Origin of the sequence: Frigoribacterium sp. PvP054 (assembly GCF_040547465.1) — a bacterium.
Classification (GTDB): domain Bacteria; phylum Actinomycetota; class Actinomycetes; order Actinomycetales; family Microbacteriaceae; genus Frigoribacterium.
The window spans coordinates 57,179-111,544 of the sequence record NZ_JBEPPU010000003.1 but is presented as its reverse complement, the minus strand read 5'-3'; the positions used below and the strand labels follow the sequence as shown (position 1 = coordinate 111,544).

57 protein-coding genes and 1 tRNA gene (1 of these 58 running past the window's edge) are annotated in these 54,366 nt (G+C 73.4%); 28 read left to right on the top strand and 30 right to left on the bottom strand.

Annotated elements, in window-relative coordinates; translation table 11 throughout:
- Window positions 1-157 precede the first annotated feature (157 nt).
- From ABID81_RS06105 to ABID81_RS06080, 6 genes are all read right to left on the bottom strand, one after another.
- Complete coding sequence (locus tag ABID81_RS06105; protein WP_354593927.1) at window positions 158-1,333, bottom strand: Gfo/Idh/MocA family protein; 1,176 nt, start codon at window positions 1,331-1,333, stop codon at window positions 158-160.
- Window positions 1,330-2,463, bottom strand: coding sequence for a Gfo/Idh/MocA family protein (locus ABID81_RS06100; RefSeq protein ID WP_502915188.1), 1,134 nt, complete (start codon window positions 2,461-2,463; stop codon window positions 1,330-1,332). Before ABID81_RS06100 ends, ABID81_RS06105 begins: the two co-directional genes overlap by 4 nt.
- A 101-nt stretch (window positions 2,464-2,564) precedes the next feature.
- Window positions 2,565-3,344, bottom strand: a complete 780-nt coding sequence (locus tag ABID81_RS06095; protein WP_354593926.1) for a ThuA domain-containing protein — start codon at window positions 3,342-3,344, stop codon at window positions 2,565-2,567.
- 17 nt (window positions 3,345-3,361) lie between these two features.
- Window positions 3,362-4,243: a carbohydrate ABC transporter permease gene (locus ABID81_RS06090; RefSeq protein WP_354593925.1), complete on the bottom strand. Its 882-nt coding sequence runs from the start codon at window positions 4,241-4,243 to the stop codon at window positions 3,362-3,364.
- Complete coding sequence (locus tag ABID81_RS06085) at window positions 4,236-5,219, bottom strand: carbohydrate ABC transporter permease (RefSeq protein WP_354593924.1); 984 nt, start codon at window positions 5,217-5,219, stop codon at window positions 4,236-4,238. The genes ABID81_RS06090 and ABID81_RS06085 overlap by 8 nt, the downstream gene beginning before the upstream one ends.
- Before the next feature lies 1 nt (window position 5,220).
- Window positions 5,221-6,453 carry a sugar ABC transporter substrate-binding protein gene (locus ABID81_RS06080; RefSeq protein ID WP_354593923.1) on the bottom strand — a complete coding sequence of 411 codons (1,233 nt, stop codon included), beginning with the start codon at window positions 6,451-6,453 and terminating at the stop codon, window positions 5,221-5,223.
- 307 nt (window positions 6,454-6,760) lie between these two features.
- Between ABID81_RS06080 and ABID81_RS06075 the strand changes: the two genes are divergently transcribed.
- Together ABID81_RS06075 and ABID81_RS06070 are read left to right on the top strand one after the other, a co-directional pair.
- Window positions 6,761-7,963 carry a LacI family DNA-binding transcriptional regulator gene (locus tag ABID81_RS06075; protein WP_354594094.1) on the top strand — a complete coding sequence of 401 codons (1,203 nt, stop codon included), beginning with the start codon at window positions 6,761-6,763 and terminating at the stop codon, window positions 7,961-7,963.
- 251 nt (window positions 7,964-8,214) lie between these two features.
- A complete protein-coding gene (locus ABID81_RS06070) occupies window positions 8,215-8,850 on the top strand; it encodes a hypothetical protein (protein WP_354593922.1) in 636 nt (211 codons plus the stop codon).
- Between the two features lie 245 nt (window positions 8,851-9,095).
- Here the strand turns inward: ABID81_RS06070 and ABID81_RS06065 are convergent, their stop codons facing one another.
- Window positions 9,096-9,851, bottom strand: coding sequence for a dienelactone hydrolase family protein (locus ABID81_RS06065; RefSeq protein ID WP_354593921.1), 756 nt, complete (start codon window positions 9,849-9,851; stop codon window positions 9,096-9,098).
- Between the two features lie 284 nt (window positions 9,852-10,135).
- Entirely contained in the window at window positions 10,136-11,440 is a 1,305-nt protein-coding gene (locus ABID81_RS06060; protein ID WP_354593920.1) for a PP2C family protein-serine/threonine phosphatase, read from the bottom strand.
- Between the two features lie 211 nt (window positions 11,441-11,651).
- Here ABID81_RS06060 and ABID81_RS06055 point away from each other — a divergent pair, with 211 nt between their 5' ends.
- Complete coding sequence (locus tag ABID81_RS06055) at window positions 11,652-12,281, top strand: bifunctional 4-hydroxy-2-oxoglutarate aldolase/2-dehydro-3-deoxy-phosphogluconate aldolase (protein WP_354593919.1); 630 nt, start codon at window positions 11,652-11,654, stop codon at window positions 12,279-12,281.
- Entirely contained in the window at window positions 12,278-13,333 is a 1,056-nt protein-coding gene (locus ABID81_RS06050) for a sugar kinase (protein WP_354593918.1), read from the top strand. The genes ABID81_RS06055 and ABID81_RS06050 overlap by 4 nt, the downstream gene beginning before the upstream one ends.
- Window positions 13,334-13,458: 125 nt before the next feature.
- Here ABID81_RS06050 and ABID81_RS06045 read toward each other — a convergent pair whose 3' ends face one another.
- The 6 genes from ABID81_RS06045 to ABID81_RS06020 all read right to left on the bottom strand — a co-directional run bounded on the left by ABID81_RS06045 (window position 13,459) and on the right by ABID81_RS06020 (window position 19,261).
- Window positions 13,459-14,655 carry a nuclease-related domain-containing protein gene (locus ABID81_RS06045; protein ID WP_354593917.1) on the bottom strand — a complete coding sequence of 399 codons (1,197 nt, stop codon included), beginning with the start codon at window positions 14,653-14,655 and terminating at the stop codon, window positions 13,459-13,461.
- 416 nt (window positions 14,656-15,071) lie between these two features.
- A complete protein-coding gene (locus tag ABID81_RS06040; protein ID WP_354593916.1) occupies window positions 15,072-15,710 on the bottom strand; it encodes a GNAT family N-acetyltransferase in 639 nt (212 codons plus the stop codon).
- 504 nt (window positions 15,711-16,214) lie between these two features.
- Window positions 16,215-17,654: a PTS ascorbate transporter subunit IIC gene (gene ulaA, locus ABID81_RS06035; protein ID WP_354593915.1), complete on the bottom strand. Its 1,440-nt coding sequence runs from the start codon at window positions 17,652-17,654 to the stop codon at window positions 16,215-16,217.
- An 8-nt stretch (window positions 17,655-17,662) separates the two neighbouring features.
- Window positions 17,663-17,965, bottom strand: a complete 303-nt coding sequence (locus tag ABID81_RS06030; protein WP_354593914.1) for a PTS sugar transporter subunit IIB — start codon at window positions 17,963-17,965, stop codon at window positions 17,663-17,665.
- The gene (locus tag ABID81_RS06025; RefSeq protein ID WP_354593913.1) at window positions 17,962-18,417 is read right to left on the bottom strand and encodes a PTS sugar transporter subunit IIA; all 456 of its coding nucleotides are present in this window, start codon (window positions 18,415-18,417) and stop codon (window positions 17,962-17,964) included. Before ABID81_RS06025 ends, ABID81_RS06030 begins: the two co-directional genes overlap by 4 nt.
- Window positions 18,418-18,529: 112 nt before the next feature.
- On the bottom strand, window positions 18,530-19,261 hold the full coding sequence (locus ABID81_RS06020) for a GntR family transcriptional regulator (protein ID WP_354593912.1): 732 nt from the start codon (window positions 19,259-19,261) through the stop codon (window positions 18,530-18,532).
- Between the two features lie 283 nt (window positions 19,262-19,544).
- Here ABID81_RS06020 and ABID81_RS06015 point away from each other — a divergent pair, with 283 nt between their 5' ends.
- Window positions 19,545-21,629: a transketolase family protein gene (locus ABID81_RS06015; protein WP_354593911.1), complete on the top strand. Its 2,085-nt coding sequence runs from the start codon at window positions 19,545-19,547 to the stop codon at window positions 21,627-21,629.
- Window positions 21,630-21,772: 143 nt separating this feature from the next.
- On the opposite strand, the gene ABID81_RS06010 is transcribed toward ABID81_RS06015, so the two are convergent.
- On the bottom strand, window positions 21,773-22,933 hold the full coding sequence (locus ABID81_RS06010) for a BMP family lipoprotein (protein WP_354593910.1): 1,161 nt from the start codon (window positions 22,931-22,933) through the stop codon (window positions 21,773-21,775).
- Window positions 22,934-23,805: 872 nt separating this feature from the next.
- On the opposite strand from ABID81_RS06010, the gene ABID81_RS06005 reads away from it, so the two are divergent.
- Entirely contained in the window at window positions 23,806-24,297 is a 492-nt protein-coding gene (locus ABID81_RS06005) for a hypothetical protein (RefSeq protein WP_354593909.1), read from the top strand.
- Window positions 24,298-24,331: 34 nt separating this feature from the next.
- Here the strand turns inward: ABID81_RS06005 and ABID81_RS06000 are convergent, their stop codons facing one another.
- The gene (locus ABID81_RS06000) at window positions 24,332-24,748 is read right to left on the bottom strand and encodes a hypothetical protein (protein WP_354593908.1); all 417 of its coding nucleotides are present in this window, start codon (window positions 24,746-24,748) and stop codon (window positions 24,332-24,334) included.
- A 156-nt stretch (window positions 24,749-24,904) separates the two neighbouring features.
- Between ABID81_RS06000 and ABID81_RS05995 the strand changes: the two genes are divergently transcribed.
- Both ABID81_RS05995 and ABID81_RS05990 read left to right on the top strand, forming a co-directional pair.
- Window positions 24,905-25,621 carry a DnaJ family domain-containing protein gene (locus ABID81_RS05995; protein WP_354593907.1) on the top strand — a complete coding sequence of 239 codons (717 nt, stop codon included), beginning with the start codon at window positions 24,905-24,907 and terminating at the stop codon, window positions 25,619-25,621.
- 105 nt (window positions 25,622-25,726) lie between these two features.
- Window positions 25,727-26,875 carry a C40 family peptidase gene (locus tag ABID81_RS05990; protein ID WP_354593906.1) on the top strand — a complete coding sequence of 383 codons (1,149 nt, stop codon included), beginning with the start codon at window positions 25,727-25,729 and terminating at the stop codon, window positions 26,873-26,875.
- A 325-nt stretch (window positions 26,876-27,200) separates the two neighbouring features.
- On the opposite strand, the gene ABID81_RS05985 is transcribed toward ABID81_RS05990, so the two are convergent.
- On the bottom strand, window positions 27,201-28,808 hold the full coding sequence (locus ABID81_RS05985; RefSeq protein ID WP_502915185.1) for a SulP family inorganic anion transporter: 1,608 nt from the start codon (window positions 28,806-28,808) through the stop codon (window positions 27,201-27,203).
- A 96-nt stretch (window positions 28,809-28,904) separates the two neighbouring features.
- On the opposite strand from ABID81_RS05985, the gene ABID81_RS05980 reads away from it, so the two are divergent.
- Entirely contained in the window at window positions 28,905-29,372 is a 468-nt protein-coding gene (locus ABID81_RS05980; RefSeq protein ID WP_354593905.1) for a MerR family transcriptional regulator, read from the top strand.
- 144 nt (window positions 29,373-29,516) lie between these two features.
- Here the strand turns inward: ABID81_RS05980 and ABID81_RS05975 are convergent, their stop codons facing one another.
- Window positions 29,517-30,605 (bottom strand): glycoside hydrolase family 6 protein, encoded by a 1,089-nt coding sequence (locus tag ABID81_RS05975; RefSeq protein WP_354593904.1) that lies wholly within the window; start codon window positions 30,603-30,605, stop codon window positions 29,517-29,519.
- Between the two features lie 302 nt (window positions 30,606-30,907).
- On the opposite strand from ABID81_RS05975, the gene ABID81_RS05970 reads away from it, so the two are divergent.
- On the top strand, window positions 30,908-32,260 hold the full coding sequence (locus ABID81_RS05970; RefSeq protein WP_354593903.1) for a peptidoglycan DD-metalloendopeptidase family protein: 1,353 nt from the start codon (window positions 30,908-30,910) through the stop codon (window positions 32,258-32,260).
- Between the two features lie 69 nt (window positions 32,261-32,329).
- Here the strand turns inward: ABID81_RS05970 and ABID81_RS05965 are convergent, their stop codons facing one another.
- Window positions 32,330-33,274 carry a LysR family transcriptional regulator gene (locus tag ABID81_RS05965; RefSeq protein WP_354593902.1) on the bottom strand — a complete coding sequence of 315 codons (945 nt, stop codon included), beginning with the start codon at window positions 33,272-33,274 and terminating at the stop codon, window positions 32,330-32,332.
- Window positions 33,275-33,345: 71 nt separating this feature from the next.
- On the opposite strand from ABID81_RS05965, the gene ABID81_RS05960 reads away from it, so the two are divergent.
- Window positions 33,346-34,317, top strand: a complete 972-nt coding sequence (locus ABID81_RS05960; protein ID WP_354593901.1) for an EamA family transporter — start codon at window positions 33,346-33,348, stop codon at window positions 34,315-34,317.
- Here ABID81_RS05960 and ABID81_RS05955 read toward each other — a convergent pair.
- The gene (locus ABID81_RS05955) at window positions 34,307-34,783 is read right to left on the bottom strand and encodes a GNAT family N-acetyltransferase (RefSeq protein WP_354593900.1); all 477 of its coding nucleotides are present in this window, start codon (window positions 34,781-34,783) and stop codon (window positions 34,307-34,309) included. The two genes, ABID81_RS05960 and ABID81_RS05955, sit on opposite strands and share 11 nt — an antisense overlap.
- 201 nt (window positions 34,784-34,984) lie before the next feature.
- Here ABID81_RS05955 and ABID81_RS05950 point away from each other — a divergent pair, with 201 nt between their 5' ends.
- Window positions 34,985-35,662, top strand: a complete 678-nt coding sequence (locus tag ABID81_RS05950; protein ID WP_354593899.1) for a ScbR family autoregulator-binding transcription factor — start codon at window positions 34,985-34,987, stop codon at window positions 35,660-35,662.
- Between the two features lie 115 nt (window positions 35,663-35,777).
- Here ABID81_RS05950 and ABID81_RS05945 read toward each other — a convergent pair whose 3' ends face one another.
- The 4 genes from ABID81_RS05945 to ABID81_RS05930 form a co-directional block, all read right to left on the bottom strand.
- Entirely contained in the window at window positions 35,778-36,737 is a 960-nt protein-coding gene (locus ABID81_RS05945; protein ID WP_354593898.1) for a hypothetical protein, read from the bottom strand.
- Window positions 36,734-37,471 (bottom strand): response regulator, encoded by a 738-nt coding sequence (locus ABID81_RS05940; RefSeq protein WP_354593897.1) that lies wholly within the window; start codon window positions 37,469-37,471, stop codon window positions 36,734-36,736. Before ABID81_RS05940 ends, ABID81_RS05945 begins: the two co-directional genes overlap by 4 nt.
- Window positions 37,468-38,727: a sensor histidine kinase gene (locus ABID81_RS05935; RefSeq protein ID WP_354593896.1), complete on the bottom strand. Its 1,260-nt coding sequence runs from the start codon at window positions 38,725-38,727 to the stop codon at window positions 37,468-37,470. Before ABID81_RS05935 ends, ABID81_RS05940 begins: the two co-directional genes overlap by 4 nt.
- A 187-nt stretch (window positions 38,728-38,914) precedes the next feature.
- Window positions 38,915-39,535, bottom strand: coding sequence for a superoxide dismutase (locus tag ABID81_RS05930; protein ID WP_055976080.1), 621 nt, complete (start codon window positions 39,533-39,535; stop codon window positions 38,915-38,917).
- Between the two features lie 164 nt (window positions 39,536-39,699).
- On the opposite strand from ABID81_RS05930, the gene ABID81_RS05925 reads away from it, so the two are divergent.
- Entirely contained in the window at window positions 39,700-40,278 is a 579-nt protein-coding gene (locus tag ABID81_RS05925; RefSeq protein WP_354593895.1) for a molybdopterin-dependent oxidoreductase, read from the top strand.
- Window positions 40,275-41,294 carry an FAD-binding oxidoreductase gene (locus ABID81_RS05920; RefSeq protein WP_354593894.1) on the top strand — a complete coding sequence of 340 codons (1,020 nt, stop codon included), beginning with the start codon at window positions 40,275-40,277 and terminating at the stop codon, window positions 41,292-41,294. The genes ABID81_RS05925 and ABID81_RS05920 overlap by 4 nt, the downstream gene beginning before the upstream one ends.
- Before the next feature lie 275 nt (window positions 41,295-41,569).
- On the opposite strand, the gene ABID81_RS05915 is transcribed toward ABID81_RS05920, so the two are convergent.
- Together ABID81_RS05915 and ABID81_RS05910 are read right to left on the bottom strand one after the other, a co-directional pair.
- The gene (locus ABID81_RS05915; protein ID WP_354593893.1) at window positions 41,570-42,247 is read right to left on the bottom strand and encodes an SDR family NAD(P)-dependent oxidoreductase; all 678 of its coding nucleotides are present in this window, start codon (window positions 42,245-42,247) and stop codon (window positions 41,570-41,572) included.
- Window positions 42,248-42,255: 8 nt separating this feature from the next.
- A complete protein-coding gene (locus tag ABID81_RS05910; protein ID WP_354593892.1) occupies window positions 42,256-42,387 on the bottom strand; it encodes a hypothetical protein in 132 nt (43 codons plus the stop codon).
- A gap of 39 nt (window positions 42,388-42,426) precedes the next feature.
- Between ABID81_RS05910 and ABID81_RS05905 the strand changes: the two genes are divergently transcribed.
- Both ABID81_RS05905 and ABID81_RS05900 read left to right on the top strand, forming a co-directional pair.
- Window positions 42,427-42,888 (top strand): DUF3817 domain-containing protein, encoded by a 462-nt coding sequence (locus ABID81_RS05905; protein ID WP_354593891.1) that lies wholly within the window; start codon window positions 42,427-42,429, stop codon window positions 42,886-42,888.
- A gap of 111 nt (window positions 42,889-42,999) precedes the next feature.
- Window positions 43,000-43,845 carry a TspO/MBR family protein gene (locus tag ABID81_RS05900; RefSeq protein ID WP_354593890.1) on the top strand — a complete coding sequence of 282 codons (846 nt, stop codon included), beginning with the start codon at window positions 43,000-43,002 and terminating at the stop codon, window positions 43,843-43,845.
- Between the two features lie 376 nt (window positions 43,846-44,221).
- Here the strand turns inward: ABID81_RS05900 and ABID81_RS05895 are convergent, their stop codons facing one another.
- Window positions 44,222-45,259 (bottom strand): aldo/keto reductase, encoded by a 1,038-nt coding sequence (locus tag ABID81_RS05895; RefSeq protein ID WP_354593889.1) that lies wholly within the window; start codon window positions 45,257-45,259, stop codon window positions 44,222-44,224.
- Between the two features lie 317 nt (window positions 45,260-45,576).
- Here ABID81_RS05895 and ABID81_RS05890 point away from each other — a divergent pair, with 317 nt between their 5' ends.
- Window positions 45,577-46,554, top strand: coding sequence for a helix-turn-helix transcriptional regulator (locus tag ABID81_RS05890; protein ID WP_354593888.1), 978 nt, complete (start codon window positions 45,577-45,579; stop codon window positions 46,552-46,554).
- Between the two features lie 294 nt (window positions 46,555-46,848).
- On the opposite strand, the gene dcd is transcribed toward ABID81_RS05890, so the two are convergent.
- The gene (gene dcd / locus ABID81_RS05885; protein WP_354593887.1) at window positions 46,849-47,436 is read right to left on the bottom strand and encodes a dCTP deaminase; all 588 of its coding nucleotides are present in this window, start codon (window positions 47,434-47,436) and stop codon (window positions 46,849-46,851) included.
- Between the two features lie 50 nt (window positions 47,437-47,486).
- Here dcd and ABID81_RS05880 point away from each other — a divergent pair, with 50 nt between their 5' ends.
- The 5 genes from ABID81_RS05880 to ABID81_RS05860 all read left to right on the top strand — a co-directional run bounded on the left by ABID81_RS05880 (window position 47,487) and on the right by ABID81_RS05860 (window position 50,742).
- Window positions 47,487-48,467: an NAD(P)H-quinone oxidoreductase gene (locus tag ABID81_RS05880; protein WP_354593886.1), complete on the top strand. Its 981-nt coding sequence runs from the start codon at window positions 47,487-47,489 to the stop codon at window positions 48,465-48,467.
- Between the two features lie 206 nt (window positions 48,468-48,673).
- Window positions 48,674-49,228: an RNA polymerase sigma factor gene (locus ABID81_RS05875; RefSeq protein WP_354593885.1), complete on the top strand. Its 555-nt coding sequence runs from the start codon at window positions 48,674-48,676 to the stop codon at window positions 49,226-49,228.
- Window positions 49,225-49,995: an Asp23/Gls24 family envelope stress response protein gene (locus tag ABID81_RS05870; RefSeq protein ID WP_354593884.1), complete on the top strand. Its 771-nt coding sequence runs from the start codon at window positions 49,225-49,227 to the stop codon at window positions 49,993-49,995. The genes ABID81_RS05875 and ABID81_RS05870 overlap by 4 nt, the downstream gene beginning before the upstream one ends.
- Window positions 49,992-50,495, top strand: coding sequence for a hypothetical protein (locus tag ABID81_RS05865; RefSeq protein ID WP_354593883.1), 504 nt, complete (start codon window positions 49,992-49,994; stop codon window positions 50,493-50,495). The genes ABID81_RS05870 and ABID81_RS05865 overlap by 4 nt, the downstream gene beginning before the upstream one ends.
- A gap of 176 nt (window positions 50,496-50,671) precedes the next feature.
- Window positions 50,672-50,742 (top strand) — tRNA-Gly (locus ABID81_RS05860).
- Here ABID81_RS05860 and ABID81_RS05855 read toward each other — a convergent pair.
- A complete protein-coding gene (locus ABID81_RS05855) occupies window positions 50,734-51,465 on the bottom strand; it encodes a phosphatase PAP2 family protein (protein ID WP_354593882.1) in 732 nt (243 codons plus the stop codon). The genes ABID81_RS05860 and ABID81_RS05855 overlap by 9 nt on opposite strands.
- 249 nt (window positions 51,466-51,714) lie before the next feature.
- On the opposite strand from ABID81_RS05855, the gene ABID81_RS05850 reads away from it, so the two are divergent.
- The 6 genes from ABID81_RS05850 (at window position 51,715) to ABID81_RS05825 (ending at window position 53,943) form a co-directional block, all read left to right on the top strand.
- Window positions 51,715-51,870 carry a glycohydrolase toxin TNT-related protein gene (locus tag ABID81_RS05850; protein WP_354593881.1) on the top strand — a complete coding sequence of 52 codons (156 nt, stop codon included), beginning with the start codon at window positions 51,715-51,717 and terminating at the stop codon, window positions 51,868-51,870.
- On the top strand, window positions 51,863-52,165 hold the full coding sequence (locus ABID81_RS05845; protein ID WP_354593880.1) for a hypothetical protein: 303 nt from the start codon (window positions 51,863-51,865) through the stop codon (window positions 52,163-52,165). The genes ABID81_RS05850 and ABID81_RS05845 overlap by 8 nt, the downstream gene beginning before the upstream one ends.
- Window positions 52,166-52,311: 146 nt before the next feature.
- The gene (locus tag ABID81_RS05840) at window positions 52,312-52,668 is read left to right on the top strand and encodes a hypothetical protein (protein ID WP_354593879.1); all 357 of its coding nucleotides are present in this window, start codon (window positions 52,312-52,314) and stop codon (window positions 52,666-52,668) included.
- Between the two features lie 83 nt (window positions 52,669-52,751).
- Window positions 52,752-52,949: a hypothetical protein gene (locus ABID81_RS05835; RefSeq protein ID WP_354593878.1), complete on the top strand. Its 198-nt coding sequence runs from the start codon at window positions 52,752-52,754 to the stop codon at window positions 52,947-52,949.
- Window positions 52,946-53,251 (top strand): hypothetical protein, encoded by a 306-nt coding sequence (locus ABID81_RS05830; protein ID WP_354593877.1) that lies wholly within the window; start codon window positions 52,946-52,948, stop codon window positions 53,249-53,251. The genes ABID81_RS05835 and ABID81_RS05830 overlap by 4 nt, the downstream gene beginning before the upstream one ends.
- A gap of 236 nt (window positions 53,252-53,487) precedes the next feature.
- Entirely contained in the window at window positions 53,488-53,943 is a 456-nt protein-coding gene (locus tag ABID81_RS05825; protein ID WP_056260395.1) for an SRPBCC family protein, read from the top strand.
- Between the two features lie 71 nt (window positions 53,944-54,014).
- Here the strand turns inward: ABID81_RS05825 and glsA are convergent, their stop codons facing one another.
- A protein-coding gene (gene glsA, locus ABID81_RS05820) for a glutaminase A (protein ID WP_354593876.1) crosses the window boundary here: on the bottom strand, window positions 54,015-54,366 show its 3' portion. 587 nt of this gene lie beyond the right edge of the window; 352 of the gene's 939 nt are visible here — the last part of the coding sequence; its start codon lies off the right edge, out of view; the stop codon is at window positions 54,015-54,017.

Genomic DNA, 54,366 nt, shown 5'->3' with positions numbered 1-54,366 from the left:
CGGGGCTACGGGGACGCCTGCTCGCGTCACCCCGCCACGATGTAAACACGCCGCCACGTAATGACGTGGCGGCGTGTTTACATCGTGGCGGCGTGCGGGCTGCGGCCCCGCACCCGCCGCCGCACCCGCACCCGCCGCCGCCGCACCCGCACCCGGCTCAGCCGACCGGCGTCCAGACCGACCCGGCCCCGGACGACCGCTCGACCGCGTCCAGCACCCGCTGCACCTGCAGTCCCTCGGCGAACGACGGCGTCGGCTGCCGCCCCTCGGCCAGGGCCGCCACGAGGTCGCTCAGCTGGTGGGTGAACGCGTGCTCCCAGCCGAGGCCGTGACCCGCCGGCCACCACGCCCCGACGTAGGGGTGCTCGGGCTCGGTCACCAGCACGCGGCGGAAGCCCGAGTCGGGGCCGTCGACCTCGAGCAGCTCGAGTTCGTTCGGACGCTCGAGGTCGAACCCCACGGCTCCGCGCGAGCCCGAGACCTCGAGCCGGAAGGCGTTCTTCCGGCCGGTCGCGAACCGGGACGCCTCGACCGACGCGACCGCGCCTCCGTCCATCCGGGCCGTGAACCAGGCGGCGTCGTCGACGGTCACCGCGCCGCGCTCCGAGCCCGCGACGCCGCCGAGGCCCGAGGTCGCCACCGACTCGTCGACCAGCGGTCGCTCGGTCACGAACGTGTGCAGCGTGCCCGAGACCTCGGTCACGCCGAGGCCGGTCACGTACTGCGCCGCGTCGACCGCGTGCGCCCCGATGTCGCCGAGCGCACCCGACCCCGCGACCGACTTGTCGAGCCGCCAGGTCATCGGGTCGTCGGCGTCGACCAACCAGTCCTGCAGGTACTGCGCCCTCACCTGGCGCACCTCGCCGATGCGCCCCGACCGCACGACGTCGCGCGCGAGCGTCACCGCCGGCACCCGACGGTACGAGAAGCCGACCATCGCGAAGACGCCGCGCTCGGCGGCGCTCGCCGCAGCCTCGGCCATGCGCTCGGCCTCGGCCACCGTGTTGGCGAGCGGCTTCTCGCAGAGCACGTGCTTGCCGGCCTCGAGCGCCGCCACCGCGATCTCGACGTGCGTCGAACCGGGCGAGCAGATGTCGACCACGTCGACGTCTGGGTCGTCGAGCACGTCGCGCCAGTCGGCGGCGGTCGACCGCCAGCCCCACCGGGAGGCGGCGGCCCGGGTGGCGGCCACGTCGCGGCCGACCAGGGTCGCCATCACCGGGGCGAGCGGCAGGTCGACGAAGGCCGGGGCGACCCGCAGGGCCTGCGAGTGCGCCGCACCCATGAAACCGTGTCCGACGAGGGCGAACCGCAGCTCGCCCCCTCCGGTCACCGCGCCTCCTGCAGGTCGACGCCCGGCACCGCCGAGGAGGCGCGGGCCGGCTCGCCGACGTCGCCGCCGTCCGCCGCCGGGTAGCCCTGCAGGGCACCCCGCACGGACCGCCACGACTCGAGGCGTGCGCGCACCTCGGGGTCGCGCTCGGCCGCGACGGCCTCGCGGTGCGCCGCCTCGAGCACCTCGTCGACGAGCACGCGCTGGCCGCTGCGCGTCGAGGCGATCGCCGCCTCGACCATCACCAGGCTCATCACGTTGCCGTGCACCTCGCCGTCGGGCCGCTCGCCCGACCGCAGCGCCCGCGTGAACGCCGCCAGCGACCCGGCGATCTCGACGCCGACCGTGGGCCGCGGCTCGGCGACCCCGGGCGTGCCGTCGAGGTCGCTCGTGGGCTCGTCGTCGCCCGACCACAGGGCCGTGCCGCCCGAACCCGAGACGCGCCAGGCGCCGTTCCACGAGGTCTCGGCCCCGGGGCTGCACCACGACCCGTCGTAGCGGTAGCGGACGCCGCCCTCGAACTCGACCACGACGCTCGCGGCCGCGTCGCCGCGGTACCACGACCACGACGGGTTCCACGAGTCGCACCAGACCGAGACGGGATCGCGGCCGATCAGGTACCGCGCCGAGTCGAAGGCGTGGATCGCCATGTCGAGCAGCAGCACGTCGTCCATCTGCTCGCGGAACCCGCCGAAGTGCGGCGCCCGCGCGAACGAGGTCGACACCATGCCGACGTCGCCGAGCAGCCCGGCGTGGGCCCGCAGCGCGACGAGCTGGTCGTTGTACCGACGCGACTGCGACACCATGAACAGCTCGCCCGTCACCTCGGCCGCCGCCGTCAGCGACAGGGCCTCGGCGACCGTCTGGGCGGCCGGCTTCTCACCGAGCACGGGCAGGCCGAGGCGCAGCGCCTGCATCGTGACGGGGTGGTGCGCGACCGGCACGGTCACGTCGAGCACGGCGTCCGGGGAGGTGCGCTCGGCCAGCCGGGCCAGGTCGCGGTCGACGGGCAGGTCGGGCAGGCCCGCCGCGACGGCTCCGGCCCGGGCGGCGTCGAGGTCGAGGTCGACGATGCCGACCAGTTCGACGTCGGCCGACCCGGCCACGGTGCGCAACCAGGCGCGGCCCATCTCGCCGGCGCCGACCTGGATCACGCGCACCGCGCCTCCTGCGTTCTCGAGCCGGCGGAAGCCGCCGGGCGTCGCGGCACCCGCGGGGCCGACGTCGGCGCTCACGCCTCGACCGGTTCGTCGATCGGGCCCGAGTAGTCCTTGCCGTCGAAGTACTCGCCGAGGTCGTAGCGCAGCAGGGTGGGCGTCGCGCGCTCGCGCTCGGGGCGGGCCCACTCGGCGCCGTTCGAGATCACGCGGCGGACGTCGGGGTGGAAGTACACCGGGAAGTCCTGGTCGCCGGGCGAGAAGAAGAAGATCTTGCCGAAGCCGCGACGGTAGGTCATGCCGCTGCGGAACACCTCGCCGCCGGTGAAGCCCGAGATGAAGATCAGCTCGTCGGGCGTCGGCACGTCGAAGTACTCGCCGTACATCTCTTGTTCGGGGATGACGATCGGGTTCGGCACGCCGCGCGTGATCGGGTGCTGCGGGTTGACCGTCCAGACGAGCTCCTGGTCGTGCTCGCTGCGCCAGCGCAGGGTGCAGGTCGTGCCCATCAGCTTGGTGAAGATCTTCGACCAGTGGCCCGAGTGCAGCACGACGAGGCCCATGCCGGCGAGCACGTGACGGTGCACCCGCTCGACGACCTCGTCGTCGACGTCGGCGTGGGCGGCGTGGCCCCACCAGGTCAGCACGTCGGTCTGCTCGAGCACGCTCTCGGTGAGGCCGTGCTCCGGCTGGTCCATGGTGGCGGTGCGGACGACGGCGTCGGGCAGGTTCTCGGCGATGCCGGCCGCGATCGCGCCGTGCATGCCGTCGGGGTACCGGTCGGCGACGTGCCGCTCGACCTTCTCGTGGACGTTCTCGCCCCAGACGGTGACGCGCAACGGTGTGGTGGTCATGGTGGTCCTCTCGTGTGTCATTTGACCGCTCCGCCGGTGGCACCGGCGGCGATGAACTTCTGTGCTGCGAGCAGCAGCACGATGGCCGGCAGCGAGGCGAGCACCGCGGCGGCCATCACGGTCGACCAGTCGGCGGTGTAGGTGCCGATGTACTGGTAGATGCCCAGCGTGATCGGCCGGATGTCGGTCGTGGTGGTCAGGGTCAGCGCCATCAGGAAGTCGCTCCAGGTGAACAGGAACGTGAAGAGCCCGGCCGTGATCATGGCGTTGCGGCTGATCGGCAGCACGATGCTGCGGAAGGCCCGGAAGTTGCCCGCCCCGTCGACCTTCGCCGCCTCGACGATCGAGGTCGGGATGTTCAGCATGAACGCCCGCATGATCAAGATGGCGAACGGCACCCCGGCGGTCGAGTCGGCCAGGATCAGCCCGGGGATCGAGTTCAGCAGGCCGAGGTCGTTGTACGCCGCGTACAGCGCGTTCGCGACGACGATGCCCGGGATCATCTGCGAGATCAGGATGGCGAACAGCACCGCCCCGACGCCCCTCACCTTGAACTGCGCCAGGGCGTAGGAGGCGGGGGTCGCGATCACGAGGCTGAGCACGACGCTGCCGAGTGCGATCACGAGGCTCGTGACCAGGTTGCGGCCCTGGTCGGCGAGGGCCTGGGCGTACCCGCCGAACTGCGCCTGGAACGGGAACCAGTCGGCCTCGATCGCCGAGCCCGCGGGCTGCAGCGAGATGTTCACCATCCAGTAGACGGGGAACAGCATGACGGCGAGCAGCAGCACGCCGACTGCGGTCAGCAGGTACTTCTTCGGGCCCTCGGCCCGGGGACGACGCGACCGGGCGCCGCGGGCCACGGCCCGGGTGCTCGGCACGCGCAGGGCGGTCTCACTCATCGACGGCCTTCCGGTTGAGTCGCAGGTACACGACGGCGAACACGGCCGAGATGACGATCAGCACGTTGCTGAGCGCGGCACCCGACCCGAAGTCGAACTGCTGGAACGACAGGGAGTACGACTGCGTCGCGACGGTCTGCGTCGCGTTCGCGGGCCCGCCGTTGGTCAACCCGAGGATGATGTCGAGCACCTTGATCGTGTAGACGACGCCGAGCACCAGCACGACGCTGACGACCGGCCGCAGCAGGGGCCAGGTGACGTGGCGGAATCCCTTGAAGCCGGTGGCGCCGTCGAGCGACGCGGCCTCGTAGAGCTCGGTCGGGATGTCCTGCAGCCCGCCGTAGAGGATCGTCGTGTTGAAGGGGATGCCGATCCAGACGTTGACGAGCACGACGGTCAGCAGCGCGACGCTCGGGCTGGTCAGCCAGGGCACCGCGGGGACGCCGAACGACCCGAGGAACTGGTTGAGCACGCCGGAGTCCTGGTCGAGGATCCACTTCCAGACCGCGCTCGACACGATCAGCGGCAGCAGCCAGGGCAGCAGCAGCAACGAGCGCAGCACGCCGTTGAGGGGGAAGGCGCGGCGGAAGAACAGGGCGAACAGCAGGCCGATGACGAACTGGCCGACGATCGAGCCGATCGTGAACAGCGCCGTGTTGAGCAGGGCGGTGCCGAACAGCTGGGAGCCGAGCACCTTCGCGTAGTTCGCGAACCCGACGAAGGGGGCCTCGCCCGTGTAGAACGTCGTCGTCGTGTACGCCTGGAAGCTCATGACGAGGTTCTTGACCACGGGGTAGCCGAAGAACAGCACCAGGAAGACGGCGGCCGGCACCACGAAGAGCAGCTGTGAGACGCGCTCCCAGGTCAGGATGCGGCGCCGGGGGGAGCGGGGCCCGGCCCGGCCGGGCCGCCGACGCGACGCCGGGGCGTCGTCGTCGGCGGCCCGCCGGGGGGCGAGCGGGGTGGCGGTGGTCATGTCACTCGCTCGCCTGGGCGTCGTCGAGTGCCTTCTCGGGCGAGGCCTGACCGGTGAGGGCCGCCTGGATCGCGGTGTAGATCGCCGTCGCGGCGGTCGGCCACTCGGCCCCGAGCTCGGCCGTGCGCGAGCGGGCGCTGGCGACGAGCGTCACGAAGGCCTGCTGGTCGGGCTGCTGCTCGGCGTACGTGTCGGCGACCGAGGTCTTCGACGGGATGGTGTTGCGCTGCTCGGCCATCGCCAGCTGGTTCTCGTCGGAGTTCATGCAGGCCACGACCTTCGCGGCGACGGCCTGACGAGCCGCGTCGCCGGTCTGCGGCACGGTCCACACCTCGCCGCCGAGCGGGGCGACGGCCGTGTCGGAGGCGTCCTTCACGGGGATGGTCACGACGCCGTAGTCGGCGCCGGCGGCGTCGAGGGCGGGCAGCTGCCACGGGCCGTTCACCATCATCGCGGTCTTGCCGGCGATGAACTGGTCGTTGACGTCGGCCTGGGTCCAGTTCAGGACGCTCTTCGACATCGAGCCGTCGGCGACCAGGTCGGTCCAGAGCTGCAGGGCCTCGGCGGTCTCGGGCGTCGCGATGTCCTTCTCGTCGCCGCCGTTCGACCACATGAACGGCAAGAACTGCCAGGACGCCTCGTAGGTGGCGTTGGCGTCGACCGCCATGCCGTAGCGGTCACCCGAGGTGAGCGCCTTCGCGGCGCTCTCGAGCTCGTCCCACGTCGTGGGCGGCTCGATGCCCGCGTCGGCCAGCACGCTCTTGTCGTAGAACAGCGCGATCGTGTTGACGGTCGGGGCCAGCCCGTACAGCTCGCCGTCGTAGGTGCCCGACTGGACGACGCCCTCGGCGTACCCGTCGGCGTCGAGGCCGAAGTCGGACAGGGGCGCGAGAGCGCCGGTCTCGGCGATCTGGGCCAGGTCGGGGTTGTCGAGCATGAGCACGTCGGGCAGGGTGCGCGACGACGCCTGCTGCAGCACGCGCTGGATCAGCGAGCCGCCGGGCACCATCGTGCGCTCGATCTCGACGCCGTTCTCGGTGCCGCACTCGTCGAGGAACGACGTGATGACCTTCTCGTCGTTCTCGCCGTAGTAGTCGACGACGGTCAGCTTCGTGACCTCGCCGCCGGAGTTCGACCCCCCGCCGCCGCCGGTGCACCCGGCGAGGACGAGGGGGACGACGGCGACCAGGGCGGTCGCGGTCAGGGACCTTCTGCGGATCGATGCAGGCTTCATTGCTCAGCTCTCTCTTGGCGACTGGTGGGCGGCCCACGACGTCGGCCACCCGGGCCGGGCCCGAGAGGCGGAGTGCGGCGTCGCGGCTCCGTTGCCGAGAAAGTAGCAGTTAACCGCTTAGCTTGTAAAGCGCTTAACCGGAGTCGTCGGGAACGGTGGCGGCCGGGGCGACCCATGCCGCGCCTCCTCGTCAGGGCGGTCGGGCGCGGTGTCCGTGCCGCCTCGCCGGGGCGGGTCCGGGCGGTCGGGCGCGGTGGCCGCACCGCACTAGCCTGAGCGGCAGGGAAGGGAGGGCGCCGTGGCGACCATGCGAGAGGTGGCCGCGCGGGCCGGGGTGTCGATCGCGACGGTGTCGTTCGTCGTCAACGGTTCGAGGAGCGTCTCGCCCACCACCCACCGGCGGGTCACCGACGCGATGGCCGAGCTGGGCTACACGAACAACGTCGTCGCCCGGGCCCTCGCCAGCAAGCGCACCCGCATCGTCGCGTTGCTCTTCCCCGCCCTCGAGGAGCGCCTCGGCGGCATCGCCCTGCGGATGTTCATGAGCGCCGCCACCCGGGCCTCCGAGCTGGGCTACCACCTCGTGCTCTGGCCGAGCGGCGAGACCGACCAGGACGTCCGCGACCTCGTCTCGGGGCGCCTCGTCGACGGCGTGCTCGTGATGGAGGTGCAGCTGCACGACAGCCGCGTCGAGGCCCTGCTCGAGCTCGGCCTGCCCTTCGTGGCGATGGGACGCACCTCGCAGAACGACCGCGTGCCCTTCGTCGACATGGACTTCGAGGAGGCGGTGGAACAGGCGCTCGACCACCTCGAGTCCCTGGGACACCGGAGCGTCGGCCTCGTGCTCGAGGACTTCTCGTCGAGCCCGATCGTCGGGTACGGCCCGGCGGCCCGCACCGAGGAGGCCTTCCGACGCTCGACGGCACGGCGGGGCCTGCGGTCGACGCTGGTCACGTGCGGGCCCTCGGCCGCCGGTGGACGCCGGGCCGCACACGACCTGGTGGCGGAGCTGCCCGACGTCACCGGCGTGCTGATCATGAAGGACGACGCCACCGGCGGCCTGCTCAGCGGACTGGCCGCGACCGGACGCCGCGTGCCGGACGACGTGTCGGTCGTCTCGCTGGCCTCGTCGACCGCGAACGGAGCCGCGACCGAACCCACCCTCACGACTCTCGACGCCCCGGGGGTCGAGATGGGGCGGCTCGCGGTCGAGTCGCTCGTCGCCCGGCTGGATGCCGGGGCGGGTGCGGGGGGCGCGGGCGGTGCGGCGGGCGCCGGGGGTGCGGCGGGTGCGGCGGGTGCGGCGGGCGCCGGGGGTGCGGCGGGCGCGGCGGGCGCCGGGGGTGCAGCGGGCGCGGCAGCGGGCGCCGGGGGTGCGGCGGGCGCGGCGGGTGCGGCGGGTGCGGGCGACGGCGAGCTGACGCAGGTGCTGCTGCCGTGCGTGCTGCACGTGGCGGGGTCGAGCGGGCCGGCGCCCGGGGTGGGCGCGCGCGGGCAGCGGGACGGCTGACGCGTGCGGTGGCCCGGCCGTGCCCGGCCAGGACGCCCACCGCGCCAGGAGATGGGCACGACGCCAGGAGATGGGCACGACGCCAGGACTAGACCTGGCGCTGTGTCCATCCCGTGGTGCGGTGCGTGGGGCTGGTGCTTCGCCGCCACGAAGTGAACATCCCGCCACCCTTTTGCGTGGCGGGATGTTCACTTCGTGGCGGGCTGGCGGGCTGGCGGGCTGGCGGGGACGGGGCGTCGTACGGTGGGGACATGGCGACGAGGCAGGCCGGGTACCGGCGCGCGGGGTGGCGCGTGTACCGCCGCGAGGTGGGCGAGTTCGTCGGACCCGGGCGCCGTGTCGTGGTGGCGCTCGTCGCGCTGACGGCGGGCTGGCTCGGCGCGGTCGGGGCCGACGCGCTCTTCCGGGCACGAGACGACTTCCGCTGGGACGGAGCCACGCGCGTGGTCGGCGACCTCGGGTTCGGCTGCGTGGTCGTCGGGGCCGCCTTCGTCGTGATCTTCGCGGTGTGGTGGCGGAGGGACCGTCGCCACCTGCCCCCGGTCCCGTGGCGCGACGACCGGCTCGTCGTCGACCACACGCAGCCCGGGGCGCCCGAGCTGAGCGCGCAGCTGGCACCGCGCCTCCTGGCCTCGGCGGCGAAGCAGCGCTTCGACGCGGTCGGCTCGCTCACCATGCTGCTCGCCTCGTTCGGGGCGGCGATCGTCGGGGCCCTGATCCTGGTGGGCGTGACGGTCGTCTCGGAGGTCCCCGCCCTGTCGTTCGCCGGGTTGCTCATCGGCTCCTTGTCGCTGCCCGCGATGTCGGTGCGGTCGTTCGACGTCCTGGGGCGGGCGGCGGCGGCAGCCGACCTGGCCTCGCAGCACCCGGCGGTGGCCGCCCGCTGACGCGACCCCGACCGCTGACGCGACCCCGCCCGCTGACGCGACCCCGACCGCTGACGCGACCCCGCCACGAAGTAAACATCCCGCCACGCAAAAGGGTGGCGGGATGTTTACTTCGTGGCGGGCTGGCGGGCTGGCGAGCTGGCGGGCAGGCAGGCAGGCGGGCTGGCGGGCAGGCTGGCGGGACCGCAGGAGGCGCGGGGCGCGTCCGACCCGCACCGCGCCTCCCGGGGTCAGCGAGATCCGGGCTACCGCGTCGCGGCCGGCGCCAGGTGCTCGGCGAAGAAGGCCTCGATTCGCCCCCACGCGTCGGCCGCGTCGACCGGGCTCGGCCCGGCGCCCATCACGCGGAGCAGCGGCCTGAGCGGGGCCGGGCCCGGCAGGGTCTCGTCGAGGAACGAGTGGCCGGCTTCCGGGTACTCCTTGACGTCGTGCGGCACGCGGGCCCGCTCGAGCCCGGCCTCCAGCCGTGCCGCGGCGCCCTTGAGCGACCTGTCCCGTCCGCCGAAGCTGGCGACGATCGGGCACGCGTCGACCAGGACGGCGTCGAGTTCCTTCGGCAGCTGGCCGTAGTTCACCGACGACGCCGCGAACCCGCGGGACGCCGTCATCAGCGCGAAGCCGCCACCCATGCAGAACCCGATCACGCCCGTGCCGCCGGTGACGTCGGCCCGGCCCGCGACGAAGCGGCGGGCGGACTCGATGTCGTCGAACGCCCTACCCGACCCCGACGTCAGCGCCCGGAACGTCGCGACGAGACACTTCCTGGCACCACCCGCCGTGAAGAGGTCGGGCATGAGCACGACGTACCCGGCCGACGCCAGCCGGACGACCTGCGTCCGCATCTCGTCGGTCAGCCCGAACGCCTCGTGCACCATGACGACGGCGGGCCACGGTCCGGCCCCGTCGGGCACGGCCTGGAACCCCGTCAGCCCGCGGGTCGCGGTCGGGATCTCGGTGGGGATGACGACGTGGGTCGTCGTCACCTCGAGGGGAACGGCCATCTCGTCGACCTCCGGTGGGGAGCGGGTACGGGGCTCGGGGCACGCGACGGCGCGGCCCCGGGGTGGCTCGAAGTCAACACCCCGGTCTCGCCCGCCGCGCGACGCACGTCGGGCAGACGGGCCGCGCACTCCCCGGCCCGCCACGGACGCAGCACGACGCCACGAGATCGACACCGCGCCACGCTATGGACACCGCGCCACGCGAAAGGATGGCGCTGTGTCCACTTCGTGGCGGGATGGCGAGGTGGTGAAGAGAAGCCGGCAGTGGCGAGCGTGGCCGGCGCTCAGGGGCGCGCCGGCACGGACGCGGGGGCGAGCGCCGTCGCCACCACGGTGACGTCGTCGCTGCGGTCGCGCTCGCGGGCGAGACGCTCGACGACCTCGACGATGCGGGCGGGCTCGGGCGTCGCGGCCAGCAGCCGTTCGAGGTCGTGCAGCGCCTCGAGCTCGACGGGGAAGAGGTCGAGGACGCCGTCGCTCACGCAGACGAACACGTCGCCCTCGTCGAGCTGTGAGCGGTGCCGCTGCCAGTCGGTGCCGACTCCGATGGGCAGGTCGGCCGAGTTCAGCCGGTCGACGCCGCCCGAGGCCCGCCGGACGAACGCGAGTCCGTGCCCCGCGTCGGCCCACAGCACGCCGCCGTCGGCGTCGATGCGCGCGTGGAACGACGTCGTGAACTGCGTCTCGGTGTCGTACGCGCTCGTCGTCAACCCCACGGAGGCGCGGCGGAAGGCCTCGGACGGGTCACCGTCGTCGACGCTGCTGCGGATCACCGAGCGCACCGCGGCTGCGATCATGCCGGCGCCCACGCCCTTGCCCATGACGTCGCCGACGGTCACGGCGATGCCCGTCGAGGTCGGGTACCAGTCGAAGAAGTCGCCGCCGACCTCGCGCGCGGGGACGCAGGCACCGAACACGGCAAACGCCTCGGGCAGCGTCGAGGCGTCCGGGGGCAGCAACGACTGCTGCACCACGGCCGCCCGGGCGAGCTCGCGCTCGACGGCGTGCTGTTGGGCCCGGGCGCGCTCGAGTCGCGCCGTCGCCTGGCGGGCGAGTTCGTTGACCGACGCGGCGACCGTCGCGTAGACGACCAGGGCGAAGGCCAGTCGGACGAGCTCGCTCGGCCCCCGGCCGCCCGGGCTGAACAGGTACGGCAGGAGCAGGGTGACGCAGGTGCCCGCCAGGGGCAGCAGCACGTGGCGTCGACCCGGCCAGGAGGCGACCCAGATGACCGCGAGCAGCACGATCGGCAGGAAGACCGAGCGCTGGTCGCCGGTGCCGTAGCGCAGCAAGCCCACGGCGACGAAGTCGGCCGCGGGGACGACGAGCTCCCAGCGGCGCAGCTCGCCGTGGCGGACCATCAGGGCGGCGAACGCCAGGGCGGCGACCGCGACGGCGACCCCGAGCCACATCGTCACGGCGTCGGTGACGACGAGCCACGGCAGCACGGCGCTCAGCACGGCTGCCAGCACGACCAGCAGCGAGATGAAGGACTGCCGGAAGAGCGGCACCTTCTCGACCGGGACGCTCCGCAGGGCCCGGTTGAGCGCCCGCCCGACGGCGTCGGCACCGCCCGCGACACGCCCCATGCCGGTCCCCTCGCTCTCGGGTCGATCGTTCGACCACAGGTGTCGTCTCTTCCTTCTTCAGCACGACGCTACAGGGTGCGGCCTCGCAGGCCGAGGACCCGGGAGGCGCGGTGTGCGGACGACCGGCACCGCGCCTCCTGGGGACGAGACGTCGGGCCGCTCCGTCGCCGGGCGGTCGCGCCGGACGACCGGGCGATGGTTGGCTGGGGGCATGAGCGCCATCGACGTCCTCATCCGACTCTCGACGATCCGGGTGCTGCCCGTGGTCGTCATCGACGACGCGGCACAGGCCGTGCCGCTGGCGCACGCGCTCGTCGCGGGCGGCGTGCCGTGTGCCGAGGTGACCCTCCGCACCCCCGCCGCCGTCGACGCGATGCGGGCGATGGCCGGGGTGCCCGACTTCGTCGTCGGCTGCGGTACGGCGGTGACCGCCGACCAGGTCGAGGCGTCCGTCGAGGCCGGGGCGCGGTTCGTCGTCAGCCCGGGGTTCGACGAGTCCGTCGCCGACCGGTGCCGGGCGCTCGGGATGCCCCACGTGCCGGGCGTGGCCACGGCCACCGAGGTCATGCGGGCGCGCGCCGCGGGGTTCACGGTGCAGAAGTTCTTCCCCGCGGCCCCGCTCGGCGGTGCGGCGGCGATCGCGGCGCTCGCCGGGCCGTTCCCCGACCTGCGGTTCGTGCCGAGCGGGGGAGTGGGCCTCGCCGAGGCGGCCTCGTACCGGCTGGACGCCGTGCACTCGGTGAGCACCAGCTGGGTCACCCCACGCGACGCGATCGCCGACGGTCGCTTCGAGCTGGTCGTCGATCGGGCCCGGGCGTTCCGCGAGCAGGTGGTCGCGTGACCGGGCCCGAGCAGCCCACGGGGGCCGGCCGTCGCCCGGGGCCGGGGGACCGTGCGGGGCGCGTCGTCGACCGCGTGGTGACGGTCGGCGAGGGGCTCGCCGTCTTCCGCTCGGCGCCGGACGAACAGCTCTGGCGGGCCGACCGGGTGACCGTCGGCACGGGGGGAGCCGAGGCCAACGTCGCCATGACGCTCGCCCACCTCGGCGTGCCCGTCGTCTGGGCCGGCCGGGTCGCCGCCGACTCGCTCGCCCGCCGCGTGACGCGCGAGCTGCGGGCCGAGGGCGTGGGCGTCCGGACCGTCGTCGACCCCGATCGTCCCACCGGCCTGCTGGTCAAGGACGTCGGTGCGGACGGCCGGACCGCCGTCTCGTACCACCGCGCCGGCAGCGCGGGCAGCGCCCTGACCGTGGCGGACGTCGACGCCCTCGGCCTCGACCTCGCCCCGGGCACCCTCGTCCACGTCACCGGCATCACCGGGTCGCTCTCGACCTCCGCCGCCGACGCGGTACGGCACCTCGTCGGGCGCGCCCGCGAGTCCGGCGCGCTCGTCTCGTTCGACGTCAACCACCGGCCCCGCCTGTGGGGTGACCGGCCGGCCCACGAACCGCACCGCGCCCTGGCGGCCGCCGCCGACCTCGTCGTGGCGAGCGTCGACGAGGTGCCCTTCCTGGTCGGGACGTCGTTCGAGGTCGACCCCCGGGCACCCGGCCTCGAGCAGGCGGAGCTCGCCGCCGACGCCCTGACCGGCGCGGGCCACGAGCACGTCGTCGTCACCGCGGGGTCGGCCGGCGCCGCCGCTCGGCACGACGGCCGCCGCGCCACGGTCGCGGCGCACGAGGTGCGGGTCGTCGACACCGTCGGAGCGGGGGACGCCTTCGTCGGGGGTTACCTCGCCGGATGGTCTCGGAGGACGGACCTGGCCGCGCGGCTGCGGCTCGCCAGCCTCTCGGGTGCGGCGGCCTGCCGACACGCCGGCGACTGGGAGGGGGCGGTCGACCTCGACGGGGTCGGGGCCGACCCGCTCACGGGAGGCGACCCCGTCGATCGGTGAGGCGGCAGCGGCGGCAGCGGCAGTAGCGGCAGCCGGTGCCGGCGTCGTGACGGAGCGGTCACGCCGCCGCGGAAGACACACGCCGCCACGTCATCACGTGGCGGCGTGTGTCTTCCGTGGCGGGATCAGGCCGGCGACCCGGTCGGCCCGGCGGACTCGGCCGGCTCCGCGTGACCGGTCGCCGGCTCCGCGGACGCGGTCGGCTCGGTGGACCCGGCTGACTTGGCCGGCGCATCCGACGTGACCCGCGCCTCCTGCGCCTCCGGGGTCGACGCGACCTGCGCCTCCGGGGCTGACGTGACCCGCGCCTCCTGAGCCTGCGGGGCCGACGCGACCTGCGCCTCCGGGGCCGACGCGACCCGCGCCTCCTGGGCGTAGGCACCGAACCGGAGCACGTCGGCGCCGTACGACGCGAACAGGGCGGTCAGGTCGGTGACGCGGGCCCGGGACAACTTCTTCGTCGGTCGCGAGGTCAGCTCGCGGACCACGCCCGCGAGCTGGGAGCGGTGCGAGACGATCGCCGTGGCCGCGCCTCCGTCGGTGGCGTCGCGCTCGGTCGCGAAGACCGTCGCGTCGCGGTGCGAGTAGAAGACGCAGGTGTCGAACCAGACGCGAGCGCCGACCTCGGCCTGCACCCGGTCGGACAGCCGCTGGGCCTGCCGACGCACCTGCGAGGCGGGGGCGTCGCGGCCGAGGTGCGTCCGCACGGTGAGCACGGTGGGGGAGTCCTTCACGACCTGCAGGGCGAACGGAGGGGTCATCGTGCTCTCGTCGAACAGGCCCGCGAAGGCCGGGAACACGCTGCTCGGCGTGAGGCCGTCGAAGACGATGCCGTTCCAGCCCTTGTTCTCGATCACCATCACGCCGGTCTCGCTGAGCAGGACGTGGTCGACCTGCGCGACGAACCGCGAGGAGGCGCTGGTCGCCACCGGCACGAACACGACGTTGGTCAGCAACACGGCGTCGACCCCCAGCTGACGGCAGGCGTCGGCGATGTCGTCGCGCGAGGTGGCCTCCCACTTGAGGCCTGCCGCCACGAGGTCGCGGGCCTGCTTCGCCTCGGTGAGGGCGGCCTGGCGCTCGGCGCCCAGGGCGTCGCGCTCGCGGGCGTGCTCGGCGGCGGTCCGGGCGAGGACGTCGTCGTGGGCGGCGGCGAGGGCCTCGTGCTGCTCACGGGCGGCGCGGGCCTGCTCGTCGGCGGCGGCCTTCGCTGCGGCCACGGCACGTCGTGCCCGGGCCCGCAGCACGACGGCGACGACGATCAGCGCGACCAGCAGGACGGCGGCGACGATCCACGGGACGAGGGTCTGGTCGAACGGCATGCTCCCAGCAGAACACGGGGCGCGGGCGGTGGGGCGGTGCCTCGCCGGGCACGGCCGGGTCGGGGTCGACCGGGGTAGGGCGGGGTAGGGCTCGGCCGAGCTCGTGGTCGGGGTCGGGGTCGACCGAGCTCGGGGTCGGCATGGCTCGGGGTCGGCCGGCGTGGGAGTCGGGCGGCGTGGGAGTCGGGCGGGGGGCGGAGTCGGGCTCCGGGTCGGCCCGAGCGTCGCCGGCTCCACACCGCCACGAGATGGACACGCCGCCACCTTTTCGCGTGGCGCCGTGCCCATCTCGTGGCGGGATGGGGGCCGGGCCGGGCCGCGCCGCGCCGCGCCAGCCGGGCCGGGCCGGGCCGCGCCGCGCCAGCCGGGCCGCGCCGTGCCAGCCGGGCCGGGTCCGGCGAAGGAGGCGCGGGTCGTCAGCCCGGGACGCCGCGGCCCCGCCACGTGCCCAGCTCGGCGACCTCGCGCCAGCCGAGGCCCGCGTAGAGGCGGCGACCGTCGACGCTGGCGAAGAGGAGGCCCGTCGTCGCCCCTCGGACGGCGGCCCCGTGCTCGAGGCCGGCCATGACGCGGCTGCCCAGCCCGCGCCTCCGGAAGTCGGGTTCGGTCGCGATGCGGTCGAAGACCGCGTGGTCGCCGACGACGGCCGCCTGGCCGCGGGCGGCGACGACGCCGTCGAGCTCGACCCGCACGTGCACGACCCGGTCGTCGCCGTCCACGATCACGTCCGGAGGCAGCGGCGTCGGCGAGACCGGGGCGGTCATCATCCGTTCGGCGTGGGTCACGGCGTCGAGCCGGGCGAGTGCCCGGCGAGCGTCGTCGTCGAGGGGGCCGACGACCGACAGCCACGCGTCGGGAGCGGTCGTCGCGGCGACGAGTCGGGCGAGCTCCCCGGAGGTCGGCCGGGCCACGATCCGTTCGACCGCGCGGGTCGCCGCGGCGACGTCGACCCGCCAGGCGTCGCCGTCACGGTGACGGGCGGCTCCACGCGAGAACGACCAGCCCTCGACCCACCGGTCGACGAGGCGCGTGAGGTCGTCGGGCGTCTCGGTCACGCGTCGAGCGTAGGGCTGGTCGACGCGACGCCGCTGCTCCGGCACGACGCCAGGAAGTGGACACGACGCCACGACTAGTCCTGGTGCGGTGTCCACTTCGTGGTGTGGTGGGCGCGTCGGGTCGCGTCGTCGTACACGCCGATCAGCCGGTCGAGGAACCCCTGCAGACGGCCCGCTCGGCCTCATCCATGCCCTCGACGAGCCGTTCGATGCCGTCGATCATCGGCAGCACCTGCTCGTAGGCCCGATCGCCCGGGCCGATCGGCGTCGAGTGGTCCCGAATCGTCCTCCACGCCGTCGGGAAGGACGGTTTCGGACCACTCGATCGAACCGTCGGGACGAGGAGGCGCGGCGCCCGTGCTCGAGGAACGGCCCGGCCGCACGGAACGGCCCGGCCGTGCGGAACGGCCCGGACGCACGGAACGGGCGGGCCCGGGGAGCACGGGCGTCCAGGGACGCCCGGCCTCGCCGGACCCGCCCGTCTCTGCGGGGAGGTCGACCTGCCTAGCGAGCCGAGGCGGTCTCGCCGACGCGCGGGGCCTCGGCGTCCGCGGCCGAGTCGGTGCCCGAGCCGTCGCCGTCGCGGCCGGCGTTCCGGCGGGCACGGGCCCGGACGAACAGGCTCGACGCGTACACCAGCACGAGCGACGCGAGGATCGCGACGATCACGGCGATCTGACCGCCGGCCAGGCTGATCTGGCCGAACAGGATGCCGACGACGCCGTAGTCCGAGTCGGAGAACGTCGAGTTCGACAGCCCGATGTCACCGAGCACCGGCAGCAGGAACAGCGGCAGGAACGTGATGGCGAGACCGTTGGCGAAGGCGCCGAGCACGGCTCCGCGTCGACCGCCCGCGGCGTTGCCGATGACGCCCGAGGCCGCACCGGTCATGAAGTGCGCGACGACGCCCGGGATGATGATCGCGGTGCCGGCGAAGATCATCACCGACATGCCGACGATGCCGCCGACGAAGCTCGCGAGGAACCCGATCAGCACGGCGTTCGGCGCGAAGGTGAAGGTGATCGGCACGTCGAGCGCCGGGATCGCGTTCTTGACGAGGCGCTCGCTGATGCCCTTGAACGCGGGCACGATCTCGGCCAGCACGACGCGCACGCCGGCGAGGATCACGAAGACGCCCGCCGAGAAGGTGGCGGCCTGCATCACGACGTAGACGATGTAGTTCTGGCCGCCGCTCAGCTCGGTCTCGACGAACGAGGCCCCGGCGAACAGCGCGACGATGACGTAGATGACGGCCATCGACAGCGCCACGATCACGGTGGTGTCGCGGAGGAAGCCCAGTCCCTTGGGGAACGTGATGTCCTCCGTCGACCTCGACGGCTTGCCCTTGCCGCGGGTCAGCGTGGCGACGAGGCCGCTCAGGGCCACGCCCGCGCCACCGGTGTGGCCGAGGGCGACGTCGTTCGACCCGGTGACCTTGCGCATGAAGGGCTGCACGATCGCGGGCGACAGCGTCGTGACGAGACCCTGCAGCAGGGCGCCCCAGAGCACGACGCCCCAGACCGGGAACCCGGCGACGCCGAGGATCACGGCGATCATCGCGGCCATGTAGAAGGCGACGTGACCCGAGAGGTAGATGTACTTGAAGTGCGTCGTCGCGGCCAGCAGCACGTTGACGATGAACCCGAAGAAGAAGATCAGCGCGGCGGCCGAGCCGTAGTCGAGCAGCACCTGGCCGACGATGGCCTCGTTGTTCGGCACGACGCCCTGAACGTCGAACGCCTGCTGGAACATGGCGCCGAACGGGTCGAGCGAGGCGACCACGACGCCGGCGCCGGCGGCCAGCACCAGGAACCCGACGAGGGTGCGCACGGTGCCCTTGAGCACGTCGCTGAACGCCTTGCGCTGCAGCAGCAGGCCGACGAGCGAGATCAGCGCGACGATGATCGCGGGCTGACGGAAGACGTCCAGCAGGACGGACAGCACGCCCTCCATCAGTTGGCCCCGGCGTCGGGCACGGTGACGCCCTTGCGGATCGCGGTCTCGCGCACCTTGGTGCGCAGCTCGGCCAGGTCGATGATGCTGTCGAGCACCACGACGTCGCCGAGGCCGCCGACCGAGTCGGCCAGGTCGGCACCGACGAAGACGACGTCGGCGGCACCCGGGCCCACCGAGCCGAGGTCGGCGTGGTCGACGTCGACCCCGGTGATGCCCTGCTCTTTGAGGACCTTCTCGATGTTCATGTGGACCATGAAGCTCGAACCGAGGCCCGAGCTGCAGACGGCGAGGAATTTCATGCGTTCTGTCCGATCTTGGTGAGGACCGCCAGGGTGTCGGCGGGGGTGGTGGAGGCGAGCAGCTCGGCGCGGAGCGTCTCGTCGGAGAGCAGGGTGGCGAGGGCCATCATCGTGTCGAGGTGGCTCTGCGGGTCGGTCGCCGCGAGGCAGAAGAAGAGGTCGATGGGGTGTGCGGGATCGTCGGCCAGCAGCACGGTCTCGCCGACCCGCAGGCTCGAGAGCCCGGTGCGCACGACGCCGTTCTCGGGCCGGCTGTGGGCGAGCGCGATGCCGAAGCCGAGGTCGATGTAGGTGCCGCCCGCGGCGATGGAGTCGGTCATGGCCGCGACGTAGTGGTCGCTGATCGCGCCGCTGTCGAGCAGCGGGCGCGCGACGCGTTCGACGGCGTCGCGCCAGCCGTCGACGCGGTCGGCGAAGAGGGTGGTCTCGGGGGTGAGGAGGTCGGTCAGCACTGTCGTTCCTGGTGGGTCGGAGACCTCGGCGTCGGGACGGGCGTCGGTCGGGGTCGTGGTGGTCGGGCGGGTTCGGGAGGCGCGGCTCGGCGGCCGAGGAGCGCCCGGGCGGTCAGCCGTGCAGGCCGAAGAAGATCTCGCTGTTCTGCGGGGTGAAGTGGCTGGTGCCGTACGCGACGGCCCGCTCGTCGCCGTCGAACACGGTCGACGCGATCTTCAACAGGGTCGTCCCGAGCGGCACGTCGAGCTCGTCGGCGTGGACGCTGCTCGCGCCGTCGAGCGAGACCAGGAGGTCCTGTCGGGCGAGCGTGACGCCGTGCTCGCGGTCGAGGTGCCCGTACAGCGAGCCGTCGGTGAAGTCGACGGTCGCCGTCTCGGGGAAGAGCGCGTACGGCAGCCAGGTCACGACGAGGTGGTGCAGCGAGCCGTTGACGAAGCGCAGTCGGGTCAGCTCGACGACCTCGTCGGCCGAGTTGATGTCGAGGTGGCTCGCGACCGTCTCGCCGGCCCGCACGACCTTCTGCTCGAGCACGCGCGTGCTGACCGCGAAGCCCTCACCGGTCTGCTGGGCGTGGAAGCCCTTGACCTCGTCGGCGAAGCGCTCGCGGTAGTGCAGGCGGTACTGCGGTTCGGTGACGAAGGTACCCCGGCCGTGCTCGCGCACCAGGTGGCCGTCGGCGATCAGGCCGTCGACCGCGTGCCGCAGCGTGATGCGGCTGACGCCGTACTCGTCGCAGAGCACGGGCTCGGCCGGCAGCTGCGACCCGGCCTCGAGCTTCTGGATGCGGGACAGCAGGTGCTCGCGCACGGCCACGTACTTGCTCGTGCCGCTCGTGGTGCTCATCTGGTGCCTCCGCGTCGTTGCTGAAGTGGGTCGTCGCCCAGGGGGTGGGGCGGCGTGGTGCCGGCCCGTCCCGGCCTGGGTCGTCGGGTCGTCGGGTCGTCGAGTCGTCGAGTCGTCGAGTCGTCAGGTCGTCAAGTCGTCATGATGACTTCGACGAGGGTACGTCCCGTGGGGTGGGCACGCAAGTCGGGAGTCGTCTTGATTCGTCATGACGTCATGACGCCTTCGGTTACGGTCGTCGGAGTCCGCGCCCGCCCCACCCCCGAACCGGAGCCCCCCACACGTGAGCCACGACCTCGACCACGCCGCCGTCACCACCGCCCGCCTGCTCGCCCTGGACGCCGTCGAGCGTGCCGGGTCCGGCCACCCGGGGACGGCGGCCGCGCTGGCTCCCGTCGCGCACCTCCTCTTCCAGAAGCACCTGCGACACGACCCGCTGGCACCCGACTGGGCAGGCCGTGACCGCTTCGTGCTGAGCTGCGGCCACGCGAGCGTCCTGCTCTACACGCAGCTCTTCCTCACCGGCTACGACGTGTCGCTCGACGACCTCAAGGCGTTCCGCTCGTTCGGGTCGCGCACCCCCGGTCACCCCGAGCTCGGCCACACGCCCGGCGTCGAGACCACGACCGGGCCGCTCGGGCAGGGCCTCGCCACGGCCGTCGGCATGGCGATGGCGATGCTGCACGAGCGTGCCGTCGCCGACCCCGACGCCGCCCCGGGCGAATCCGTCTTCGACCGCCGGGTCTTCGTGCTCGCCTCGGACGGCGACCTGCAGGAGGGCCTCTCGTACGAGGCCGGCGCGCTCGCCGGACGGCACCGCCTCGGCAACCTCACGGTGATCTACGACGACAACGACGTCCAGATCGAGGGCGACACGAGCCTCACGTCGAGCGAGGCCGTCGGCGCGCGGTTCGCCGCCCAGGGCTGGCGGGTCGACCACGTCGGACTCGCCTCGGACGGCGACGTCGACGTCGAGGCCCTCGACGAGGTGCTCTCGACCACCGACCGCCGCGGCGACCGCCCGCACCTCGTCGTGCTCAAGTCGCAGATCGCCTGGCCCGCCCCGAACGCCCGCGGCACCTCGGCCTCGCACGGCGCCCCGCTCGGTGCCGCCGAGGTCGCGGCCACGCGGGTCGAGCTCGGCGTCGACTCCGAGCCCTTCACGGTCGACGACGCCGTGCTCGCCCACACCCGCTCGGCGATCGAGCGGGGGCGCGCCGCCTGCGAGGCCTGGCAGGTCGCCGCCGACGCCTGGGAGCTCGCGCACCCCGTGGCCGCCGCCGAACGGCAGCGCGCACGGTCGCGCACCCTGCCCGCGGACCTCGGGTCGCGCCTCCCCGTCTTCTCGCCCGGCGACACGCTCGCCACCCGCGACGCGTCCGGCAAGGTGATCCAGGCGCTCGCCGAGGCGATGCCCGAGCTGTGGGGTGGCTCGGCCGACCTCGCAGAGCCCAACCGCACGGCGATCGCAGGAGGCGCGTCGTACCTCCCCGAGGAGGGTCCCGGCACCGGCCGCGCCGGTCGCAACGTCCACTGGGGCGTCCGCGAGGGGGCGATGGCCTCGGCCATGAACGGCATCGCGCTGATCGAGGGGTCGCGGTTCTTCGCCGGCACCTTCCTCGTGTTCAGCGACTACCAGCGACCGGCCATCCGGCTGGCGGCGCTCATGCAGCTGCCCGTCACGTACCTCTGGTCGCACGACTCCGTCGCGCTCGGGGCCGACGGGCCGACCCACCAGCCCATCGAGCACCTGGCGAGCCTGCGGGCGATGCCCGGGTTCTCGGTGGTGCGCCCGGCCGACGGCGCCGAGACGGCCACGGCCTGGCTCGCGATCCTCGAGAAGGACGGCCCGGCCGGTCTCGTGCTGGCACGCCAGCCGCTGCCCGTCGCGTCGACGCCGGCCGACGTCGTCCGTGAGGGCGTGCGCCGCGGGGCCTACGTGGTCCAGGACGGCACGCCGACCGGCGGCACGCCGACCGGCGCGACGCCCGACGTGGTCGTCGTCGCCACGGGCAGCGAGGTCGCCCTCGTGCTCGAGGCCGTCGCGCAGCTCGACGATCTGGCCGTGCGCGTCGTGTCGATGCCCTGCCGCGAGTGGTTCGAGGCCGAGCCCGAGGAGTACCGCGAGCAGGTGCTGCCCCGGGCGGTGTCGGCGCGGGTCGTCGTCGAGGCCGCGGCGAGCTTCGGCTGGGATGGCGTCGCCGGCCCCGACGGCTTCGTCGTCGGCATCGACGAGTTCGGCCTCTCGGCTCCCGCCGCCGACGCGCTGCGCGAGCGCGGCATGACGACCGAGCGCGTCGTCGCCGCCGTGCGCACCGCGGTCGCCCGGGCCGGGGCGCGCCGGGCCGGAGCCTCCGTCGCCTCCTGACCCGCGCCTCCCCGGCTAGGGTCTCCTCGCGCCTCGCCCCTCCGGGAGGGCGCGAGTGGGCTGGAGGTGCTGCCCGGCTCGCGCCGGAGAGCACCTCCTGCCCACTCGGCGGGGCGGCCGGGCCGGGTGCGGGCCGGGACGGGCTACGGCTGGCTGGGCGAGGTCACCGTCACGGCGCCGCTCGCGATCTGGTCGCGCAGGGCGTCCAGCTCGGAGGACAGCTCAGGGCTGACCGAGGACTCCAGGTCGTGGAAGGGCGCGAGGTCGACGCCACCGTTGTCGAGCGTGCCCACATAGGGCTCGTTGCTGAACGTGCCGTCGGTCGACGACACGGCGATCTGCTGGACGGCCTTCTCGGTGTCCTTGATGACGCTGGTCAGCACGATCGGGCGGTACTCGGCGGGCAGGGTGTCGTAGCCGTCGTTGTCGACCCAGATCACGTCGACGCCACCGGTGGCGAGTGCCGCCGACGCCGCACCCTCGCCGACCTGGCCGGCGACCGGCATGATGACGTCGGCACCCTGGTCGATCAGCGCCTGGGCGAGCTGCTTGCCCTTGTTGACGTCCTCGAAGTCGCCGGTGAACGAGCCGTCCTGCGCCTCCTTCGACCAGCCGAGCAGCTGCACGCTCGTGCCGTGCGCGGCGTTGTAGGCGTCGACGCCGTCCGCGAAGCCGTCCATGAACAGGGTGACCGGGGGCTGGTTGCCGCCGCCGAAGGTCGCGACCTTGCCGGATCTGCTGACACCGGCCGCGAGGTATCCGGCGAGGTACGAGGCCTGCGCGGTGTCGAACAGGATCGGCTTCACGTTCGGGGCGTCGACGGTCTCGTCGACGATGGCGAAGTCGATGTCGGGGTTGGCCGCCGCCTGCTCCTCGGTGGCGGGGGCGAGCTCGTACCCGACCGTCAGCACGAAGCCGCAGCCCGAGTCGACGGCCTGCGCGACGTTCGGGGCCAGGTCGTTCTCGGTCGTCGACACGAGCACGCGGGCCTGGATGCCGTCGTCCTTCTCCGCCTTCTGCAGGCCCGCCCAGCTCGACTGGTTGAACGAACGGTCGTCGAGACCGCCCGAGTTCGTCACCATGCGGGCGCAGTGGTCGCCCGCGGCGGCACCGCCCGAGGGGCCGCCGTCGGCCGGGGCGGTGGCACACCCCGCGAGCAGGGCCAGGCCGGCGAGGCCCCCGGCGACCCCGAGGAGGCGCGGGTGGCGGAGGCGGGACGACGGACCGTTCCCGGCGCGGGCGGCTCGGGAGCGGGTGGCTGCGGCGGGTGCGGGAGCGGCGGGTGCGGCGGGGCGGACGGGCATGAGGGGGGACCTCCGGGAACGGGTGTGCTGTGGGGTGCCGGCTGTGCGGGCCGGACGGTGGACACAGTCAACTGCCTGCGGGCCTCCGTGCCAAGCGTGTGACGGGCGCGGGCAGTGCCGGCTGCCGCGCCGCGCCTCCTGCGTCTGGTGCGCGCCTGCCGTCGGCAACTCCGGGCATCGGCGCAGGCCGCGCCTTCTGGGGGTGTCGGGGTGGTCGTTCTCCTGAGTTGCCGGCGGGGCGGGTGGGGTTTGGGCCGGCGGGGCGGGTGGGTGTCGGGTCGGTGGGCCGGGTGGGTGTCGGGTCGGCGGGCAGGCGGGCAGGCGGGTCGGGGGTTCGACGTGCGCGTGCCGCGCTCGTCGCGCGCCTGTTGTCGGCAACTCAGGGGATCGGCCCAGGCCGCGCCTCCTGGGGGTGTCGGGGTGGTCGTTCTCCTGAGTTGCCGGTGGGGCGGATGCGGTTTGGGCCGGCGGGCCGGGTGGGTGTCGGGTCGGTCGTTCTCCTGAGTTGCCGGCGGTTCGCGTGCATGTTCGGGTCGGCGGTTCGATCCGCGTGTGCGCGTTCGCTGCGCGCTTGCCGGCGGCAACTCAGGGGATCGGCGCAGGCCGCGGCTTCTGGCGGTGTCGGGGTGGTCGTTCTCCTGAGTTGCCGGCGGGGCGGGTGGTCCGCGACCGGGACGGGTGGTCTGCGTCGGCGGGCAGGCGGGCAGGCAGCCGGGCGGGCAGGCAGCCGGGCAGGTCGGCGGGCAGGCGGGCAGCCGGGCGGGCAGGCAGGCAGCCGGGCAGGTCGGCGGGCAGGCGGGCCGGGCGGGTGGGCTGGCGACGGGGTCGGCGGGCTGGCGACGGCGTCCAGGCGGGCGGGGCACACTGTCGGCATGTACCGAGGCCTGCCGACCATCTCGTTGCCCGAACCCGAGCGTCCGCCGTTCGTCGACCGGCTGCGGCGGGCCCTCGACCTGGCCGCCGCCGAGGAGAGCGGGCGACTGCGCGTCGTCCACTCGTGGGTCGGCGACGAGGTGCCGGGAGGCGCGATCCGCCGCGCCGGTTGGCAGTCGCGCGTGCTGACCGTCACCGGGCCGCGACGGGCCCCGATCGACGTCTGGTTCGACGCGGACGACGGCGACGTCTCGGTGATCGGCGACGTGTCGGTGCCCGACTGGTCGCTGCACGACGCCGAGGCCGAGTCCGCCTGCCTCGCCGCGTCCGGTCAGCTGTTGCACGACCTCGCCGCCGGACGCCTGCCCCGGCGGCGCCGCTCGGACTTCGTGCGGTCGAGCACCGTCCTGGCCCTGCTCGGCGCCGGGGCCGTGGTCGGCGCCGTCGTCGTCGACGTGCTGCGCGCCCGTGGACGGGGCCATCCGGTCTGACGAGTCGCGCCTGCTCGGCGGCGCCCGGCCCGAGCTAGCGGGCGTGCCGTTCGAAGAACGCGGTCGACGGCGGCAGCAGCATCAGCAGGCTGGCGACGGCCGCACAGGCCACCGAGGCCCAGGTGAGCGCCCCGCCCCCGCTCGCCCCGCTCAGGGTGCCGAGCACCTGCAAGATCGTCAGGACGAGCAGCGCGGTCCGCGCCCACCGCCGCCCGTCGCGCATCGACCGGGCGATGGCGAGCTGCACGAGGGCCAGCACGATCGCGAACACGCCGCCCGCGACGTCGGCCCCGCGGGGGTTGGCGAGGGTGCCGCCCGACGTGGACACCCGTGCCGGACCGCCGAACAGCATCACCAGGACCGCACCCACGACGCCCAGGGCGACGACCACGATCCAGAGCACGTGGGCCGTCGAGATCGTGGCGGGGGCTGGTGGGGCGGCGTCGCGCATCGGTCCTCCTCGGGCGGCGGGCGGGGCTCTCAGGCTAGGCCCGGCCGGTGTCGGTGGCGCGGCGTAACCTCGACGCCACGAACGAGCCGGGCCGAGGGGCCCGGGCTGCGGCCGGGCACGGCCCGGCCCACGACACGAGCGCAGGAGGCGCGGCGCATGACCCCAGACCCCGAACGTCGACCGCCCGAACGTCGGCCCCCCGCTCGCGACCACCGCGTCGAGGCGGCGCGCTACCGGGTCGACGGCGACGTGCCGAGCGACGACGCGCCCCGTGACACCCGCACGGCGGCCGAGATGCGGGCCTGGGCGCGCACGGCCATCGACCTCGCGATCGCCCGGGGCGAGTTCGACGACCTGCCGCTCGCCGGCAAGCCGTTGCCGGGGCTCGCGGGCGGCACGGTCGACCCCGACTGGTGGATCCGCGGCCTGATCGAGCGCGAGGGTCTCACCGGGCTCGCCCCGCCCGCCCTGTCGCTGCGGGCCGAGAGCAGCGGGCTGCACGCCGAGCTCGACCGGTTGCGCTCCGAGGCCGCGGTGCGGTCGCACCTCGACGACTTCAACGCGCGCATCGTCGAGGCGAGACGGCAGCTGTCGGGCGGCCCGCCGGTCGTGACGCCCACCCGCGACGTCGACGCCGAGGTGCTGCTCTGGCACGAGCGCCGGCAGGCGAGGCGTGCCGCCGAGGCCGCAGCCGTACCGCCCCCGCCGCCGAGCTGGCGCGAGCGGCGGGCCCTGCGGCGAGAGGTCCGGCGGCGCGAGGTCGACCGGCGCGAGACCGAGCGCCGTGAGGGCCGGGGCCGGGACCCACGCTCCGGCGGCCCAGCATCGGGTGAGGGTGACCCGGGCTCACCCGGTGGCGCCTCACCCGCATGATCCCGTGACCGATCCGTGACCTTTTTCTCGGTGCAACTACACCTGAAGGATGATGCGCGCTAGGGTCGAGTGTTCGCACCACCCCCTGACGAGAGGACCGCACGCGTGACGAAGCCCGCCGACCCGACCTCGACGAGTCAGGGTGGCGCGACCTCCGGTCACGACGAAAGTGCTGGTCAGAACCCCTCGGCGTCCGGCGCCACCGGGGCCCGTCCGCTGGGTGAGCGCTCGGCCCGGCTCGCCGTCGAGCGACGCGAGCGTCGTGCCCGTCGCGACGTGCTGCCGACCTCGCACCGCGAGTCGTTCGTCGAGTGCGCCGCCCTCGTCGGTGCCGCCGAGGCCGCCGTGGCCCCGCGCGTCCGTCCTCGCCGCAGCGACGCCCCCGCACGCATCAGCCCGACCCTGGGCCTCGAGACCTCCGCCGCGACCGACGAGGGTCGTCCCTCGGTCGCGACCCGCGCCTCCTCGGCGGAGGGCCGCTCCGTGTCGACCCGTCGTGCGCGACGGACCCAGGCCGTGGCCGCCCGTCCCGCTTCGACGCCTCACGGCGGCCGGTCTCGCGCCGGGGCCGCCCGCAGCGTCGGCACCGCCGTGAAGAAGCTCTCGATCGTCACCGCGATCGTCGGCTTCGCCGCCAGCGGCGTGCTGCCCCTGCTCGCCACCACCGGAGACGAGGCGCAGGCCGTCGCGTCAGGTGCCTCGGCCAGGTCGTCGCTGGGCTCGCAGAGCTTCTCGGTCGACACGGCGTCGCTGACCGACGAGTCCGACGAGACGGCCCGCGACGCCTACTCGGCGACGTCGATGGTCGACGTCGTCACGCAGAACCTGCAGAACCGCAAGGCCGCCGCGAACACGACCTACGAGGGTCCGACGACGGCGGACTACCTCGCGAACCCGCTCTACCCCGAGCTCGACCGCGACCAGGTGCTGGCGGTGGCGCTGCAGTACATCGGCACGCCCTACGTGCACGGCGGCGAAGACCCCTCGAAGTTCGACTGCTCGGGCCTGATCACGTTCGTCTACGCGCAGTTCGGCATCAAGCTGACCCACTACGTGCCGACTCAGAACACCGAGGGCCGCACGATCCCCGAGTCCGAGGCCGTGCCCGGCGACCTCGTGGTCTTCGACAACCTCGCCCACGACGGCATCTACGCCGGCAACGGCATGATCCTCGACGCCCCGAAGCCCGGCGGCTTCGTCGACGTCCGCCCGATCTGGAACCAGGCGCACCACTTCGTCCGCATCGACGGCTGAGCGCCGACGGGGTCGTCCGGCTGGGTCGGTCGGCCAGGTCGGTTCGGCCGGGTCTGTCCGGCGTTCTCGCCGACCGAGACCGTGCGAGGCCTCGCCCGACGGTCCCGTGTCGTGAGGTGGTGGGGCGCGCTTCCGATGGCGTTCTGCCGCGAAGTGCACGCCCGCGACCGGTGAGCAGCGAGCGTGCGGGCCTGCGGGCGTCTGTGAGGGCGGGGAGGCGCGGGTCGCGCCCCCGGGACGGCCGGCTAGCCGAGGAGGCGCGGGTCGCGCCCCCGGGACGGCCAGCTAGGCGAGGAGGCGCGGGTCGCGTCCCCGGGCCGGCCGGCTAGCCGAGGCGGCCGGTGAGCCGCCCGTGGAAGGCCTGGCTGCGGTCGTCCAGCCCGACGAACGTCGCGGCGACGCCGTGTGCCCGGAACTTCTCGTCGACCGAGTCGAGGGCCGCCACGCTCGACGCGTCCCAGACCTGGGCGCGCGACAGGTCGACGACCACCGTCGCGGGGTCGTCCCCGTAGGAGAAGTGCTCGACGAGGTCGTTGCTGCTGCCGAAGAACAGCGGGCCGACGACGTCGTACCGCACCGTCTCGGGGGCCGGGGCGGACCCGACGACCGCACCCGCGCCTCCTGCGTCCGAAACGTCCGACGCGTCCGAGCCACGAGCGTCGGCCACGGCAGCCGGCGTCACGCGACGCTCGACCGTGATCACGTGGGCCACGCGGCGCGCGAACAGCACCATGGCGAGCAGCACGCCGACCGCGACGCCGAGGGCCAGGTTGTCGGTCGCGACGACCACGGCCACCGTGACCACCATGACCAGTGTCTCGGGCACCGGCATGCGGCGCAGGGTCGACGGCTTCAGCGAGTGCCAGTCGACGGTCGAGATCGCGACGATCATCATCACGGCGGCCAGCGCCACCATCGGGATCGTCGACATCACGGCGCTCAGCCCGGTGACCAGCAGCAGCAGGAAGAGCCCGGCGGCGATCGTCGACACCCGCGTGCGGGCTCGTCCGATCTTCACGTTGACGACCGTCTGGCCGATCATGGCGCAGCCGGCGATGCCGCCGTAGAAGCCGGCCGCGATGTTGGCGACGCCGAGGGCCCAGGACTCCTTGCCCTTGTGCGACGGCGTCTCGGTGATGTCGTCGACGAGCTTCGCGGTGAGCAGGGTCTCCATCAGTCCGACGAAGGCGACGCTGAGGGCCGTCGGCCAGATGATCTGCAGCGTCTCGAGCGTGAACGGTGCGAGCCACGGGGTCAGCCCGGGCAGGCCGCCGCCCATCGGGCCCTCGTCGCCGACGGTGTGCACGTCGAGGCGGGCGGCCACGGCGATGACCGTCACGACGACGATGGCGACCAGGGGGGCCGGCACGGCCTTCGTCACCTTCGGCAGCAGCACGACGATCGCGATCGTCAGTGCGAAGAGCGGGTAGACCACCCAGGGCTGGTCGATGATGTGCGGCACCTGCGCCACGAAGATCAGCACGCCCAGGGCGTTGACGAAGCCGATCATGACCGACCGCGGGATGAACCGCATCAGCCGCGCGAGGCCGGCCAACCCGAACGCGAGCTGCACGAGCCCGGCCAGGACGACCGTCGGCAGCACGTAGTCCGTGCCGTGCTCGCGCACGAGCGGTGCGATGACGAGGGCGACCGACCCGGCCGCGGCCGTGACCATCGCCGGCCGACCGCCGAGCACCGACATCACGAGCGCCAGCACGATCGACGCGACGAGGCTGACCATCGGGTCGACGCCGGCGATCACCGAGAACGAGATCACCTCGGGCACGAGCGCCAGCGTCGTGACGACGCCGGCCAGGGCCTCGCGGGTCAGGAGGCGCGGGTCGCGCAACACGGACAGCACGGTGTCGGCGGGGCGGGCCGACCGCGCGGCGGGTTCAGGGCGCGCGCGGTCGGCGTCGGGGGCAACGGTCACGGGGGACTCCAGAGGTGTGGGGAAGAATGGGACCGGCGACGCTGCCGTACGATGCAACCCTACCCTCACGTGAGGGTAGAGATGAAATGAGACCCCATGCCCGACGAGACCGCCATGATGCAGATCGGCGAGCTCGCCGAGCGCACCGAGATGTCGCTGCGCACGATCCGGCACTACGACGAGGTCGGGTTGCTCACTCCCTCCGGCCGCAGCGAGGGCGGGTTCCGGCTCTACACGCACGACGACTACCTGAGGCTGATGGTCATCCGGCGCATGAAGCCGCTCGGGTTCAGCCTCGACGAGATGGCCGAGCTGCTGCGGGTCGTCGGGGCGCTCGACGGCGCGGGCGGTCCCGAGGGTACGGGCGGTGCGGACGGCGCGGGCGGTGTGGGCGGGCCCGAGGGTGCGGGCGAGCCGGACGCCGAGGGCGACGTGCGCGCCCAGGCGACCCGCGCCTCCTTGGCGGCGTTCGTCGACGAGACCGTCGAGCGCCGCGCCAAGCTCGAGCGACAGCTCGCGATGGCCGACGAGTTCCTCGAGCTGCTGCGCGCCCGCCTGCGCTGAGCGTCGCGCGGGCGCGGGACGCCTGCCCGCACCGACCCACGCCTGCCCCGTTCCCACCACGACGTGGACACCGCGCCACGTCATCGCGTGGCGGTGTGTCCACATCGTGGCGGCGTGCCCGGTGGCAGCGCCGCCCGGAGCGGGTCAGCTGCGGGCCCACTCCGGCCGGCGGTCGACGAGCATCTCGGCGTACGACGGGTACCACTCGCCCGCCGCCGGGCCGCCGTTGCAGGTGCCGTCGCTGATGCCGGGGGTCTTGACCCAGAGCAGGGCGTCGAGGCGTCCGTCGTCGTCGACGACGCGGGGGTCCTGGCCGAGGCCGACGTCGTCGGGGTTGCACCAGGTGCCCTTCCAGCCGCGGCCGTTGCGCGAGACGTCGATGACGTAGCGGCTGCCGCCCGTCATCGCGGCGACCTCCTCGGCGTAGGGCTGCTCGTCGCCCACGGGGTAGAAGCCCGCGACGTTGGTGAAGAAGCCCCGTGCCCGGTCGACGCCCGCCGCCTCCAGTCGGTCGGCCATCACCTCGGGCGCGACCCAGTGCGAGTTGCCGCCGTCGAGGTACGCGGGCACGCCGGCCGCGGCGAAGTCGGCGACCGCCTGCCTCAGCAACGGGAGGCGCACGTCGGCCAGCTGCGGACACCGGCTCAGCATGCCGAGCGAGTCGGGCTCGACGATGACGACGGCCCGGTGCCCGGCGAGGGTGGCCGCGATGGTGGCGTTCCAGGCCGGGTAGCGCTCGGCCGACAGCCCGCCGGCCGAATGGTTGCCGCAGTCCCGGTCGGGGATCGCGTAGGTGACGAAGACGGGCGTCGCGCCCTGTCGCTCGGCGGCGACGAGGTAGTCGGTGATCACCCGGACGAGCTGAGCGTCGTCGTACCCGTCGCCGATCCACATCGCGACCGGTCGCTCGGCGATCAGGGCGGCGGCACGGGAGGCGTCGGTCTCGCCGTCGGCGCCGAGGGTCGCCTCGGCCCGTGCCGCCAGCGAGTTCGGCTCGAGCGCGATGCCGCCGTGGAACACCGCCTCGGTCGGGGCCGTCCGGATGGTGTCGGGCGTCACGCGCGTCGCCTGCGACGTCGGGGTCGGGGTCGAGGTCGGGGTCGGCTTCGACGTGGGCGGCCCGTCGGTCGGCACGGGTCGGGTGCCGTCGCCCGACGAGCACGCGGTCAGCACGAGCACGACCGCCGCGGCCAGCAGGCCGAGGGCGGCCGGGGTGCGTCGGGACGATGCCATCTGCGCCTCTCTCGGCGCAGTCGGGGGTGCTGCCCCGACGGTGGTGGAAGGGACAGTCGACCACGGATGCCCCCTCGGCCACAGGGGCCGAAAGGGGGACACCGCCGTACCTCGCGGGTGCTCCCGGCGACGTCTCGTCCCCAGTCCGACGACAGACCCGAGGAGGCGCGGTGCCCGTCATCCGCGCCCGTCCCGCCTCCTGCGCCTCGATAGGGTGGAGCGTCCGCGAGCCCGAGCGCGGACCTCCTGCACCGCCGCCGACGCGTCACCGCGCCGCGTCGGCCCCAGACAGACAGAGAGCCATGCCCCCCTCGGACCGCCCCTCCCGCCACCTCTCCCTCCAGGCCTGCCGGGCACCGGCGGCATGGCCGCCCCGTCGGGCCCGGGCGGCATCGCCGCCCCGTCGGGCCCGGGCCGCTTCGGTCGTCCTGGCGCTGGCCCTGCTGGCCACGGTGGGCGTCCCCGACCGCGCCGTCGCGGCGGCTCCCACCTGGCAGGCCGTCGTCGCGGCGCGCGACGACGAAGCCGCGAAGAAGAAGGCACTCGCCGACATCCAGGGCGCGCTCGACGACGCGACGGCCCGCGCCGACGCCGCACGCGCGTCGGCCGACGAGGCCGGTCGCGTCCTGGGCGAGGCCCGGGCCGCCGTCGACGAGGCCACGGCACGACACGAGCAGCTCGAGACGCGCCGGGCCGGGGCCCGCGAGACCGCCGACTCGGCACGCCGGATCGTGGGTCAGGCCGCCGCCCTGATGGCCCGACCCGGCAGCGGGGGGCTGGTGGGCGACCTGCTCTCGGCGGGCGACGGCGCGCAAGAGGTGCTCAAGGGGCTCAGCCTGTCGAGCAAGCTCGGCGAGAACGTCGGACGCCTCCGTGAACGGGCCCAGACCGCCGACAACCTGGCGACCTCGCTGGCCGGACAGGCCGCCGTCGCGCTCGCCGAACGCGACCGGCTCGCCGGCGACGCGCAGGCCGCACTCGACGAGGCCGCGGCCGCGAGCGTGACGGCCGAGGCCGACCTCGCCGCCGTCGACGACGAGAAGGCCACCCTCGCCGCCCAGGCCGCCCTGCTCGAGGACGACCGCCTGACGCTCGAGCAGGCCTACGCCCAGGCCCAGGCCCAGGCGGCTGCGGTGGCCGCGGCGGCCGCGGCCGCCCGTCCGGCGCCGGTCGCCGGTGGCGGCACCGGTCCGGTCGCTCCCGGCACGGGTGGGCCCGGCCCGGGGGTCACCGTCCCCGACCCGGGCACCGGCTGGGTCGCGGCCATCCGGTCGTACGGCTCGTACCAGGCCTACGGCTACCGCACCCACCCGATCACGGGCGAGCACAAGCTGCACGCCGGTGCCGACTTCGGCGCGACCTGCGGCACGCCGATCTACGCGGTCTCGGCCGGTCGTGTCAGCTACGCGGGCCCGTCGAGCGGCTACGGCAACCTGATCGTCGTCGACCACGGCGGCGGGGTCAGCAGCGCCTACGCCCACATGGAACGCATCGGCATCCACGTCTCGGTCGGCCAACAGGTCGCGGCGGGCCAGGACATCGCCGGCGTCGGCACCTCGGGAGGCTCGACGGGCTGCCACCTGCACCTCGAGGTGCGACAGGGCGGCGTCGCGACCGACCCCGTGGTCTTCCTGGCGGCCAAGGGCGTGCGCTGACGGCTGCCGGGCGTCAGATGCCGTGAGGCGGGCGTGTTCGGCGGTTCCGGGCGCCCGCATCCGCCCGCATCAGCCGAACTCGCCCGTGGTGGTGCCCACCGGGTCGTCGTGCACCTCGATCGACGCCGCCTCGGCCCGGATCTCGTCGACGACGGTGCGGACGGCCGGTCGCGCGGCCCGGTCCGGGCGCATCAGGGCCTCGAGGTGTCGGCCGGCCCGGACGTTCTCGAGCGTCGCCAGGTGGAACCTGCCGGGGGCCCGCGAGGCCGAGGTGTGGCGCGGGACGAGGGCGACCCCGTGGCCGGCGGCGACGAGGTCCTCGATCAGCGGCAGGTGCACGGTGCGGTGCACGACGAGCGGGGTGACTCCCGACTGCAGGGCCATCGACACCAGCACGCGGTCGATGGGGTACCCCTCGGGCACGCCGATCCAGGGTTCGCCGACGACGTCGTCGATCGCCACGCGCGGCCGGTCGGCCAGGCGGTGGTCGAGCGGCAGGGCCACCTCGAGCGGTTCGCGCAGCAGCGACACGACCGTGAGCGAGTCCCGCCCCGGTGGCAGCACGCCATCCGACCGGTGGGCGAGCACCACGTCGAAGTCGGCGGTCAGGGGCGCGAACTCGTCCTCGGAGACGTCACGGTCGGCGACCTCGAGCTCGATGCCCTCGTGGGCCCGCATGCGGTGCAGGAGACCGGGCAGCAGCAGCTCGGCCGCCGACGCGAACATCGACACGCGCACGATGCCGCCCGTCCCGCCGCGGACGACCTCGAACGCGGCCTCGGCCTCGGCGACGGCCGTCGCCACGCCCACCGAGGCCCGGGCCAGGGCCCGGCCCGCCTCGGTCAACCGGACGCCCCGCCCGACCCGACGCACGAGCTCGACCCCGAGCTGACGCTGCAGCGTCTTCAGCTGTTGCGACACGGCACTGGGCGACCGGTGCGTCGCCTCGGCCACCGCGGTGACGCTGCCCCGGTCGGCCAACTCGCGCAGCAGGTCGAGGTGGGTGAGGTCCATGAAGGCAGCCTACAAAGACCATCCCGTCATCGGTGCTGGTCCTGAACGGTCGGGCGCGCCACCATGGACCCGTGACCGTCCGCGACCGCCTCCTCGCCCTCGTCGTCGCCGTCTGCTGGGGCGTGAACTTCCCGGTGACGGCGATCGCCCTCGAGCACTTCCCGCCGTTCCTGCTCGTGGCCCTCCGCTTCACGTTGCTCGCGGTGCCGACCGTGCTGCTCGTGCCGCGTCCCGCGATCCCGTGGTCGCGCCTCCTGCTGGTGGGGGCCACCCTCGGCATGCTGCAGTTCGCGTTCCTCTACCTCGGCATCGCGGCGGGCATGCCCTCGGGGCTCGCCTCGCTCGTGTTGCAGGCGTCCGCGCCGTTCACGGTCGTGATCGCCGGCGTCTGGCTGCGGGAGCGCATCACGCGACGGCAGGCGGTCGGCATCGGCATCGCCGTCGTGGGGCTCGTCGTCATCGCCGGTCACCGGTCGCAGGTCGCCGCGCTGCTGCCCGTCGTGCTCACGCTCTGCGGGGCGCTCGGCTGGGCGATCGGCAACGTCGCGGTGCGCCGCGCCGCGCCGCCGAACCCGCTGCACCTGACGCTGTGGATGTCGATCGTCGCGCCGGTGCCGATGCTCGCCCTGTCGTTCGTCGTCGAGGGTCCGGCCCGCATCGGCGAGAGCCTCGGGTCCGTCCTCACGCTCGAGGCCCTGCCGTCGGTGCTCTGCCTGCTCTACCTCGTGCTGATCGCCTCGCTGGTCGGCTACGGCATCTGGACCCGCCTGCTCTCGGTCTACCCCTCGGCGACCGTCGCACCGTTCTCGATGCTGGTGCCCGTCGTCGGCGTGCTCGCGTCGTGGCTGGCGTTCGGCGAGGTGCCCGACACGGTCGAGCTCGTCGCCGGGGTCGCGGTGGTCGGCGGCGTGCTCTACGCCAGCCGGGTGCCCCGGGCGCGCGCCGCGGAGGGCGACCCCGAGGAGGCGCGGGTCGACCCGCCCGGGTCGGTGGCCGTCACCGAGACCGGCACCGCGCCTCCCCGGCCGGCCGTCAGGCGCTGACGGGCTTCTTCATCTGCACCGCGGTGGTCTCGTAGCCGAGCGATTCGTAGAGGTGCCGGGCGACGTCGTTGTAGCCGAAGACGTTGAGGCCCAGGGTCGCGGCGCCGTGCTGGGCCGCCGCCTGCTCGGCGAGCAGCATCGTCGCCCGTCCGAGGCCGCGCCCGCGGTGGGCCTCGTCGATCTCGACGTCGAAGACCCACCAGTCCGTCGCGCCGGGCACCCGCGGGGCGATCCAGAGGATGCCCACGGGGTCGCCGGGTCGGTCGTCCTCGACGACGTCGTAGACGAGGTGGCCCTCGGCGGGGGCGCCGTCGGGAAACGCCTCACCGAACGAGCGCCGGGCGGCCTCGGCGGCCTGTTCGGGAGTCTCACCGGCGAGCACGCGCGACTTCTCGTACTCGGCGGTCGAGCGGCGCATCCACGGCACGAGGCGGGAGGTGGGCATGGGCACGAGGCTGAGCGTCATGCCCGCACGCTAGCGCGGTGCGGGGCTGGACGTCCGCCCGCGGGCGGACCGGTCGGTCGTACCCCGAAACGCTTCGCCACGCGTACCCCGGGTGCGTCCGGAGGGCGCAGGTCGCCCCGGTAGCGTGAGCAACGGCCGACGGGGGGAGGCCGTGCGGTGCCTCGCAGGGCATCGTGTCGACCCGCAGGAGAAACCCACCCGATGCCCCAGCAGAAACGCGCCCTGGCCACCCGCGCCGCCATCGTCCGAGGTGCTGCCGTCGTCTTCGACGAGCACGGCTACAGCGAGGCCTCGCTCGACCTCGTCGCCGAGACCGCCAAGGTGACCAAGGGTGCGCTGTACTTCCACTTCCGGTCGAAGGCCGACCTGGCGAACGCCGTGATCGCCGAGCAGCACTCGCTCTCGCGGGCCTACGCGGACCAGGTGTCGGCAGCCGCCGGCAGCGGTGCCGAGGCGCTCATGCTCTCGTGCGCGTCGCTCGCGACGCAGTTGACCACCGAGGTGCTCGTGACCGCCGGCATCCGCCTGACCACCCAGTCGCCCAGTCGGGACCTCCGGGTCGAGCACCCGTACCTCGACTGGCAGGCCCAGATCTCGGGTCTCGTCGACCGCGCCGTCGCCGAGGGGGACTTCCGGGCCGACACCGACGTCGAGAGCGTCGCCCGCTTCGTCGTCGGGTCGTACGCCGGGGTCCACATCGTCTCGCAGGCCCTGACCGGTCGGGCCGACCTCTTCGACCGGCTGCGCGACATGTGGGCGTTCGTGCTGCCGACCGTGGTGTCCCCCGGTCGCGAGGGCCTGACCAGCTCGTTGCCCCCGCTGATCAGGCCGTCGGACGTCCCCCCGTCCCCCGACGTGTCCTCTGCGGTCCCAGGATAGATACTGGACGACCGGTTTTCCAGTCCCCCACCGAGGGGGCGCGCGATCACGGTCGCACGGCGACCGCCCGCCCGGGGCGCGTCGGTCTCGGCGACCGCCCGTCCGGGCGCGACGGTCACGACGTCGGCCGCGGGGGCGTGAGCTCGTCCAGGACGCGCCGGACCGCGGCGTCGTCGGCGGCGAGGGCCTCGGTGTCGATCTGCGCCAGCAGTTCGCCGTCGTCGTGCGGCACGGTGAGCTGACGCTGCCACTCGGCCTCGTAGAGGGCGTCGCGGTAGCCCGAGCTCTCACGGCACCGGGCGTCGGCCGTCGCGATCGCGATCTCGTCGTCCGTCGGCGACGTCGTCGAGTCGAGCGTCGTGAACCGGTCGGCCATGTCGCGCGTCGGCATGCCGGACGGGTCCGACGCGACGTCGCCGACCCGGGCGGCCTGCAGGCACGAGCGCCAGTCGGCCCAGGTGGCGGTCACCGCCGGGTCGTGACGAGCGCCCTCGAACGCCGCGTTGTTGAGGCGGACGAGCGACTGGGTGAGGTTGAAGTAGTCGTAGAGACGGTCGAAGGCCGGCACCTCGGCCCGCGCCTGTCGGAGGCACGACGTCAGGCGGTCGCTCTTCTCGTCGGTCCACGTCTGCTGCGAGAACTCGGACCACGCCGCGGCACCAGGGTCGAGCACCGACGCCGCGTGGTAGCCGCTCGCCTCGGCGGTGGCCAGGTCGAACGCCCGGAGGCGCCGCGAACCGTTCACCGACAGTTCGTCGGCCCGATCGGCCGCCGCGACGTCGCGCCACGGCAGCACGTACTCGTCGTAGCCCGCGTCGATCATGCACGGCTGCACGACGAGCAGTTCGGCGTAGCCGACCGACGACGACCCGAGCGTCACGTACCGGTCGAGCGGCATCGTCCACGCGTCGACGTCCTTCTCGGGCAGGTCGGGCAGGGCGTAGGCGGCGTTGGCGGGGACGCCGTACGCGACCACCCCGGCCACCACCGCGACCACGGCGGCGAGCGTGACGCGCTTCGCCCGTCGCTGTCGAGACGGGGCGGTGCGCGTCGGGACGCTCTCGTGGTCGGTCATCGGGTGTTCCTCTCGTCGGCGGGCACCGGACCCACCAGGTCGTTCTCGTAGGCGAAGACCACGATCTGCACCCGGTTGCGCATGCCCAGCTTCTGCAGCACCGCGCGCACGTGGCTCTTGACGGTCGCCTCGCTCAGCCACGCGCTCTCGGCGATCTCGGCGTTGCTCAGGCCGCGCGCCACGAGCAGGAAGATCTCGCGTTCGCGCGGTGACAGCACGTCGAGCGGCGCGGTGCGCCGCGACGGCGACGGGGTCGGCACGGCGAACGCGTGCACGACGTCGAGCGCCGCGGCCGCCGTCGGAACCGGTTCGCCGGCCGCCGCCGCGCGGATCGTCGTCAGCACTTCGTCGGGCGTCGCGTCCTTCGTCAAGAACGCGTAGGCGCCGGCCTTCAGCGCGCTGAACACGGCCTCGTCACGCTGGATCGTCGTCAGGGCGACGACGCGCGGGGCCGCCTCGGGGTCGCTGCCCGCTTCGGCCACGATGCGGGTCGTCGCCTCGAGGCCGTTCATCACGGGCATGCGCAGGTCCATCAGCACGACGTCGGGCCGCTCGCGCTCGACGAGGGCGACGCCGGCGGCCCCGTCGACGGCCGTGCCGACGCAGACCAGGTCGGGCTGCGCCTCGATCAGCATCTGCAACCCCGAGGCGAACAGCGGCTGGTCGTCGACGACGACCACCCTCACCAGGGCAGGAGGCGCGGTGCGCGTCGTCGCGCCCGTGACGTCGGTCATGCGGGTCGCTCCGTCCAGGACTGCAGCACGCCGATCGGTTCGGGCGTGGGGACGAACGCGGTGACGACGAAGACGCCGTCGTCGTCGAGCTCCGCCGTCAGCCACCCACCGGCGAGCCGGGCCCGCTCGGTCATGCCGGCGATGCCCGTGCCTCGGCCGCTGCCCCGGCGGGCGGCCACGAGCGGTTCGTCGCCGGACGAGGTCACGAGCAGCGCCAGGCCGGGTCCGCGCCAGTCGAGGGCGACGTCCACTGTGCACGACGAGCCGGAGTGCTTCAGGGCGTTGGTCAGGCTCTCTTGCACGATGCGGAAGACCGCGAGCTCTTGCGACGGCAGCAGCTCGGCGGCGTCGCCGAGGTGCCGCAGGGTCACGGTCATGCCCACGTCGCGCATCGTCGTCGCCAACCGGTCGAGGTCGGCGATGGTCTCACGGGGCGTCGCGTCGTCGGCGTCCTGCTGGATGCGCTCGACCAGGTGGCGCACGTCGACCAGGGACGTGCGACCGACGTCGGCGATGGTGCGCAGCGCCTGGTCGACGACCTCGGGGCGCGTGGCCGAGAGGGCGAGGGCGCCCTGCGCCTGCGACACGACGACGGCGAGCGAGTGGGCGAGCGCGTCGTGCACGTCGCGCGAGATGCGGGCCCGGTCGTGCGCGAGCCGCAGCTCGACGTCGGTCTCGTGGAAGCGGGTCTCGGTCCGCTCGAGCACCTGCCCGATGCGGCGCACCCGCAGCACGCTCGACAGGAAGATGCCGACGGCCCAGGCCGCGGCGGCGGCGCCGAACAGCGAGGCCGCCAGGGTGATGACGTCGGTCTTCGTGCCCTGCCCGCCGCCGACCCACGACGACCAGACGTACGGACGGGCGAGGGTGGGCACGGCCATCGCGATCGCGGCGAGCCCCGACGCGAGGCCGGCGGCGGCGAGGGCGACCAGGCGGACGGCGACCGACCGGGCGAAGGCCGCGAAGAAGGCGACGAACGCGATCGCGAGGTACGTCGGCCAGGTCGTGTCGGTGGGGGGCTGCACCCATCCTGCGAGCTGCAGGACCGGCACGACCGTCAGCACCCCGATCGCCGTCCAGGGCATCCACACGGAGAGGCCGATCGCGATGCCGAAGAGCGCGAAGACGACGACGTTCTCGACGAGGTTCCCCCGGCCGGCCTCGGCGATCGTCCACAGCAGCACGAAGACCACGGCGGCGACGGGGGCCGCGAGACGCGGCACCCAGGTGCGCAGGTCGTCGGGGATGGTGTCCATGTCGACGACCGTAAGGCGTGGTCGACGGGCCGCGCGCGCCTCCTCGGGGGTTTTCATCCTTGAGGACGAACGCGCCGGGGGTGGGGAGGAGTCGTCGGCCGGTGACGCCGCGACGGCGCGCCCCGCCGACGCGGCGACGGCGCGCCCCCGGGTGGGGACGCGCCGTCGGCGGGGTGCAGGGGTGGGACTAGAGCGTGATCAGACCGTCGGTCTTGGTCGTCGCGGCGGCGAGGCGGGCCTCGACGTTGCTCCAGTTCACGATGTTCCAGAAGGCCTTGACGTAGTCGGCGCGCACGTTCTGGTAGTCGAGGTAGTAGGCGTGCTCCCACACGTCGAGCATCAGCAGGGGGACGAGGCCGAACGGCACGTTGCCCTGCTGGTCGAAGAGCTGGAAGACGCTGAGGCGCTGGCCGAGCACGTCGTAGGCGAGCACCGACCAACCCGAGCCCTGCACGCCGAGCGCGGTGGCGGTGAAGTGCGCCTTGAACTTCTCGAGGTCGCCGAAGTCGCGGCCGATCGCCTCGAGCAGGTCGCCGGTGGGCTCGCTGGTCTCGGGGGTGAGGTTCGTCCAGAAGATCGAGTGGTTGACGTGGCCGCCGAGGTTGAAGGCCAGGTCCTTCTCGAGCTTGTTGACGTTCGCCAGGTCACCCGTCGAGCGGGCCTCGGCGAGGGCGGCGTTGGCCGTGTTCGCGCCGGTGACGTAGGTGTTGTGGTGCTTGGAGTGGTGCAGCTCCATGATCTTCGCGCTGATGTGCGGCGCCAGAGCGGAGTAGTCGTAGGGCAGATCGGGCAGGGTGTACTCAGCCATGTGGGGTCCTTTCGAATTGACCTGCATCCACCGTACGACCTCCACCCATGCCGGTGTCGAGGTTCTCCCAGCGCGGACGCAGCCTCACGGCCCCTCGGCGTCGGTGGCCGTGCGTAGGCTGGCGGGCACGCGCGGCACCGCGACGCACCCCGAGGAGGCGCACCATGGCAGGATTCACCGGCTTCGGCAGGCGGCGCGCAGCCGACCCCCGACTGCCCCCGGGGCAGTACCTCGAGAGCGGGTTCCCCGTGCTGTCGGCCGGCCCGACGCCGAACATCAAGCGGTGGGAGCTCCAGATCGCGACCGAGACCGGGCAGCGCTCGCTGAGCTGGGCCGACTTCCAGGCCCTGCCGCACGAGGCGATCGAGACGGACATCCACTGCGTCACGAGCTGGACGAAGCTCGGCACGCACTGGCGCGGCGTCTCGCTCGACACCCTCTTCGACGGTCTCGAGACGACCCACGAATACGCCATGGCTACCAGCCACGGCGGCTACACGACCAACCTGCCGCTGAGGGAGCTGCTCGGGGGCAAGGCCTGGGTGGTCGACACCTACGAGGGCCAGCCGCTGCACGCCGAGCACGGCGGGCCCGCCCGGCTGTTCGTGCCCGGGCTGTACTTCTGGAAGAGCGCGAAGTGGCTGCAGGGCATCCAGACCATGGCCACCGACCGTCGCGGCTTCTGGGAGAGCATGGGGTACCACCCCCACGGCGACCCGTGGAAGGAAGAACGGTACGCGTGAGCGGGGCCGAGTCCGCGGCGGACCCTGCCGGAGGCGCGGCGGACCCTGCCGGTGCCGCGTTCGCCTGGTTGCCCGCCACCATCGTGTCGACGGTGGTGCGGTCCCCGGGTGGCCGGTCGCTGACGCTGGCCGTGCCGGGATTGCGCCCGGCGCGGGCCGGCCAGCACGTCGACCTGCGACTGACCGCCGACGACGGTTACACGGCGGTGCGTTCGTATTCGCTGAGTGACGTCCGCGCCTCGGGGGCCGAGACGGACGCGGTGCCCGCAGGAGGCGCGGGCCGGGTCCCGCAGGTCGAGGTCACCGTCGAGCGGCTCGACGACGGCGAGGTGTCTCCCTACCTGGTCGACGCCGCCGAACCGGGCGACCCGATCGAGGTGCGCGGACCGATCGGCGGCTGGTTCGTCTGGCCGCCCACCGAGTTCGAGTCCGACTCGGCCGTCCACGCCGTGCTGCCCGAGCCCGAGGGAGCGACCCCGCCGACGTCGGCCCCCGTGCAGTTGATCGGCGGCGGGTCCGGAGTCGCACCCCTGATGGCGATGGTGCGGGCACGAGGCCGGGGCGCACCCCCGATGCGGCTGCTCGCCTCGGTGCGCGACCCGGGTTCGCGGTGGTTCGTGGCGGAGCTCGACGAAGCCGCGCGCGCCTCCTCGGCTGATGGGGTGCCCGATGCGGTGCCCGGTGCCCACGGCACCGATGGCACCGACGGCCCCGACGGCGCCGACGGCGGTGACGCGGCCGGCACGGTCGGCACGGTCCTCGGGTCGGATGGTGGCCGCGGGCCCGGCAGCCTGTCGGTCGACTGGGTCTACAGCCGTGTCGCTCCCGAGGGGCCCGGGCGGCCGGCGGGGCGACTCACGCGGGACGAGCTCGAGCGGCTCGTGCTGCCGGCGTCCGAGCACCCGCTGGTCTACGTCTGCGGAGCGAACTCCTTCGTGGCGGCTGTCGCCGGGTGGCTGGTCGAGCTCGGGCACGCGCCGACCCGCGTCCGCACCGAGCGCTTCGGCGGCGTCTGACCCCGCGAGCTGGTGAGCCGGGCCCGCCGCTGCCCCCGCCCGCGTGCCGGATCGACGAAGAACCCCGAACGCGAAGACGAACCCCGATCAATCGGGGTTCGTCTTCGTTTTCGGGGTTCGTGCCCGCCGCCGACCCGGCTCGCGCCGTGCCGATCCTCGCCCGACGATGAACCCGGTTTCGAACGATGAACCCACGAGGAAACGGGTTGACGGTTCGAAACCGGGTTCACGGGGCGACGAGCAGAACCCAGAGCCCCCCGTCAGCAGGCCCAGCGTCAGGCCGGCGAGCCCTTCTCGGGGGCGGTGGTGCGGAACTCGCCCCGGGTGACGTGCTGCTGCCAGAGCAGTTCGGCCAGCGCCTCGGGGCTCTTGTCGCTGCTGTCCGGCTCGATGCCGCCGGGGATGATCAGCTGGCCGACGTGGATGCCCTCGTCGGCGAGTTCGTCGTGCAGCAGCTGCGCGTAGGCGGTCAGTCCCGCGAACGCGATCGACGTGCCGGTGACCTTCGCGCCCGGGGTGACGGCGGACCCGCCGTTGACGAAGAGGATGGTGCCCCCGCCGTCGGGCAGGAACCGCATGCCGGGCAGCACCTGGTGGACGGCCGCGACGGGCCCGTAGATCGAGAACTCGACCGGTCCGACCAGGTCCGCCGGCATGGTCTCGAGCACGGGCCGCATGAAGTCCTTCTGCGGCAGCGGGCTGTACTGCATCACCTGGATCGGCCCGAGTTGCTCGGTCGCCTGCTCGAGCGCGGCGGCGATGCTCGCCGGGTCGCGCACGTCGGCCGTGAAGCCCTGGGCGGTCACGCCGTCGTCGCCCAGGTCGGCGGCCAGCGCGTCGAGGCGTCCCTGGTGTCGTGAGATCAACGCGACGCTGAAGCCCTCCGCGCCGAATCGTCGGGCCACGGCAGCGCCGAGCCCCTTGCCTGCTCCGATGATCGCGAGTGTCGTCATGCGCCCCATCAAAACGAGGAGGCGCGGGTCGGCACCCAGCAAGAGGGGTACGCGAGGTGCGTGGTCGCGTCGCCCCGCGCCTCCCCGGCCACGTCGGTCGCCGCCCGGACGGCCGCCGTCCAGGCACGGGCTGAGACCATGGTCGGGTACCCCGTCGGCCCCCTCACCAGGAGCAGCTCGTGTCACCTCGCACCCTCTTCCGATCGTTCGCCGTCGCCGAGGTAGTGACCTGGTCGCTGCTGATCGTGGGGATGATCCTCAAGTACGCGGTGCGGGTCGGCGACTGGCCGGTGAGCGTGGCCGGGCCCATCCACGGGTTCGTGTTCTTGGCGTACCTCGTGGCGGGCGTCGTCGTCGCCGTGAACCAGCGGTGGTCGGGTGGCGTGACGGTGGCCGCCCTGGCGAGCGCCGTCGTGCCCTTCGCCTCGCTGCCCGTCGAGCGGTGGATCGATCGTCGCGGGCTGCTCTCCGGCGACTGGCGTCGCACGGCCACCGACGACCCCCGTGACCGACGGCCCCTCGACCGGCTGCTGCGCTGGATGCTCGGGCACCTCGTGCTCGCCCTGGTGCTGCTCGTCGTGGCCGTCGTCGTCGTGTTCGCGGTGCTGCTCGCCGCCGGGCCGCCCGTGCAGGTGGGGTGACCGACCGCACCGCGCCTCCCGCGCGACTCCCCGCGCACTGGCACCGCGCCTCCCTGGCAATCCTCTTAGCAACTAAGAGATCGGACCGGAGGCGCGACTAGCGTCCACGGCATGACCGCGAACTCGAGCACCCACGCCCCCGCCGGAGCCGCGACGTCACGCGACGTCGTCCGCCAGATCGTGGTGGTCGTCACCGCGGTGCTCGCCATCGTGCTGGCCGCCTACGGCTCGGGCGCGTTCGGGGGAGTCTCGGTCTCGGACGCCGCGGGCGGCGCGCTGAGCGCGACGGCCACGGCCGTCGCCCCCGCGACGACCGCCTTCAGCATCTGGAGCGTCATCTACCTGGGCCTCGTCGCCTACGCGATCCACCAGGCGCTGCCCGGGCAGCGGGCCGTCACCCGGCACCGCCGCCTCGGCTACTGGGTCGCGGCGTCGCTGCTGCTCAACGCGGCCTGGCTGTTCGCGGCCGTCCAGCTCGGCAGCGTGTGGCTCGGTGCCGCCGTGATCGTCGCGCTGCTGCTCGTGCTCGCGCGCATCTTCGTCATCCTGTTCCACACGGCGTCGTCGGGCTGGATCGACGCGATCGTCACCGACGGCACCCTCGGCCTCTACCTCGGCTGGGTCAGCGTGGCCACCGTCGCCAACATCGCCGCCGGCCTGGTCGACGCCGGGTTCGACGGGTTCGGCTTCGCCGCCGGGTTCTGGTCGTCGGTCGTGCTCGGCGTGGCCGCCCTCGTCGGCGTCGTGCTGGCCTTCGCCGGTCGGGGCCGCATCGCTCCGGCCCTCTCGCTGGCGTGGGGGCTCGCGTGGATCGCCGTCGGCCGCCTGACCGGCGAACCCGAGAACGTGGTCGCCGGGGTGGCGGCGATCGTGGCGGCCGCCGTCGTCCTCGTCGTCACGATCGCCGTGCGGGTGGCGCGCGGCCGCGTCGGGGCCACCGCCTCACTGCAACGCTGAGCCCCCGCGCGCCGCGCACCCCTGCCTGCCCACCGCTGCCCGCGCACCCCTGCCTGCCCACCGCTGCACGCGGCCCGCTGCCCACTGCCCTCTGCCCGCGGCACGCGGCCCGCAGGCCACGCCGCCACGAAGTGAACAGTCCGCCACGCATTGTCGTGGCGGACTGTTCACCTCGTGGCGGGATGCCCGGTCGGCGGTGTCGCCGCACGCCGCACCGCACCACGAGACGGGCACGACGCCAGGAGAAGACCTGGCGCGGTGCCCATCTCCTGGCGTCGTGCGGAACGCGCGGTGCGTGCGGGAGGCGCGGTGCCCGCGGAACGCGCGGTGCCCGCGGGAGGCGCGGTGCCCGCGGGAGGCGCGGCGCGCCTCCTCGTCAGCGGCCGCCGGTGATCTTGCGGTCGCGCTGGGCGACGCCCGCCGTGCCGTAGGGGTAGTCGTCGACGCGGGGTGCGCTCGCCGCGGTGAGGCGGGCGACCTCGTCGTCGGTGAGGGCCGCGGCCAGGTCGGACGAGCCCAGGTTGTCGTCGAGCTGCTCGACCGAGCGGGCTCCGAGGATCACCGAGGTGACCGCGGGCCGGCGCAGCAGCCAGGCGAGGGCGACCTGCGAGGCCGAGGCGTCGTGCGCCGTGGCGATCGAGGTGACCGCGTCGAGGACGGTCCAGGTGCGCTCGTCCGCGTTGCGCGCCTCCCAGGCCTCCATGCCGCGTTTCGGGTCCTCGCCGAGGCGGGTGGCGCCGGTGGGCGCCTGGTCGCGGACGTACTTGCCGCTCAGCCAGCCGCCGGCGAGCGGCGACCAGGGCAGCAGGCCGATGCCCGCGTCGAGCGAGGCCGGCACGACCTCGTGCTCGATGTCGCGGACCAGCAGGTTGTACTGGGGCTGCAGCGTGACCGGCGGGGCGAAGCCCAGGGCCTCGGCCCGACCGACGGCCTTCGTCACCTGCCAGCCGAGGTAGTTCGAGAAGCCGTAGTAGCCGATCTTGCCCGCGCTGATCGCGTCGTCGAGGAATCGGAGGGTCTCGTCGATCGGGGTGAGGTGGTCCCAGGCGTGCATCTGGTAGAGGTCGACGTGCTCGACGCCGAGCCGCGTGAGGGACGCCTCGAGGGCCTTCGCGAGGTGGCGCCGCGAGAGTCCTACGTCGTTGGGGCCGTCACCCATCGGGAAGCGCCCCTTCGTCGCGAGGACGACCTGGTCGGCGTCGGTGGGGTGGTCGGCCAGCCAGCGACCGATGATGGTCTCGCTCGTGCCCGCGCTGTACACGTCGGCGGTGTCGACGAGCGTGCCGCCGCCCGCCACGAAGGCGTCGAGGATCGCGTGAGAGGTCGGTTCGTCGGCTTCGGCGCCGAACGTCATGGTGCCGAGGGTCAGCTCCGACACCGAGGCACCGCTGTTTCCGAGGGTTCTGTAGTCCATGATCCGACGCTACGCGCGTGCGGAGCAGGCCGCCGGGCCCGTGGCGACCCCCGGACGCAGGGTGTTCCGGGTTCGTCAGGTGGATAATCGGCAGATGGTCGCCCGACATCGTCGTCGGGCCCGACCGAGCCGGGACCAACCACCCCGGATCACCGTCCCACCCGAGGGGAACGACCGTGTCATCACCAGCCGAGGCGGCCACAGCGCCCGCCGGATCAGCCACCAGCCGCCCACCGAACCCTGCTGCACCGCACGCTGCCGCACCGCACCCCGCCGCACCACACGCTGCCGCACCGCGCCCCGCGCCACAGCGCCCCGTGACGACGCCCCTGGGGGCGCAGGTCGATCCGCGCGTCCGCAGCGTGTCGACGAGCGACCGCGAGGTCGCGCACGCCCTGATCCGGAAGAACTACCGGATCACCCGACTCGAGGGAGAGGGGCCGGACCCCTTCACCTACAGCCGTGCCGTGTCGGGCGAGACCCGGTTCGCCCTGTGCCGCTTCGAGTACCGGCGGGGTCGACTGCTGACCGAGAGCGAGCCCGTGGGATTCCTGGTGGCCGGCGGGGTGATGGCGGGCCGCCTGTCGCTCTCGACGCGCGGCCACGAGATCCGGGTGGCCCCGGGCACCCCCATCGCCTTCCCCTCGCACGACGCCAAGACGATGGAGTCGATCGACCTCGTCCTCGGCCAGGTGCTGCTCGACCGGGCCGCCGTCGAGCACGAACTGGCGGCGATGCGGCTCTCCGCGCCCGGTGGCCTGAGGTCCCTGGCCACCGAGGCGGTCTCGCCTGCGATGGGCCGGTACTGGTCGGAGCTCGTCACGCACGTGCACGAGCACGTCATCCGCAACGACGCGGCGATGGCGAGCCCGCTCGTCCGCGGTTCGGCGTTCCGCTCGCTCGTCGCGGCCTACCTCGAGGCGTTCGAGACCAACGTCGTCGTGCTCGGCGGCGACGGGCAGGCCCCCCTGCCGTCCACCGTCCGCCGGGCACGGGAGTTCATCGAGCAGCACGCCCACGACGACATCGGCGTCGTCGAGATCGCCGAGGCGGCCCGGGTCACCCCTCGGGCGCTGCAACTGGCGTTCCGCCGTCACCTCGACTCGACCCCCATGGCCGAGCTGCGGCGGGCCCGGCTGCGGGGGGCGCACGGCGACCTCGTCATGGCCGACCCCACCCTCGGGCACACGGTCGCCGGCATCGCCCTGAGCTGGGGCTTCGCGCACCCGGGGCGGTTCGCGGCCCAGTACACGGCCGAGTTCGGGCGCTCACCCCGCGACACCCTCGAGGCCTGACGGGTGAGTTTCGACCCCGGCTTCGCACCCAGGGCCTTCGTTTCGTTTTTCGGACAGGGGCGGGTTTGCCCGATGAGCAGGCCGACGCAGAATGAGAAAGCCTCGCGGTGAAAGGTTCAGGACCGCGAGTCACAGCGCACGAGATCGACGTCGGGTTTCTCTCGTGTCGCCGGGGTGCGGAGGGAGTCGGGTTCCTTCCGCACCCCCTTCTCGTCTCAGGGCACCGCACGCGTCGGGGACGCAGGAGGCGCGGGTCGGCCGGACCGCGCCTCCTGCGGTCGGCGATGAGGCGGCTCAGTCGCGGGCGGAGACGTCCGTGTGCATGAAGCCCTGTGACGACCGGCTGGCGGTCGGGCCCCGCTGGCCCTGGTAGCGCGAGCCGTACTCGGACGAGCCGTAGGGGTGGTCGGCCGGTGAGCTGAGCCGGAAGAAGCACAGCTGACCGATCTTCATGCCGGGCCAGAGCTTGATCGGCAGGGTGGCCACGTTCGACAGCTCGAGCGTGACGTGCCCGCCGAAGCCCGGGTCGATGAAGCCGGCGGTCGAGTGCGTGAGCAGGCCCAGGCGCCCCAGCGAGCTCTTGCCCTCGAGGCGGGCCGCGACGTCGTCGGGCAGGCGGACGAACTCGTAGGTGCTGCCCAGCACGAACTCGCCCGGGTGCAGGATGAACGGTTCGTCGGCCCGGGCCTCGACCAGGCGGGTCAGCTCGGGCTGGTCTTCGGCCGGGTCGATGAACGGGTACTTGTGGTTGTCGAAGAGGCGGAACAGCCGGTCGAGCCGCACGTCGATGCTCGACGGCTGGATCAGCGTCGGGTCGTAGGGGTCGAGGCCGATTCGCCCGGCGTCGAGCTCGAGCTTGATGTCGCGGTCGGAGAGCAGCACGGGTCCAAGCCTAGTCAGCGGTCGCCGGCCCACGGGGGCAGGATGGTCGCATGCGTGCCATCACCGTCCCCGTGCCCGGAGGGCCCTCGGCCCTCGTCGTCTCCGAGGTGGCCGAACCGGTGCCCGGGCCCCGCGAGGTCGTGATCGACGTGGCCGCCGCGGGCGTCAACCGTGCCGACGTCAACCAGCGCGAGGGGCACTACCCGTCGCCCGCGGGGGCACCCGCCTGGCCGGGGCTCGAGGTCAGCGGGACCGTCGTCGCGACCGGCGAGCACGTCACCGCCGTCGCCGTCGGCGACTACGTGGTGGCGCTGTTGTCCGGGGGTGGCTACGCCGACCGCGTGCAGGTCGACGAGGGGCTCGTCCTGCCGCTGCCCCGCGGCGTCGACCTCGTCGAGGCCGCGGGCCTGCCCGAGGCCGTCGCCACCGTCTGGTCCAACGTCTTCATGAGCGCCGGGCTGAAGCCGGGCGAGACCCTGCTCGTGCACGGCGGGTCGAGCGGCGTCGGCTCGATCGCCATCCAGATGGCGGTCGCCCTCGGCTCGACGGTCTACGCGACCGCGGGCACGCCCGACAAGACCTCGTTCTGCGAGCAGCTCGGCGCCACGCGCGGCATCGACTACAAGGCCGAGGACTTCGTCGAGGTGCTCCACGAGGCGACCGACGGGCGCGGCGTCGACGTCGTGCTCGACCTGGTCGGTGGCGACTACGTCGCGCGGGACGTCGAGGCGCTCGCCCCGAACGGGCGCATCATGGTGATCGCCGTGCAGGGCGGCGCGTCGGCCACGGTCGACCTGTCGCGCCTCATGGCCAAGCGGGGCCGGATCTGGGGCACCACCCTGCGGGCGCGTCCCCTCGACGAGCGCCGCGCGATCATGGCCGAGGTCGGCGAGCACGTCTGGCCGCTGGTCGAGGCGGGGTCGGTCCGGCCCGTGCTCGACAGCGTCTACCCGCTCGAGTTCGTCGCCACGGCCCACAAGCGCATGGAGTCCGGCGGCCACAGCGGCAAGATCCTGCTCGCGGTGCGCTGACCGCACCCCGAGGGCACAGGAGGCGCGGGTCGCGCGAGCCACGGAGGCCTCCGACCCGGCGCGGCCGGTTTCGGTGTATCCAAGAAGGTGACGGGTCCGGTGATCAGGACGTCACGGCATCCGTCGGCACTTTTCCACGGGTCCCGGCCCGCGCCTCCTCGTCTTCGGGGCGGCGGGCGAGGGACGCACCACCAGAGGGGGCGGGCATGTCGGCAGACCTGACCGAGGCCACCGACGGGGTGCTCGCCTCGCGAGCCGCCGAGGGCGACGAGCGTGCCTTCGAGATGCTGCTGCGACGTCACCTGGGCCTGATGACCGCGTACGCGACCCGGTTGACGGGCTCGCGGGCCGACGCGACCGACGCGGTGCAAGAGGCCTCGATCACGATCTGGCGCGAGCTGCCCACACTGCAGACGCCCGCCGCGGCCAAGGGCTGGATGATGCGCATCGTGTCGCGCAAGGCCTTCGACCTGATCCGGTCGCGACGGCTGACCGACGACGTCGACGACCTCGAGTTGGCCTCGGCGACGCCGACGACCGATCCGGAACGCCTGGCCGCGTCGAACGACGCCATGGAGGCGTTGCGCTCGGCGCTCGCCCGACTGCCCGCGAGTCAACGACGGGTGTGGGCCCTGCGCGAGGTCGGCGGGGAGTCGTACACCGAGATCGCCGAACGGACGGGCAGCACCGTGACGGCGGTCCGGGGGCAGCTCGCCCGGGCCCGAGAGACACTGACCCGTGAGATGGAGGCCTGGCGATGAGCGACCGACCACACGGCACCGACCACGCCCACGAAGACCCGACGCCGCCCGACGTGGCCGTCGACCTGAGCGCGGTCGTCGAGCACGAGCAGCTGCCCGAGGACGCCTTCGAGGAGGCCGTCGGCGACCGGACCGTGGGTGACGCGGGCGACGCGGCCGCGACCGACGACGACACGGCCGACGACATCGACGCCGACGCCGACGCCGACGACGGCCTCTCGCCCGAGCGCCTCGTCGACTACCTCGACGCCGGCCGGCATCCCTACGACCCCGAGATCGAGGAGTCCCCCGAGGCCACCGCGCAGCTCGCCGCCCTCGAGCGGCTGCGGTCCATGGGTGCGCGGTTGCTCGAGGCCGACGCCGCGGCGACCCCCGCCCCCGACCCGAGCTGGATCGCCGGCGTCATGGACCGCGTGCGACTCGAGTCCCGGGCCGGCCGGCAGATCCCGCTCACGTCGATCGACGACCGCTCGACCCTCCACATCACCGAGGGCGCGGTACGGGCGCTCATCCGCGAGGCGGGCGACGGGGTCGAGGGGGCGATGGTGATCTCGTGCTCGATCCGAGGCGACGTCAGCGTGCCCGGGGCCCTCGTCCGCGTCGAGGTCGTCGTCAGCGGCCTGTTCGGCCGGTCGCTGCCGGCGCTCGCCGACGCCGTCCGCGAGGCCGTCTCGTCACGACTGTCGCGCCAGACCGAGTTGACGATCGAGAGCGTGGACGTCACCGTGGACGACGTGCACCTGCACGGCGAAGGAGGCGCGGCATGAGCGACCACGACCCGGACGCCGGGATCAGCCCGGCCGACCTCTCGCTGCTCGCGGCCGAGCTCGGCGAGATCGCGGCCTCGGTCGACGGCGTCGTCCACGTGCGGGCCCGCCCCGGCTTCGGCAGCGTCGTGCGCTCGGCCCTGCAGGGGCTGAGCGCCGTCGTGGGCGGCGGCGGCGTCGTGGGCTCGACCGTGCCGGGCGACGGCTCGCCCGCAGGAGGCGCGGCGTCGGCCCCCGAGGTCCCCGACGTCGAGCGCGCCGACCCCTCGTCCGTCGAGGCCGCCGCCGCGGCGGCCCCCGGGCGGCCCGTCCCGCTCGTCGGCATCGCCGTGGCCGACCTCGAGACCCGCATCACGCTCGACATCGCCGTCGACGAGAGCGGCTCCGGGCCGCTCGTGGCCCGCGCGGTCGCCCAGGCGCTGCTCGACCGCGTGAGCGGGGAGCCCGTGCCGCCGGCATCCGTCGACCTGCGCATCGTCTCGGTCGCGACCGGAGCCTGAGCGCGCCTCCCGGGGCCGCCCGCGCGGTGGCCGGCGGTGTCGCACCACGACGTGGACATCGCACCGCCGCATTCGGCGGTGTCCTGTCCACCCGGCGGTGCGACACCGAGAGGCGGGCGAGAGGGCACGGGAGGCGCGGGCCGCTATAGTGGTCTGACGCGCCCTCGAGGCGCTGCGCGAGTGTAGTTCAATGGTAGAACTTCAGCTTCCCAAGCTGATAGCGCGGGTTCGATTCCCGTCACTCGCTCTCTTCATCCTGGTCGGGCCGTCCGAGGCGCAGCCAGATCCGGTGTGCGACCACCAGCTCGGCGAGCCACGCGAGCGCCAGCAGCCAGGCACCCACCACGTCGGTCAGCCAGTGGTGCCCGAGGTAGACGCGGCTGAGGCCGATCGTCAGGGCGAACACCGCGGCCGCCGTGATCGTCAGCGCACGCATCGACCGCCGGGTCTGGCGCAGCACCAGCAGGTACGCGACGATGCCGACGACGACCGTGGCGTTCAGGGTGTGCCCGGACGGGAAGGACGCGCTCGTCTCGTACGGCGGCACCGCGTCCGACATCGGCGGGCGGTCGCGGCCGAAGAGCTCCTTGCCGGCCTGGGTCATCAGCAGCGAGCCGGCACCCGCCGAGAGGCCGAGCACGATGGGCACCCACTCGCGGCGCCGGACCGCGAGCACGACGACCACCAGCAGCCCGAGGACCGGCAGCGCGATCACCCCGGCGACGTTCGTGTAGACGGTCAGGGCGGTGTCCAGCCAGGGGGAGCGCGCCTGCATGGCCAGCCGCAGGGTCGGCTGGTCGAGCAGGGCGATGCTCTCGTCGTCGGTGACGGCGGCATACACGTCGGAGAAGAGGTACGCTGCCCCGGCCATCACGACCAGCCCGACGACGAGCACGGCGGCGAACGTGCCGTGCCTCCGGACCCGTCGCCGTCGGTCGAGGCGGTGCGGGTCGGTGGCTGGCGAGGGCATCGTCCGAGCCTAGGCTCGGGCCGGTCGTCGGGGTGCGGGTGCGTGGGACGTTCGACCGACCGCGCCCGGGGACGCCGGCACCTTCGCGACCCTCGGCGTGGCGTCGTTCTTCGTCCCGGTCGGAGGTGCGGCCGTCGGTGCGACGAAGGCGACGTCAGGCCTCGCGCGACTCGGCGGCGCGGTCGAACGGGCATTCGTGGCGCCTTCGACCGGAGTGACGCCAAGGTTCGTCTGGCGTTCGAGACGCAGATGGCCGTCTTCGGCGTCACATGGGACGACATGCATCTTCTCAGAGGACCCATTGCGCCGGGCTTCGGCCAAGCTGGGGGAGGCACGCAGATCGTTCTGCCCATGAGCGTCGAGGATCTGATGAGCATCGGCTTACTCGAGGAGATCCGTGACTGACGACGATTCGAACACTCTGGCCTCGTTGACGAACCGCGTGGATCGACTAGGACTCGGGCATCTGAACTTTCTGATCGGTGACGCGGAGACACGGCGTCCATACGCACTCGTCATCGCCCAGGACGAAGGAGTCTGGAGCACCTTCGTCAGGGATGAAAGAGGGCTGACCAGGGTCAAGAGCGTCCGGACGTATCCGGATGAGCGGTCGGCGGTCGAGGGCTTCCTCGTCCTCCTGAACGGCATCGCGCTCGTCAAGCGGCTCCGTTCCGAGGCCGCGGCTGAGAAGGACGTCTAGCCGGTGCTCAAGAGTCCATGAGCGTGAGTGACGTGAACGGACTTCGAGGAGGAGCGGAAGTGGACGGATGGAGTTCATGTCCCAGTTGCGGAACGTCGCTCGGTTGGAGGAGCTGCGGGCCGTCCTCGACGCGGGCCTGGAGCCCGATGACTGATCGTCGATCGCGAGGGAAGAGCCTCGAGGAGTCGGTCGCCACGATCGAGGCCGAGGGGCTCGACACGTTCGCCCACGTGATCGGAGACGATCACGGCAGTTCGGCGGACGCCCTGGTCCTGACCCGACGAGACGGCGTCTGGACCTCGTTCTCGACCGACGAACGTGCCGGTGTCGAGAAGACCAGCGTTCGCACGGACGAGGGGCTCTCCGACGCTCTGGACGACTTCCTGCGTCTCATGAGGCTGAGGGCCGACGAGGACGTGATCATGTCGCGCATCAGGGAGAAGAACTGGCTCGCCCACGAGACGTGGCGGGCGTCACGAGACGACCGACCCGGGAGGGCATGACATGGCCACGATCGAGTCGGTGCACGCCGCCATGGCGGCAGAGGGACTCCACGACCTGGGACACGTCGTCGGACTGTCTCGCCGTGGCGCGACGCGACGGTGTGTGGAGCACCTTCTACATCGACGAACGAGCGGCCGTGGAGGAAGCGAGCCTGCATGCGTTCCCCGACGAGGTCTCGGCCGTGGCCGACTTCCTCGACCGTCTGAGGTCGCAGCATCGCAAGCTCGAGATCCAGGACGAACTCCGAGACCGACGCCGCCGAGCAGGAGAACCGTCATGACGATGGTCGCGCGCACCCTGGCCGCCCTCCGAACCCAGGTCGACGCCGGCGGACTCGGCCACCTGAACGCCGTCATCGGGGACGCGACGACGGGGAAGCCCTTCGCGCTCGTCCTCGCTCGACGGGACGAGGTGTGGAGCACCTACTTCCTCGACGAGCGAGGTCTCGTCGAGGAACAGAGCGTCCGCACCTACTGCGACGTCGAAGCAGCCGCAGCCGACTTCCTTCGGTTGCTGCGCAACCTGGCCCGCATCGAGGAGATCGACACCGAACTCGCCGCCCGCCGCAGCGCCTCGTCCTGAGCCCGCGACGGCGGAGCCCGCGACGGCTGAGCCCGCGACGGCCGAGCCCGCGACGCAACGCACAGGGCCGGCACGCGAGTAGTGTGCGGCGGCGCGGTGGGCGGCGTCACCCGCCACCTGACCGTTGCCTCCGCACGTGGGCGAAGCCGACCCGCGCCTCCTACCGTTCACGGCAGGGCACGACGCCGACTCGGCGCCGCCCACGAATTCTGAACACCGTCAGCAAGGAGTGCACCATGGCACAGGCCATCGAGACCATCGACGTCAACGTCCCCGTCAGCGTCGCCTACAACCAGTGGACCCAGTTCGAGGAGTTCCCGAAGTTCCTCGACGAGGTCGAGTCCATCACCCAGACCACGCCCACCCTCACCGTGTGGAAGGTCAAGGTCGGGCCGGTCGAGAAGACCTTCGAGGCCGAGATCACCGAGCAGCACCCCGACGAGCGCGTCGCCTGGAACAGCACGGGCGGCGAGGTCGACCACGCCGGCGTGATCACGTTCCACAAGCTGAGCGACGACGAGACCCGCCTCACGGTGCAGATCGACTGGACGCCCGAGGGCTTCCTCGAGAAGCTCGGCGGCTCGCTCGGCGCGGACAACCACGCCATCAAGAAGGACCTCAAGAACTTCAAGGAGTTCATCGAGCGCGAGGGCAACGTCGACGGCGGCTGGCGCGGAGACGTCCAGGCCTGAGACCCGGCCCCACTCGTCGAGGCCCACGGCGGCTCCTGATCGCAGGAGGCCCGCCGTGGGCCTCGGTCGTCTCAGCGGCGGAAGCCGAACGAGTGCAGGTCGTGCTCGTCGCTCAGCCGGCGGGCCAACTCGGCGCCGCGCACGCTCGTGCCCTGCTCGTCGAGCGGCGGGCTGAACACGGCGGCCCCGAGCCGGTTCGGCGCCGACAGGACGATCGCACCCGAGACGCTCGACTTCGCCGGGACGCCGACGGCCCGCATCCATCGGCCCGACCCGTCGTAGACGCCGCAGGTCGCCATGACCGAGACCACGTCTCGTGCGACGCGAGCGTCGACGACCTGTTCGCCCGTCACCGGGTTGCGTCCGCCGAAGGCCAAGGTCGCCCCCATGACGGCCAGGGCCTCGGCGTCGACGAGCACCGAG

Coding starts and splice junctions, on each gene's coding strand:
- ABID81_RS06085 (WP_354593924.1), bottom strand. CDS start 5,219: ATGACCACCGCCACCCCGCTCGCCCCCCGGCGGGCCGCCGACGACGAC.
- ABID81_RS05955 (WP_354593900.1), bottom strand. CDS start 34,783: ATGACGCTCAGCCTCGTGCCCATGCCCACCTCCCGCCTCGTGCCGTGG.
- ABID81_RS06005 (WP_354593909.1), top strand. CDS start 23,806: ATGTACCGAGGCCTGCCGACCATCTCGTTGCCCGAACCCGAGCGTCCG.
- ABID81_RS05830 (WP_354593877.1), top strand. CDS start 52,946: ATGACGATGGTCGCGCGCACCCTGGCCGCCCTCCGAACCCAGGTCGAC.
- ABID81_RS05900 (WP_354593890.1), top strand. CDS start 43,000: ATGACCGCGAACTCGAGCACCCACGCCCCCGCCGGAGCCGCGACGTCA.
- ABID81_RS06020 (WP_354593912.1), bottom strand. CDS start 19,261: ATGAGCACCACGAGCGGCACGAGCAAGTACGTGGCCGTGCGCGAGCAC.
- ABID81_RS05865 (WP_354593883.1), top strand. CDS start 49,992: ATGAGCGACCACGACCCGGACGCCGGGATCAGCCCGGCCGACCTCTCG.
- ABID81_RS06030 (WP_354593914.1), bottom strand. CDS start 17,965: ATGAAATTCCTCGCCGTCTGCAGCTCGGGCCTCGGTTCGAGCTTCATG.
- ABID81_RS06060 (WP_354593920.1), bottom strand. CDS start 11,440: ATGGGGCGTGTCGCGGGCGGTGCCGACGCCGTCGGGCGGGCGCTCAAC.
- ABID81_RS05935 (WP_354593896.1), bottom strand. CDS start 38,727: ATGGACACCATCCCCGACGACCTGCGCACCTGGGTGCCGCGTCTCGCG.
- ABID81_RS05880 (WP_354593886.1), top strand. CDS start 47,487: ATGCGTGCCATCACCGTCCCCGTGCCCGGAGGGCCCTCGGCCCTCGTC.
- ABID81_RS05825 (WP_056260395.1), top strand. CDS start 53,488: ATGGCACAGGCCATCGAGACCATCGACGTCAACGTCCCCGTCAGCGTC.
- ABID81_RS05940 (WP_354593897.1), bottom strand. CDS start 37,471: ATGACCGACGTCACGGGCGCGACGACGCGCACCGCGCCTCCTGCCCTG.
- ABID81_RS06055 (WP_354593919.1), top strand. CDS start 11,652: ATGAGCGCCATCGACGTCCTCATCCGACTCTCGACGATCCGGGTGCTG.
- ABID81_RS05980 (WP_354593905.1), top strand. CDS start 28,905: ATGCCCGACGAGACCGCCATGATGCAGATCGGCGAGCTCGCCGAGCGC.
- ABID81_RS05975 (WP_354593904.1), bottom strand. CDS start 30,605: ATGGCATCGTCCCGACGCACCCCGGCCGCCCTCGGCCTGCTGGCCGCG.
- ABID81_RS05875 (WP_354593885.1), top strand. CDS start 48,674: ATGTCGGCAGACCTGACCGAGGCCACCGACGGGGTGCTCGCCTCGCGA.
- ABID81_RS05895 (WP_354593889.1), bottom strand. CDS start 45,259: ATGGACTACAGAACCCTCGGAAACAGCGGTGCCTCGGTGTCGGAGCTG.
- ABID81_RS05910 (WP_354593892.1), bottom strand. CDS start 42,387: ATGGTCTCAGCCCGTGCCTGGACGGCGGCCGTCCGGGCGGCGACCGAC.
- ABID81_RS05930 (WP_055976080.1), bottom strand. CDS start 39,535: ATGGCTGAGTACACCCTGCCCGATCTGCCCTACGACTACTCCGCTCTG.
- ABID81_RS05945 (WP_354593898.1), bottom strand. CDS start 36,737: ATGACCGACCACGAGAGCGTCCCGACGCGCACCGCCCCGTCTCGACAG.
- ABID81_RS05995 (WP_354593907.1), top strand. CDS start 24,905: ATGACCCCAGACCCCGAACGTCGACCGCCCGAACGTCGGCCCCCCGCT.
- ABID81_RS05850 (WP_354593881.1), top strand. CDS start 51,715: ATGGCCGTCTTCGGCGTCACATGGGACGACATGCATCTTCTCAGAGGA.
- ABID81_RS05840 (WP_354593879.1), top strand. CDS start 52,312: ATGACTGATCGTCGATCGCGAGGGAAGAGCCTCGAGGAGTCGGTCGCC.
- ABID81_RS06075 (WP_354594094.1), top strand. CDS start 6,761: ATGCGAGAGGTGGCCGCGCGGGCCGGGGTGTCGATCGCGACGGTGTCG.
- ABID81_RS06095 (WP_354593926.1), bottom strand. CDS start 3,344: ATGACCACCACACCGTTGCGCGTCACCGTCTGGGGCGAGAACGTCCAC.
- ABID81_RS05855 (WP_354593882.1), bottom strand. CDS start 51,465: ATGCCCTCGCCAGCCACCGACCCGCACCGCCTCGACCGACGGCGACGG.
- ABID81_RS06010 (WP_354593910.1), bottom strand. CDS start 22,933: ATGCCCGTCCGCCCCGCCGCACCCGCCGCTCCCGCACCCGCCGCAGCC.
- ABID81_RS06000 (WP_354593908.1), bottom strand. CDS start 24,748: ATGCGCGACGCCGCCCCACCAGCCCCCGCCACGATCTCGACGGCCCAC.
- ABID81_RS06080 (WP_354593923.1), bottom strand. CDS start 6,453: ATGAAGCCTGCATCGATCCGCAGAAGGTCCCTGACCGCGACCGCCCTG.
- ABID81_RS06045 (WP_354593917.1), bottom strand. CDS start 14,655: ATGCCGTTCGACCAGACCCTCGTCCCGTGGATCGTCGCCGCCGTCCTG.
- ABID81_RS05965 (WP_354593902.1), bottom strand. CDS start 33,274: ATGGACCTCACCCACCTCGACCTGCTGCGCGAGTTGGCCGACCGGGGC.
- ABID81_RS06070 (WP_354593922.1), top strand. CDS start 8,215: ATGGCGACGAGGCAGGCCGGGTACCGGCGCGCGGGGTGGCGCGTGTAC.
- ABID81_RS06065 (WP_354593921.1), bottom strand. CDS start 9,851: ATGGCCGTTCCCCTCGAGGTGACGACGACCCACGTCGTCATCCCCACC.
- ABID81_RS06100 (WP_502915188.1), bottom strand. CDS start 2,463: ATGGGCCGCGCCTGGTTGCGCACCGTGGCCGGGTCGGCCGACGTCGAA.
- ABID81_RS06090 (WP_354593925.1), bottom strand. CDS start 4,243: ATGAGTGAGACCGCCCTGCGCGTGCCGAGCACCCGGGCCGTGGCCCGC.
- ABID81_RS05970 (WP_354593903.1), top strand. CDS start 30,908: ATGCCCCCCTCGGACCGCCCCTCCCGCCACCTCTCCCTCCAGGCCTGC.
- ABID81_RS05950 (WP_354593899.1), top strand. CDS start 34,985: ATGCCCCAGCAGAAACGCGCCCTGGCCACCCGCGCCGCCATCGTCCGA.
- ABID81_RS05925 (WP_354593895.1), top strand. CDS start 39,700: ATGGCAGGATTCACCGGCTTCGGCAGGCGGCGCGCAGCCGACCCCCGA.
- ABID81_RS05870 (WP_354593884.1), top strand. CDS start 49,225: ATGAGCGACCGACCACACGGCACCGACCACGCCCACGAAGACCCGACG.
- ABID81_RS05915 (WP_354593893.1), bottom strand. CDS start 42,247: ATGACGACACTCGCGATCATCGGAGCAGGCAAGGGGCTCGGCGCTGCC.